40 protein-coding genes and 1 pseudogene (2 of these 41 only partly in view) are annotated in these 57671 nt (G+C 66.1%); 11 read left to right on the top strand and 30 right to left on the bottom strand.

All coding sequences use genetic code 11. The features are described from left to right. From gyrA to AC3DEZ_RS12320, 10 genes are all read right to left on the bottom strand, one after another. Positions 1 to 1387: the 5' portion of a DNA gyrase subunit A gene (gyrA, locus tag AC3DEZ_RS12275; protein WP_488388453.1), read on the bottom strand. The gene continues 1319 nt to the left of window position 1, outside the view; 1387 of the gene's 2706 nt are visible here — the first part of the coding sequence; the start codon lies at positions 1385 to 1387; its stop codon lies beyond the left edge, outside the window. Between the two features lie 341 nt (positions 1388 to 1728). Then, the gene (gene mtnA / locus AC3DEZ_RS12280) at positions 1729 to 2784 is read right to left on the bottom strand and encodes an S-methyl-5-thioribose-1-phosphate isomerase (RefSeq protein ID WP_488388454.1); all 1056 of its coding nucleotides are present in this window, start codon (positions 2782 to 2784) and stop codon (positions 1729 to 1731) included. Positions 2785 to 2862: 78 nt separating this feature from the next. Next, entirely contained in the window at positions 2863 to 3660 is a 798-nt protein-coding gene (locus AC3DEZ_RS12285; RefSeq protein WP_488388455.1) for a DUF3011 domain-containing protein, read from the bottom strand. Between the two features lie 112 nt (positions 3661 to 3772). Then, entirely contained in the window at positions 3773 to 4741 is a 969-nt protein-coding gene (gene epmA / locus AC3DEZ_RS12290; RefSeq protein ID WP_488388456.1) for an EF-P lysine aminoacylase EpmA, read from the bottom strand. Further along, positions 4738 to 7113 (bottom strand): NAD-dependent DNA ligase LigA, encoded by a 2376-nt coding sequence (gene ligA, locus AC3DEZ_RS12295; protein ID WP_488388457.1) that lies wholly within the window; start codon positions 7111 to 7113, stop codon positions 4738 to 4740. The genes epmA and ligA overlap by 4 nt, the downstream gene beginning before the upstream one ends. Before the next feature lie 52 nt (positions 7114 to 7165). Next, on the bottom strand, positions 7166 to 7438 hold the full coding sequence (locus AC3DEZ_RS12300) for a hypothetical protein (protein WP_488388458.1): 273 nt from the start codon (positions 7436 to 7438) through the stop codon (positions 7166 to 7168). Then, positions 7435 to 7755 (bottom strand): hypothetical protein, encoded by a 321-nt coding sequence (locus AC3DEZ_RS12305; RefSeq protein WP_488388459.1) that lies wholly within the window; start codon positions 7753 to 7755, stop codon positions 7435 to 7437. Before AC3DEZ_RS12305 ends, AC3DEZ_RS12300 begins: the two co-directional genes overlap by 4 nt. Before the next feature lie 61 nt (positions 7756 to 7816). Further along, entirely contained in the window at positions 7817 to 8551 is a 735-nt protein-coding gene (zipA, locus tag AC3DEZ_RS12310; protein WP_488388460.1) for a cell division protein ZipA, read from the bottom strand. A gap of 39 nt (positions 8552 to 8590) precedes the next feature. Beyond that, entirely contained in the window at positions 8591 to 12094 is a 3504-nt protein-coding gene (smc, locus tag AC3DEZ_RS12315) for a chromosome segregation protein SMC (RefSeq protein ID WP_488388461.1), read from the bottom strand. Positions 12095 to 12270: 176 nt separating this feature from the next. Continuing rightward, the gene (locus AC3DEZ_RS12320) at positions 12271 to 15186 is read right to left on the bottom strand and encodes a DUF748 domain-containing protein (RefSeq protein ID WP_488388462.1); all 2916 of its coding nucleotides are present in this window, start codon (positions 15184 to 15186) and stop codon (positions 12271 to 12273) included. Between the two features lie 203 nt (positions 15187 to 15389). On the opposite strand from AC3DEZ_RS12320, the gene AC3DEZ_RS12325 reads away from it, so the two are divergent. Then, the gene (locus AC3DEZ_RS12325) at positions 15390 to 16592 is read left to right on the top strand and encodes an amino acid aminotransferase (RefSeq protein WP_488388463.1); all 1203 of its coding nucleotides are present in this window, start codon (positions 15390 to 15392) and stop codon (positions 16590 to 16592) included. A 74-nt stretch (positions 16593 to 16666) separates the two neighbouring features. Here AC3DEZ_RS12325 and AC3DEZ_RS12330 read toward each other — a convergent pair whose 3' ends face one another. The 3 genes from AC3DEZ_RS12330 to AC3DEZ_RS12340 form a co-directional block, all read right to left on the bottom strand. Then, positions 16667 to 18991, bottom strand: coding sequence for a hypothetical protein (locus AC3DEZ_RS12330; protein ID WP_488388464.1), 2325 nt, complete (start codon positions 18989 to 18991; stop codon positions 16667 to 16669). A gap of 448 nt (positions 18992 to 19439) precedes the next feature. Beyond that, a complete protein-coding gene (locus tag AC3DEZ_RS12335; protein WP_488388465.1) occupies positions 19440 to 22304 on the bottom strand; it encodes a ThuA domain-containing protein in 2865 nt (954 codons plus the stop codon). A gap of 177 nt (positions 22305 to 22481) precedes the next feature. Continuing rightward, positions 22482 to 23564: an ABC transporter ATP-binding protein gene (locus tag AC3DEZ_RS12340; protein WP_488388466.1), complete on the bottom strand. Its 1083-nt coding sequence runs from the start codon at positions 23562 to 23564 to the stop codon at positions 22482 to 22484. 211 nt (positions 23565 to 23775) lie between these two features. Between AC3DEZ_RS12340 and AC3DEZ_RS12345 the strand changes: the two genes are divergently transcribed. From AC3DEZ_RS12345 to AC3DEZ_RS12360, 4 genes are all read left to right on the top strand, one after another. Continuing rightward, on the top strand, positions 23776 to 25137 hold the full coding sequence (locus AC3DEZ_RS12345) for a GH1 family beta-glucosidase (protein ID WP_488388467.1): 1362 nt from the start codon (positions 23776 to 23778) through the stop codon (positions 25135 to 25137). Between the two features lie 58 nt (positions 25138 to 25195). Then, positions 25196 to 26203, top strand: a complete 1008-nt coding sequence (gene glk, locus AC3DEZ_RS12350; protein WP_447101930.1) for a glucokinase — start codon at positions 25196 to 25198, stop codon at positions 26201 to 26203. Between the two features lie 260 nt (positions 26204 to 26463). Continuing rightward, a complete protein-coding gene (gene edd, locus AC3DEZ_RS12355; protein ID WP_488388468.1) occupies positions 26464 to 28374 on the top strand; it encodes a phosphogluconate dehydratase in 1911 nt (636 codons plus the stop codon). Between the two features lie 42 nt (positions 28375 to 28416). Continuing rightward, positions 28417 to 29073, top strand: a complete 657-nt coding sequence (locus AC3DEZ_RS12360) for a bifunctional 4-hydroxy-2-oxoglutarate aldolase/2-dehydro-3-deoxy-phosphogluconate aldolase (protein WP_488388469.1) — start codon at positions 28417 to 28419, stop codon at positions 29071 to 29073. Positions 29074 to 29194: 121 nt separating this feature from the next. Here AC3DEZ_RS12360 and AC3DEZ_RS12365 read toward each other — a convergent pair whose 3' ends face one another. The 12 genes from AC3DEZ_RS12365 to AC3DEZ_RS12420 form a co-directional block, all read right to left on the bottom strand. Continuing rightward, entirely contained in the window at positions 29195 to 29896 is a 702-nt protein-coding gene (locus tag AC3DEZ_RS12365) for a hypothetical protein (RefSeq protein WP_488388470.1), read from the bottom strand. A 133-nt stretch (positions 29897 to 30029) separates the two neighbouring features. Then, positions 30030 to 30881 (bottom strand): carbohydrate ABC transporter permease, encoded by an 852-nt coding sequence (locus AC3DEZ_RS12370; protein WP_488388471.1) that lies wholly within the window; start codon positions 30879 to 30881, stop codon positions 30030 to 30032. Next, positions 30878 to 31762, bottom strand: a complete 885-nt coding sequence (locus AC3DEZ_RS12375; protein WP_488388472.1) for a carbohydrate ABC transporter permease — start codon at positions 31760 to 31762, stop codon at positions 30878 to 30880. Before AC3DEZ_RS12375 ends, AC3DEZ_RS12370 begins: the two co-directional genes overlap by 4 nt. Further along, positions 31759 to 33045, bottom strand: coding sequence for a sugar ABC transporter substrate-binding protein (locus AC3DEZ_RS12380; protein WP_488388473.1), 1287 nt, complete (start codon positions 33043 to 33045; stop codon positions 31759 to 31761). Before AC3DEZ_RS12380 ends, AC3DEZ_RS12375 begins: the two co-directional genes overlap by 4 nt. 70 nt (positions 33046 to 33115) lie before the next feature. Beyond that, positions 33116 to 34741, bottom strand: coding sequence for a glucoamylase family protein (locus AC3DEZ_RS12385; protein WP_488388507.1), 1626 nt, complete (start codon positions 34739 to 34741; stop codon positions 33116 to 33118). 95 nt (positions 34742 to 34836) lie between these two features. Beyond that, complete coding sequence (locus AC3DEZ_RS12390) at positions 34837 to 36360, bottom strand: tryptophan halogenase family protein (protein WP_488388474.1); 1524 nt, start codon at positions 36358 to 36360, stop codon at positions 34837 to 34839. A gap of 135 nt (positions 36361 to 36495) precedes the next feature. Continuing rightward, entirely contained in the window at positions 36496 to 39555 is a 3060-nt protein-coding gene (locus AC3DEZ_RS12395) for a TonB-dependent receptor domain-containing protein (protein ID WP_488388475.1), read from the bottom strand. A 102-nt stretch (positions 39556 to 39657) separates the two neighbouring features. Next, positions 39658 to 42699 carry a TonB-dependent receptor gene (locus AC3DEZ_RS12400; protein WP_488388476.1) on the bottom strand — a complete coding sequence of 1014 codons (3042 nt, stop codon included), beginning with the start codon at positions 42697 to 42699 and terminating at the stop codon, positions 39658 to 39660. 94 nt (positions 42700 to 42793) lie between these two features. Further along, positions 42794 to 43813: a LacI family DNA-binding transcriptional regulator gene (locus AC3DEZ_RS12405; protein ID WP_488388477.1), complete on the bottom strand. Its 1020-nt coding sequence runs from the start codon at positions 43811 to 43813 to the stop codon at positions 42794 to 42796. 502 nt (positions 43814 to 44315) lie between these two features. Continuing rightward, positions 44316 to 46601 carry a glycoside hydrolase family 3 N-terminal domain-containing protein gene (locus AC3DEZ_RS12410; protein ID WP_488388478.1) on the bottom strand — a complete coding sequence of 762 codons (2286 nt, stop codon included), beginning with the start codon at positions 46599 to 46601 and terminating at the stop codon, positions 44316 to 44318. A 101-nt stretch (positions 46602 to 46702) separates the two neighbouring features. Continuing rightward, the gene (locus AC3DEZ_RS12415; protein ID WP_488388479.1) at positions 46703 to 46978 is read right to left on the bottom strand and encodes a BolA family protein; all 276 of its coding nucleotides are present in this window, start codon (positions 46976 to 46978) and stop codon (positions 46703 to 46705) included. After that, positions 46975 to 47274: a YciI family protein gene (locus AC3DEZ_RS12420; RefSeq protein WP_295376016.1), complete on the bottom strand. Its 300-nt coding sequence runs from the start codon at positions 47272 to 47274 to the stop codon at positions 46975 to 46977. The genes AC3DEZ_RS12415 and AC3DEZ_RS12420 overlap by 4 nt, the downstream gene beginning before the upstream one ends. A gap of 383 nt (positions 47275 to 47657) precedes the next feature. Between AC3DEZ_RS12420 and AC3DEZ_RS12425 the strand changes: the two genes are divergently transcribed. The 3 genes and pseudogenes from AC3DEZ_RS12425 to AC3DEZ_RS12435 all read left to right on the top strand — a co-directional run bounded on the left by AC3DEZ_RS12425 (position 47658) and on the right by AC3DEZ_RS12435 (position 51113). After that, positions 47658 to 48563 carry a segregation and condensation protein A gene (locus tag AC3DEZ_RS12425; RefSeq protein ID WP_447101918.1) on the top strand — a complete coding sequence of 302 codons (906 nt, stop codon included), beginning with the start codon at positions 47658 to 47660 and terminating at the stop codon, positions 48561 to 48563. A 43-nt stretch (positions 48564 to 48606) separates the two neighbouring features. Continuing rightward, positions 48607 to 49401, top strand: a pseudogene (scpB, locus tag AC3DEZ_RS12430) (SMC-Scp complex subunit ScpB); the annotation flags it as partial. Positions 49402 to 49478: 77 nt separating this feature from the next. Then, positions 49479 to 51113, top strand: a complete 1635-nt coding sequence (locus AC3DEZ_RS12435) for a pseudouridine synthase (RefSeq protein WP_488388480.1) — start codon at positions 49479 to 49481, stop codon at positions 51111 to 51113. A gap of 68 nt (positions 51114 to 51181) precedes the next feature. Here AC3DEZ_RS12435 and AC3DEZ_RS12440 read toward each other — a convergent pair whose 3' ends face one another. Genes AC3DEZ_RS12440 through AC3DEZ_RS12450 form a run of 3 tightly spaced genes read right to left on the bottom strand, consistent with a single transcriptional unit; the run spans position 51182 to position 53888 of the window. After that, positions 51182 to 51793: a hypothetical protein gene (locus AC3DEZ_RS12440; RefSeq protein ID WP_488388481.1), complete on the bottom strand. Its 612-nt coding sequence runs from the start codon at positions 51791 to 51793 to the stop codon at positions 51182 to 51184. A gap of 16 nt (positions 51794 to 51809) precedes the next feature. After that, positions 51810 to 53186 carry a hypothetical protein gene (locus AC3DEZ_RS12445; protein ID WP_488388482.1) on the bottom strand — a complete coding sequence of 459 codons (1377 nt, stop codon included), beginning with the start codon at positions 53184 to 53186 and terminating at the stop codon, positions 51810 to 51812. A 15-nt stretch (positions 53187 to 53201) separates the two neighbouring features. Further along, positions 53202 to 53888, bottom strand: coding sequence for a hypothetical protein (locus AC3DEZ_RS12450; RefSeq protein ID WP_488388483.1), 687 nt, complete (start codon positions 53886 to 53888; stop codon positions 53202 to 53204). Between the two features lie 205 nt (positions 53889 to 54093). Here AC3DEZ_RS12450 and AC3DEZ_RS12455 point away from each other — a divergent pair, with 205 nt between their 5' ends. Next, complete coding sequence (locus AC3DEZ_RS12455) at positions 54094 to 55275, top strand: NAD(P)/FAD-dependent oxidoreductase (protein ID WP_488388484.1); 1182 nt, start codon at positions 54094 to 54096, stop codon at positions 55273 to 55275. Positions 55276 to 55372: 97 nt separating this feature from the next. After that, complete coding sequence (locus tag AC3DEZ_RS12460; RefSeq protein ID WP_488388485.1) at positions 55373 to 56152, top strand: ferredoxin--NADP reductase; 780 nt, start codon at positions 55373 to 55375, stop codon at positions 56150 to 56152. A gap of 24 nt (positions 56153 to 56176) precedes the next feature. On the opposite strand, the gene AC3DEZ_RS12465 is transcribed toward AC3DEZ_RS12460, so the two are convergent. Together AC3DEZ_RS12465 and AC3DEZ_RS12470 are read right to left on the bottom strand one after the other, a co-directional pair. Beyond that, entirely contained in the window at positions 56177 to 56575 is a 399-nt protein-coding gene (locus AC3DEZ_RS12465; protein ID WP_488388486.1) for a hypothetical protein, read from the bottom strand. Further along, positions 56575 to 57060, bottom strand: coding sequence for a glutathione peroxidase (locus tag AC3DEZ_RS12470; RefSeq protein ID WP_488388487.1), 486 nt, complete (start codon positions 57058 to 57060; stop codon positions 56575 to 56577). Before AC3DEZ_RS12470 ends, AC3DEZ_RS12465 begins: the two co-directional genes overlap by 1 nt. Positions 57061 to 57195: 135 nt before the next feature. Between AC3DEZ_RS12470 and AC3DEZ_RS12475 the strand changes: the two genes are divergently transcribed. Further along, positions 57196 to 57671: the 5' portion of a hypothetical protein gene (locus AC3DEZ_RS12475; RefSeq protein WP_488388488.1), read on the top strand. 130 nt of this gene lie beyond the right edge of the window; only the first 476 of its 606 coding nucleotides appear in the window; the start codon lies at positions 57196 to 57198; the stop codon falls past the right edge of the window.

Raw genomic sequence — 57671 nt, forward strand, 5'->3', positions numbered from 1 at the left:
GGCGCATCTCCAGGATCTGGGTGGCCTGCACATCGGTCAGCTGGTACATGCCGTTGACCAGGCCGACGCCCTTGGGCAGGTCATCCGGGCGCGAGGCCTCGGCGCCAGTCGCCGACAGCAGCGCGCCGACCAGACCGGGCTGCCAGGTCTTGGCCAGCATCCGTTCGCGGGCTTCCTGCGGGTTGGCCGAGGTCTTGATCAGCTCGATCATCTCGTCGATGTTGGCGAGCGCGACCGTCAGGCCTTCCAGGATGTGGGCGCGGGCGCGGGCCTTGCGCAGTTCGAAGATGGTGCGGCGGGTCACCACCTCGCGGCGGTGGCGCACGAACGCCTCCAGCATCTGCTTCAGGTTGAGCAGCTGCGGACGGCCATCCACCAGCGCCACCATGTTGATGCCGAACACCGATTCCATCGGCGTCTGCGAGTAGAGGTTGTTCAGCACCACCTCGGCCGATTCGCCGCGCTTGACCTCGATGTAGATGCGCATGCCGTCCTTGTCGGACTCGTCGCGCAGCTCGCTGATGCCTTCCAGCTTCTTCTCTTTCACCAGCTCGGCGATCTTCTCGATCAGCCGCGCCTTGTTCACCTGGTAGGGAATCTCGGTGACGATGATGGCCTCGCGGCCGGTGCGATCATCGACCTCGATGTCCGCCTTGGCGCGCATGCGCACGCGACCACGGCCGGTGCGGTAGCCGGCGATGATGCCGGCGGTGCCGTTGATGATGCCCGCGGTCGGGAAATCCGGACCGGGGATGTACTGCATCAGGCCGTCGACGTCGATCTCGGGGTCGTTGATCAGCGCGATCAGGCCGTCGATCACTTCCGACAGGTTGTGCGGCGGGATGTTGGTGGCCATGCCGACCGCGATGCCGGCGGAGCCATTGACCAGCAGGTTCGGGAACCGGGTCGGCATGACCGTCGGCTCCAGTTCCTTCTCGTCGTAGTTGGGCTGGAAGTCGACGGTTTCCTTGTCGATGTCCGCCATCAGTTCGTGGGTCAGGCGCGACATCCGCGCCTCGGTGTAACGCATCGCCGCCGCGCTGTCGCCGTCGACCGAACCGAAGTTGCCCTGCCCGTCCACCAGCAGGTAACGCAGCGAGAACGGCTGGGCCATGCGCACCAGCGTGTCGTAGACCGACTGATCGCCGTGCGGGTGGAACTTACCGATCACGTCACCGACGATACGCGCCGACTTGTAGTACGGCTTGTTGCTGTGCGCGCCCAGTTCGTTCATCGCGTACAACACACGTCGATGCACCGGCTTCAGGCCGTCCCGGACGTCCGGGAGGGCGCGTCCCACGATCACGCTCATGGCGTAGTCGAGGTAACTCTTGCGCATCTCGTCTTCGAGGTTGACGGGGATGATTTCCTTGGCGAGATCAGCCATTCGGGTTCCGTATTCTCAGGTTTTTCGAGCCGAAACCGGCCTGCCGGGGCGGAGCCGGCAACGCTAGCGCGGGCGGGGTTTCAGGCAGGTTTTTACAACCCGCGGAGTGTACCACAGACGGGACTTTTCCGCCCGGTTTTCAGCCTCGGAAACAAGCAGTTAGGCCCCGGCCAGCGGGTTCGGCCAGGCTCGCTTCCGGCGCGCGCGCGATGGCAATGGCGAAAACCGGCGGGGTATCGCCGAGCGCATTTCAATGGCCAGCGAAACCCGGTCGACGCGCCCCATTCCGGGAGTGGTTCAGGAGCCCCGAGCCCGGTCAGATGCCGCCTGGGCCGCCGGACTCAGCCGAACGCGGCCCGCATCCTGGCCAGGGTGGGCTGCTCGACCACGCCCTTCTCGGTGACGATGGCGTCGATCAGGCTGGCGGGAGTGACGTCGAACACCGGGTTCCAGGCGGCGATGCCCTCGGCCACCGTGCGGACTCCGCCGATGCCCAGCAGTTCGCCGGGGTCGCGTTCCTCGATCTCGATGGCCTCGCCGTCCGGGGTCGCCATGTCCACCGTGGACGACGGTGCCACCACCATGAAGCGCGCGCCGTGGTGGCGGGCGGTGATGGCCAGCTGGTAAGTGCCGATCTTGTTGGCGGTATCGCCGTTGGCGCAGATGCGATCGGCGCCGACCACCACCCACTGCACCGCACCGGTCTTCAACAGGTGCGAGGCGGCCGAATCGGCGATGAGAGTGGCGGGAATGCCATCCTGCTGCAGTTCCCAGGCGGTCAGCCGCGCCCCCTGTTGCCAGGGACGGGTTTCGCCTGCGAACACGCGGCCGATCCGGCCCTGCGCCACGCCGGCGCGGATCACGCCCAGCGCGGTGCCGAATCCGGCGGTCGCCAGCGAACCGGTATTGCAGTGGGTCAGCACGCCGCTGCCCTGCCCGATCAGGGCCGCGCCGAGTTCGCCCATGTGCCGGTTGGCGGCCAGATCCTCGTCGGCGATCGCCTGCGCCTCGCGTTCCAGCACCGCGCGCCAGTCCGCGCCCGTCCCGTGCAGCGCCGCGCGCATGCGCGCCAGCGCCCAGGCCAGGTTGACCGCGGTCGGACGGGCGGCGTTGAGCCGCTGCAACGCCGGTTCCAATGCCGTGGCGGCCTGTGCGCCGTCGGCGGCGTCCACCACGCGCGCGGCCAGCACCACGCCCCAGGCCGCGGAAATGCCGATCGCAGGCGCGCCACGCACCGCCAACGCATGGATCGCGGCGGCCACTTCATCGCTGGTCGCGCAGGTCAGGTATTCCACCACGAAGGGCAGCTTGCGCTGGTCCAGCAGTTCCAGGGCGTCGCCGGTCCAGCGGATCGGACGGATGCGGTCGTAGCGGGCGTAGTCGAAGGCGTCGTTCATCGCGCCATTGTAGCGGGCGGAAAAAAGCCCCGCGTGGGCGGGGCTCGCTTCGTACCTGTCCGCCGCGTCGGCGGAGGCTCACCAGACGCTGAATTCTCCGCGGCAACCGCCGTTCACCCAGATACCGCCCCGATCCCAGCCCCAGCTGCGGCCTTCGATGCAGGGCGCCTTGGAGATCTGCCGCTCCAGGCGGGCGCCGCGACGGACGTTGGCATCGCAATGGCGGGTACGGTTGTCGTTGGAATCGCAGCGCACGATGCGATCGTTGCCGCCCCAGCCACCGCCGTTCCCGTTGCCGCCATTCCAGCCGCCACCACCACGTCCGCTCACCGCGAATTCCGCGCGGCAACCGCCGGAAACCCAGATCTGGTCACGTTCGCGCCCCCAGTTGTAGCCTTCGGTGCAGCGGGTCTTGGAGATCTGCCGATGCAGGCGGACATAGCCGCCACGCGGAATGGCGCAGGTGCGATGGCGCTCGTCGTTGGAATCGCAGCGCACGATCTGGCTGCCGCCATTCCAACCGCCTCCGTTCCAGCCGCCCCCACCCCAGTTGCCACCGCCGCGCGTGCGGAACTCGGCGCGGCAGCCGCCGGTGACCCAGACGCCGTTGCGGTCCCAGCCCCAATTGCGGCCTTCGGTGCAGTAGGTCTTGGAAAGACCGCGGATCAGTTCGACGCCGCCACGGGTGTCGGCCTGGCAGTGGCGGTATTTGGCGTCCTGGGACTCGCAGCGGACGACCTGGCCATAGCCGTCTCCCGGCCGGCCGTAACCGCGGTCCTGCGGCGCGGCGGCCGCGTTCGCGGCCACCAAGCCCAGGGACAGGAACGACAACAGCGGCAACATCCGGTGCATGACGCGGGTCGTGGTGAACTTCATGGCGTGACCATCCGTGTGAGTGGTGTTACTGGAGAATCTACCCGGCCATCATGAATGTGAACCCAAGAAACCGTTTCTTTTTCAGGGGTCCCCGCAAACGTTTTGTCGCCGCTCAGGCTCGCGCGAAATCGAAGCTCAACACGTCGGCGATGCGCGAGGTACCCAGCATCGCCATGAGCAGGCGATCCACCCCCAGGGCGACCCCGGCACAGTCCGGGAACCCGGCCGCCAACCCGGCCAACAGGCGTGCGTCGATGGCCGGCGCCTGCTCGTCCCGTGCGCCGCGCACCGCCACGTCGTGATGGAAGCGGCGCGACTGCTCATCCGCATCGGCCAGCTCGTGGTAGCCGTTGGCAAGCTCCAGCGGTCCCAGGTAGATCTCGAAACGCTCGGCCACCGGCACCTCCCCCGCCCGTACCCGCGCCAGCGCGCACTGGGACGCGGGATAGTCGTACAAGGCCAGCAGCTGATCGGCGGGAAACGCCGGCTGCAGGCGATGGGTCATCAGCAGATCCAGCCAGTCATCGCGCCCCAATCCTTCCGGCTCGATGCGTATGTCCAAAAGCGCGTTGCGCAGGACCTCGACGCTGTCGAGCATCGGGTCGATGCCGAGCGCCTCGCGATACAGATCCCGGTAGGCCATCCTCCGCAGCCGCGCCTCGCGCCCGACCAGGGTCAGGCAATCGCGCAACAGATCGGCGCACTCATCGATCAGCCGTTGATGGTCCCAACCGACGCGGTACCACTCGAGCATGGTGAACTCGGGATTGTGGCGGCCGCCCGCTTCGCCGTCGCGGAACACCCGCCCCAGTTCGTAGCAATCGCCCAGCCCCGCCGCCAGCAGGCGCTTGAGCGGAAACTCCGGCGAAGTGCGCAGCCAGCGCTGGCGCGGGCCGGCATCGACGTGACCACCGAAGGCCAGCGAGAAGGAGGCGATGTTGGGATCGGTGTTGCCGGCCTGCGACATCACCGGCGTTTCCACTTCCAACACCCCGCGCGCGGTGAAGAATCCGCGCATCACGGCATTCAGGCGGGCGCGCAGGCGGATGGCCTCGAACGACGCCGAGGGCTGCCAGCTCATGCGTGCTTCGCCAGGAAAGCCAGCAATTGCGTCTCGTCCCAGATTTCGATGCCCAGTTCCTGCGCCTTGGCGAGCTTGGAACCGGCCGCCTCGCCGGCCACCACCAGGCTGGTCTTCTTCGACACGCTGCCGGCGACTTTCGCGCCCAGCGCTTCGAGTTTCTCGCCGGCCTCGTCGCGGCTCATCGCCGCCAGGCCACCGGTGAGCACGACGGTCTTGCCTTCCAGCGGACCGGCCGGCGTCGCATCGCCTTCGGGTGTGATCGCCAGCAGGTTCGCGAGCGTTTCGCCGACATGGGCCAGCAACCGGGCATGCTCCGGCGCCTCCAACCAGGCTGCCAGCGCGTTGGCGGACTCGGAAGGCAGGCCGGCGCTGACGAACTGGTGCGCGGGCGCATCCACCAGCGCTTCCACGCGCGGGAACGCGGCCGCCAGCTGATCGGCGCGCACGCGGGTAACCTTGGGAATCTCCAGATCCACCAGCACGGTGGCCAGGCCGAGATCGTCGCGAAGTCCGGGATGCGGCGGATGCGCATCGATGATGGTGACGCCGCGTGCCAGCAGATCGTCGATCACCTGCTGGTTGCCGGGCTGATCGAAGAAGTGGCCCAGCGAGCGCGCGACTTCGCCACCGATGTCGGGTACGCGTTTGAACAGCGGCCATGGCATGCGCCGGATCAACTCCAGATCGCCGAACCACAGCGCCAGCGCCTTGGCGGTGCTTTCGCCGACGTGCTGGATGCCGAGCGCGAACAGGAACCGTTCCAGAGTGGTGGTGCGGCTGCGGTCGATCGCCTCGATCAGGTTGTCCGCCCACTTGGTCGCGACCTTGCCCGCCTTGACCGTCTCCGGGGTGGTGCCATCGCGCTCGTCGGCGCGGCGTTTCATTTCCAGCAGATCTTCGACCTTGAGCTGGTACAGATCAGCCACCGAAGTGACGTAGCCCAGATCGCTGAGCACTTCGACATAGCGCTCGCCCAGCCCCTCGATGTCCATCGCGCGACGCGAGGCGAAATGGCCGATGGCTTCCTTGCGCTGGGCGGCGCAGGTCAGCTCGCCGGAGCAGCGCCAGACCGCCTCGCCTTCCTCGCGCACCACTTCCGATCCGCACACCGGACAACGGGTCGGCATGGACCAGGGATGCGTGCCGGGGGGGCGACGTTCCATGACCACGCGTACTACTTCCGGGATCACGTCGCCGGCGCGGCGGACGATGACGGTATCGCCGTTGCGCACGTCCAGACGGGCGATCTGATCGGCGTTGTGGAGGGTGGCGCGGGTGACGGTGACGCCGCCCACCTGCACCGGCTGCATCAGCGCCCACGGCGTGACCGCGCCGGTGCGGCCGACGTTGACCTCGATCGACTCCAGCACGGTCATCTGTTCCTGCGCCGGAAACTTGTGCGCGATGGCCCAGCGCGGCGCGCGCGAGACGAACCCCATCTCGCGCTGGCCTTCGTAGTCATCCAGTTTGTAGACCACCCCGTCGATGTCGAACGGGAGCCGATCGCGCCGCGCGCCGATGTCGCGGTAGTAGTCGAGCAGGCCGTCGACGCCATCGACCACGCGGTTTTCCGCGCTGACGGGAAAGCCCCAGTCGCGCAGATGGGCCAGGGTCTGCGAATGCGTGGCCGGCAGCTCACCGCCTTCGACCAGGCCGACCGCGTAGGCGTAGAACGCCAGCGGACGCTGCGCCGTCATCCGCGGATCCAGTTGCCGCAGGGAGCCGGCCGCGCCGTTGCGCGGATTGGCCAACACCTTGCCGCCCTCTTTCAGCGCGCGCTCGTTGTAGGCCCGGAACGCCGCCAGCGGCATGTAGACCTCGCCGCGTACTTCCAGCACCCGCGGCCAGCCTTTGCCGCGCAGGCGCATGGGAATGGCCTTGATCGTGCGCAGGTTGGCGGTGACATCCTCGCCGGTGGCGCCATCACCGCGGGTCGCACCCTGGACGAACGCACCGTCCTCGTAGCGGAGGCTGATCGCCAGCCCGTCCAGCTTGGGCTCGACCGAGAAGAACAGGTGTGGCCGCCTCAGCCTGTCGGCTATGCGGCGGACGAAGTCGCGCACCTCCTGGTAGGGGTCCTCGTCCGGTTCCGGATCTTCCTTGGTGAAGGCATTGCCCAGCGACAGCATCGGAATGGCGTGGCGGACTTCGGCGAAACGCGTGGAGGGCGCATTGCCGACGCGCTGCGTCGGCGAGTCCGGTGTGATCAGGTCCGGATTCGCCGCTTCCAGTTCGTCCAGCTCGCGCAGCAGGCGGTCGTACTCGGCATCCGGGATGTTCGGCTCGTCGAGCACGTGGTAGCGATAGTTGGCGTCGTCCAGTTGGCGACGCAGCTCGATGGCGCGATCGGCGGGAGTGGGTGCGGTCATGGCGGAATTCTAAGGCAATCGCCCGGCACGACCGTGATGAAAGAAGGGACGGTCAGGGGTTCGCGCGCGTGATCCGGCGCCCCTGCATGCCCCAGAGCGAAAGCATTGCGCCCGACCCGTCAGGGCTGGCTTCGAAGCGCAGTTCGGCGCCCTCCTCCGGGTCCACGAAACGGTCACCGTCCAGCGGGTGGAAGGCATGCTCGGTGCCGCGCGGCGTGCGCACCCGCAGGTGGCTTTCCCATGGCTCGATACTCAGGACGAAGCCCGCATCCATCGCGTATTCGCCCGCCCGCGCCGCCAGGGCGGCGGGCGCCAGGGTCGTCACCGTCCGCCGTGTCGGCTGGAAATCGGGCCACTGATGGATGCGTGCCGCCGCACGCACGATTTCACCGCCGTCCCGCTGTCGCTCCGGATCGTGCCGTAGCCTTGGGTCCAGGCAATCCGGCCGTCCTCGATCAGCGCGATGCTGACGCCCGGCACGTGGTGGCGGGCCATCCGTGCGGGAAGCGTCCATTCCGGCGTGGGCCGGTTCTCGAACAGCACCGCCGGCAGCAACGCGCGCTCGAAGGCAACGCCCGGCTCGTCGGCAATGGATTCCTGTTTCTCGTCGACCGCATCCGCGCCCGCGGACGCGCAGGTCATCAATGCAAGAAGCATCCACAGGCAGCGGTGCGCGGACCGGTGCATCGGGTGCGGCCGCCGGTTACCAGCGCGGCGGCTTGGTCAGCGGCGGCGCCTCGTGCTGGCGGTCGTAGGCGCGCAGCTCTTCGCGGATGTGCTGGATGCGCTGCCGGCCCAGGGTGTTGCGGCTGTCATCCAGAACCACGCCGTTGAGCAGTTCGGCCATGCGCTCCACATTGGGCAGCAGTTTCTCCCACGCTTCCAGCGCGCTCACCGGCGCCGGCAAGGTCAGGAAGAACGCGATGGCCGGGGTTTCCATCTCGCGGATGTTGGCCATGTCGAAACTGCCGGGCTGCATGATGTTGGCCATGCTGAAAATCGGGCCGCGTTCGGGATGGCCTTCGATCAGCCGGTGGAACACGTTCATGTGGCCGAAGATCAGGCCGGTCTTCTCCGCCGCGACCACGATGTCCTCGCCGCGCAGCACCTGTCCGGCGCGCGCCGCCACGTACAGCGAGACGATCTTGTCGAAGTCCTGGCTGACCCGCTTGCCCAGATGACTGTCGACCGCCGCCGGCGTGCCACCGGCCAGGCCCAGTTCGGGCTGGGTGACGTCATCGCCGGAATAGTCGCTGTCGGTGTCGTACGCCGCCTCGTCGGTGGCCAGGCTCGGCTCGACGCGGGCGTTGTCACGCTCGCTGGGTTCCAGCCGCCGGCCCTGGCTGGGCTTCTTGGGGCGGCCGAAGAAAATGATCGCCGCGACCAGGATGGCGCCTGCGATCAGGATGCCGATTCGGAGCATTGCCATGTCGGACACGTCGTGTTCTCCGCCAGGGTTTCGTTCAAGGGTCCAGGGTCAGGCCGCGCCCGCCAGGCGTGCCGCTTCATCCAGGTCGACCGACACCAGTCGGCTGACACCCGGTTCACGCATGGTAACGCCACTGAGCTGGTGCGCGGCTTCCATTGTCGCCTTGTTGTGGCTGACGAACAGGAACTGCACCTTCTCGCTCATCTCCTTCACCATGTTGGTGAAGCGGCCGACGTTGGCTTCGTCCAGCGGCGCGTCCACTTCGTCCAGCAGGCAGAAGGGCGCGGGATTGAGCTGGAAGATCGCGAACACCAGCGCCACCGCGGTCATCGCCTTCTCGCCGCCGGACAACAGCGAAATGTTGGATACGCGCTTGCCGGGTGGACGCGCCATGATCGCCACGCCGGTATCCAGCAGATCCTCGCCGGTCAGTTCCAGATAGGCGTGTCCGCCGCCGAACAGACGCGGATACAGCGCCTGCACGCCGGCATTGACACGATCGAAGGTGTCCTTGAAGCGGCCACGGGTCTCGCGATCGATCTTGCGGATGGCCTCTTCCAGGGTTTCCAGCGCGGTGGTCAGATCAACGTGCTGGGCTTCCAGATATTCGGCGCGCTGCGACGCTTCGCCATATTCGTGGATCGCGGCCAGGTTGACCGGCTCCAGCCGGCGCATGCGCGAGTCGATCTGGATGACGGCCTGTTCCCATTCGCGCGCGTCGGCCACTTCCGGCAGGGTGTTGATCACGTCCTCGACCACGAAACCGGCGGCGACGATCCCCTGCGACAGTTGTTCGGACTTCAGCGCCAGCGCCTGCTGGTCCAGCTTGCGCTGGGAAATCCGCTCGCGCTGGGCGAGCGCGGCCTCGTCGCGCTGGTGGCGGGTCTGTTCGTACTGGCGCAGCTCGTTGTCGATGCCTTCCAGCACGGAACGCGCCTCGGCGAGCCGGCGATCCGCGTTGACGCGTTCCTCCAGCGCGGCCTGGCGCTGGGCGTCCAGTTCCTGCACCGGCGAGTCGCCCTCGTTCAACTGCAGGGTCAGTTCCTCCAGCCGGGTATCCAGCTGGCCGCGCTGGCCTCCCATCCGATCCAGGGCCTGGCTGAGGGAGATGATCTGGGTGCGCTGTGATTCCAGCGTCAGCGCCAGCGCGTGGGTGGCATCGCGCGAAGCGCGCGCCGCCTCGCGGGCCAGATCCCGCGCCTCCACCAATTGCCGGCGTTCGGATTCCAGCGTTTGCCGGGCCGATTCCAGATCGCCCATCGCGGTGACCGCGTCCTCCAGCCGCGTGCGGGCCTCGCGGGCCTGTTCGCGACTGTTGTCCAGGGTTTCCACCAGCTGGGCGATTTCCTGATCGATCTTGTCGATGCGGTGGCGGGTCGATTCGACCCGGCCCTGCTGGCTCTGCAACTGGCCGGCCAGTTCGGACACGCTGCGATGCGCCAGGTACAGCGCGCGCTGCGCGTCCTCGCGCTGCTGCTCGGCCGCCAGCAATTGATCACGCAGGTTGGCCAGGCGCTCTTCCAGCTCGGCCTCGCGGGTCTGCAGCGTTTCGATCTCGGCGCGCAGGCCCTGGATTTCGCGCTCGCGCAGCAAGGCGCCCTGCTTGGCCGCGCCGGAGCGCAGCACCCGCACCCAGCCGGCGCCCAGGCGCTCGCCGCTGCGGGTGATCACCGAATCGCCGTCGCCCAGCTGTGCCTGCAGGCGACGCGCTTCGGCCAGATCATCGGCCACGTGCAGGCGCGCCAGCAGGCGGCGCACCGCCGCCGGTCCCTGTACCCTCGCGGCCAGCGAGGTCGGCGCGACGTTGAAGTCGGCCTGTTCGTCGGACACCAGCGCGATGCGGCCTTCGCCCAGTTCGCCCAGGGCATCGACCAGCGATTCCGGCGCATCGACCAGCACGCCTTCGATGAGTTGTCCCAACGCGCCTTCGACGGCGTTTTCCCAACCCGGCTCGACGGTCAACCGCTCGCCCACGCGCGCGGCCGAATCCAGCCCTCGCGCCTTCAGCCAGCTCATCGCCGCGCCCTGCTCCTGGCCCAGCGCGGCATGCTGCAGGGTTTCCAGCGAGGACAGGCGGCCACGGGCTTCCTGGGCGCGCTTGCGCACCTCCGACAGTTCGGTCTGCGAGGCGCGCTGCTGTTCCTGCACCGAAGCGGCCGACTGCTTGCGCGATTCGACCTGCCCGGTCAGTGTTTCCAGCGACTCCTTCTGGGTGTCGTGCTGGATCTGCAATTGCTCGAACGCCTCGGCCAGCGCGTCCAGATCCAGCCCGGCGCGTTCGCCGGCCAGATTCTCGCGGCGACGCTCGGTTTCCAGCGCCTGCCGATCCAGATAGTCGACGCGGGTGCGTTCGACCTCGCCGGCGCGGGCCGCCTCGGCGGACTCGCGCGAATGGGTTTCCCAGCGCTGCTGCCAGTCCGACAGACGGGTCTCGGCATCGCGCAGGGCGTCCTGCTTGAACAGGTCCTCTTCCTGCAGCTGCACCAGGCGCGGTTCGGCTTCGTCCACGCTTTCACGCAGGACGTTCAACTTGGTCTCGTCGCCGCTGATGTGCTGGCCCAGTTCCTGCAACGCGTTGTGCGCCTCGTCGCGCGCCTTCTTCAGGCGCTCGGCCAGATCGCGCTGGTGCTGCATCTGCTGTTCCAGCCGGGCCAGGGTGCTGCCGACCTGGTAGACCTCGCCCTGGGCCTTGTTGAGGCCTTCGGCGGCTTCCTCGCGACGCAACCGATCGGTTTCGATGTTGCGCTCGGCTTCGCGCTGCTCGGCGATCAGCTGCTGCAGGCGGGTTTCTTCCTGCGACAGCTTCTCGCGCAGGCTCTGCAACTGCACGTCCAGCCCGCGGAACTCCAGCGCCTTCCATTCGGCGTCCTTGACCCGGCGCTCTTCCTGCAGGCCCTGGTACTGCTCGGCCTGCTTGGCCTGGCGCTTGAGATGTTCCAGCTGCTTGCCGATTTCCTCGCGCAGATCGTTCAGGCGATCCAGGTTCTCGCGGGTATGGCGGATACGGGTCTCGGTTTCCTTGCGGCGCTCCTTGTACTTGGAGATGCCGGCGGCTTCCTCCAGGTAAACGCGCAGATCCTCGGGCCGCGCCTCGATGATCTGGCTGATCATGCCCTGCTCGATGATCGAGTAGCTGCGCGGTCCCAGGCCGGTGCCGAGGAACAGATCGGTGATGTCACGGCGGCGGCATTTGGTGCCGTTGAGATAGTAGTTGCTCTGGCCGTCGCGGCTGACCTGGCGCTTGACCGAGATTTCGTTGAAAGCGGCGAACTCGCCGGCGATGGTGTGATCGCTGTTGTCGAAGATCAATTCGACCGTGGCCTGCGAGACCGGCTTGCGCGCCGAGCTGCCAGAGAAGATCACGTCGGTCAGCGAGTCGCCGCGCAGGCGGCTGGCGGAGCTTTCGCCCATCACCCAGCGCACCGCGTCGATGATGTTGGACTTGCCGCAGCCGTTGGGACCGACCACGCCGGTCATGTTGGTGGGCAGGTGCAACGTGGTCGGATCGACGAAGGACTTGAAACCGGACAGCTTGATGGTCGAAAGGCGCATGCGGCGAGGGTTTTCCGGGCATCGCGACCGGCCGGCCGGTGCGCTGCCAAATTGTTGGACTGGATGAGGTTGAATCGCCAAATAGTTGATTTATATGGCAATCCAATACTGCTCTTGCGGCATTGACCGATGAGTATAACGGGCGCCGGCCCGGCGCGGGACCGCCACCCGGCCCACTATTCCAGGCCCAGTTCCAGTCGCGCGCCACCTTCATGCGCCGCCGGTCCCTTTGCGGCGTCGATGAACACCCGGGTGGGATCCACGTCCCCGCCCGCCAGCAGGGCCTCCTGCACGGCGTTGGCGCGGGAGCGTCCCAGCGCGGCCAGTTCGTCCGCGCCGGGCCGGTAACGGGGCAGCAGCGCCTGGCGCAGCCAGGCCGCCTCGGCCGACTGGCGCGCCGCCTTGCGTGCCTTGCGTTCCTGGTCTTCCCGCCCGGCCTCCTCGGTGGCCTCCGGAATGTCCGGCTTGCGGCCCAGTTGCTGACGGTAGAGCGCCTCCAGCAGATCCACCTGCTCGCCGGGCTCCAGCGCCTCGACCGCTATCGGTTCGTCCTTGCGCCCGGCCAGCATCGCCGCCTCCAGCCGCTGCCCGGCTATGGCCTCGGCTTCGCCTTCCAGGGCCGTGCCGGCCGGAATGTCCAGCCGCAGGGCCGGGCGTTCCGCCAGCGCCTTGGCCAGCGCGCCCAGGCTGGTGCGCGCGGGTTCGCCCAGTTCGCTGGAGCCGGCGGCGAAGTCGACGTAACGCGCCTGCTCGGCGCCCTTGAACAGCGAACCGATGAAATCGAACGGCGCGGTGACCGCCTTGACCAGGATGTTCTTCAGGATCTGCCAGACGATCGGCCACATACGGAAGGTGGGATCGTCGAGCGAGCCGTTCACCGGCAGATCCAGATCGATCACGCCCTGGCGGTTCTTCAGCAGCGAAGTCGCCAGCCGGATCGGCAGCGAGACCTTTTCCTGGCTGTCGGTCGCCTCGCCCCATTCCAGCTGATCCAGCACGACGTGATGAGCCGCCTCCAACTTGCGGTGGTCGATTTCGTAGTGCAGTTCGGTGCTGAGCTTGCCCTTGGCGATGGCGTAGCCGGCGAACCGGCCGGAATACGGGTTGAAGATCGGCAGGTCGATATTGCGGAAACTCAGCTTCAGATCGGTGCGCTCGTCATAGGCGAACGGATTGAGGTTTCCCGAGATTTCCACCGGCGAGAAGCGGTTGACCACCTGCCCCTTCAGGTCCACCCGGGCCTGCGCCGAGGTGGTCGTGGACAATCCGCGGACATGGCCGCGCAGCGCGGCGATATCGGCGCGGAAGCCGGGATCCATGGAGGTGTCGGCGAACGCCATGGTGCCGTTCTCGATCTGCAGGTCGTCCAGCCGGATCGCCATCGGAGGCCCGCTGGTCGTCGCGGGCGCGGACGCCGATGCGGGGGTCGCGAACAACCGGCTCAGATTGACGGTGCGATCCGGTTCAATCGCCACGATCGCGAATGGCCGGCGCATCAGCACGCGCGCGATCTCCAGGCGGTCCGGCGCCTGTGCGTAGTGCAGGCCGCTGATCTCGACCCGATCCCAGGCCATGACCTGCCGCTTGCCAGCACGCTCCAGCAGCGAGAAGCTTTCGATGCGGCCGGCGCCGGCGAAATCCAGCGCCGCCACGCCCGGCTTCGCCGCCGGCAGGGTCAATTCGCCGTTCGCGCTGAGCGTGCCGGAACGCAGTTCCAAGGCGGGGAACGCCGGCAGGTAGGCCAGCACGTCGCGCAACGGCAATCCTTCCAGCTCAAGTTTCAGGCGAGCAGCCGCGCTGGCCGGCACCACCTCGCCTTCCAGGACGAGCCGGGTCTTGCCGTTGATGGCGGCGGCGGCCTTCAATGGAACCGGCCGGTCCATGTCCAGGCTGATGCCGCGCGCGCTGGCCGACAAGGCCTGCAACCGGAAGCGGCTCGCCGGGCGCACGGCCCGGTCCTGGACGTCGATCTCCGCGTCTTCCACCGCGACCTCGCCCAGGTTGAATCGCCAGGCGGGTCCGGGCGTCGACGGCGAGGCTGCTGGCGGTGCGGAGGTCACCGGCGTGGCGGGAAACAGGCGTTGCAGGCTGAGCGTGCCGTTCGCCTCCCGGGTCAGCGCGGTCCGCAGTCCGCCCACGCGCAGGGTGTTGGCGGCGATTTCCCGCTTGCCCAGTGAAAACCGCGCGCCTTCCAGCGTCACCCGGCCCAGGGTGGCGGCGTCCCGCTCCTCGTCCCGCACGCGCACGCCCACGCCGCTCGCCTGCGCACGGGACAGGCTCGCCTCCAGCAGCGTGCCCGCCTGGGTTCCGGCGGAGAAGCGATACTGGCCGGCCACGTCGAAGCGACCACCATGCAGTTCGAACGGCAGCGCTTCGCTGAGGAAAGCATAGGCGGTGTCCACCTCCAGGTTCGCCGCGGCCAGCTCGCCTGACGAAGCGAACGGACGCAGCGACAGTTGTCCGCGCCAGTCGAACCGTTCGCCCTGATCGCCGCTGGCCGCCAGATGGAATCCCCCCCCCTTGCCATTGCCGGGCGCGGTACGGAAATCGCGCAGTTCGAAGCGGATCGGCGCCAACCGCTTGCTCGGCTGCAGCCTGCGGCTGTGATCGGCGAAATCGACCGCGCCGTCGACGACGGCGAGATGCTCGATCAGCACGTCCGGCGACGGGCTGTCGTCCTGCTTGCGCGGCACCAGATCGGCGAGGTTGAGTGATCCGTCCGGGCGCACGACCGCCTGCACGTAGGGCCCCTCCAGGGTTACGTCGCGGAAGGTCCAGGCGCCCTGCCACAGCGACGAAACCTGGAAGTCGACGACCAACCGGCGCAACGCCACCAAGGGTTTCCGCCCTGCTCCTGCCTCGGACGCGGATTCGCCGATCGCCAGCGCCGTCGCCTCGGCGCGGAAGGTGAACGGATTGAACCGCAGCTCGCCCAGGCTCAGGGACTTGCCCAGTTCGTCGCGCACGTAGTCGGTGGCCTCGGCCCGGGCGAAACGCGGCAGCCACCAGAACCCCGCCAGCGCGTACAGCCCCACCGCCAGCAGCGGCACGACGATGACCCAAAGCAGTCGACGACGGATCCAGCCCAGCATGACCTGCTCCTTGGTGACGTCGGCTCCCTCGCGGCGGATGCCGGTGGAGCGTGACGATGGGGCGGAACCCGGCCAATCGTCGGAGCGCTCACATTAACGCGCCCGGCGATCAGCATGCCAGCACCCGCGCGGCCGGCATCGGCCTGTTAGGATCCGGGAGTTTGTTCGCTGTCCCCCTCTTCCTCACCACTGGTCACACCGCCGTGTCTCTCTTTGCATCCGTCGAACTGGTTCCAGGCGATCCGATCCTGGGAATGACCGAGGCTTACAACGCCGATCCCCGCCCCGGCAAGGTCAATCTGGGCGTTGGCATCTACTACGACGAACAGGGCCGCATTCCCCTGCTCGATTCGGTCCGCGAGATCGAACAGGCCCTGGCCGCGGAAGCCAAACCGCGCGGCTACCTGCCCATCGACGGTCTGCCGGGCTACAACCTGGCGACCCAGAAACTGCTGTTCGGCGCCGGTTCCGCCGCGCTGGAAGCCGGTCGCGTGGTCACCGCGCAGACCATTGGCGGCAGCGGCGCCCTGCGCATCGGCGCCGACTTCCTGAAGCGCGCGCTGCCGCAGGCGAAAATCGCCATCAGCAGCCCGAGCTGGGAAAACCACCGCGTGGTGTTCGGCACCGCCGGCTTCGAGGTCAGCGACTACCGTTACTACGATCCGGCCACCCACGGTCTGGACTTCGCCGGCATGCTGGCCGACCTGGGCGCGCTGGAACCGGGTACGGTGGTCCTGCTGCACGCCTGCTGCCACAACCCCACCGGCGTCGATCTGACCGCCGCGCAGTGGGCGCAGGTGGTGGCGCTGGTGAAGGAGCGCGGCCTGCTGCCCTTCATCGACATCGCCTACCAGGGTTTCGATCAGGGCACCGACGTCGATGCCACCGCGATCCGCCTGTTCGCCGACTCCGGCATCCCGGCGTTCGTGGTCGCCAGTTCGTATTCCAAGTCGTTCTCGCTGTACGGCGAGCGCGTGGGCGCGCTGTCGATCGTCTCGGCCGATCGCGACGAGGCCAGGCGCGTGCAGTCGCACGTCAAGCGCACCATCCGTTCCAACTATTCCAGCCCCGCCACCCACGGCGGCGCGCTGGTGTCCGGCGTGCTCGGCAGCGACGAGCTGCGTGCGCGCTGGGAAAAGGAACTCGGCGGCATGCGCGAGCGCATCCACACCCTGCGCGCCGGACTGGTGTCCCGGCTGGCGGCGCTGGGCGCGCCGGAGTTCGGTTTCATCCAGCAGCAGGCCGGCATGTTCTCGTACTCCGGCCTGAGCAGGGCCCAGGTCGATCGCCTGCGCGAGGAATATGCGATCTACGCCATCGGTACCGGCCGCATCTGCGTGGCCGCGCTCAACAGCCAGAACATCGACAAGGTGGCCGAGGCGGTCTACGCGGTGAGCCGCGGCTGATGTTGCCCCGGTTCGGCGACAGAAAAAAGCCCCCGAGCTCCGGGGGCTTTTTTGATCGGCCAGACACCGGTCAGCTATTCATTCTCCCCGTGCCTCGACAGGTATCCCTGCTGCTTCCAGTAAGACATGGCGAAACCATCATCCACGGCCGTCAGCGGCGGATGGCCTTCGAGCAGTTCGGCGTTGGCTTCCTGCAATTGGAGTTCGCCGCACCGGAATACGCGGACAGCCGTTGCCAGGCGCTGTCCGCCAATGAAATCCAAGGCTATCGAAGCGCTATCGTCATCGTTCTGATCGGCCTTGTATCGGATACGCACCCGTTCGCGTCCATCCATGCATCGTTCAACGTCGTAGAAAAAACTCTCCACATGGAAATTCCCATCGGCATCGATATAGGGCCGGGAAAGCCGGAGAATCGGTGAAACGCCGTTCTCTCCAGCGGTGCCATGCCGAAATGCGATATAAAGGTTCCCTACCCAGAGACCATTGCGCTCGTCGCTTTCGTAGTCGTCATAGGGTATGGCCAAGGGCAACGCCAGCAAGGCCCGCACCTCCTCGGCTGCTATCTGTTCGCTCGCCCAATGGCGGAAGGAGGCTCCTTCCAGCAGGAACTTCCAGCCCTTCAGGATCATCCCGGTATGTACGGCCGGAAACTCGTTGCCCTCCACCACTCTCCAGTTGGGGCGCTCGGCGCCGGCATCGTCGCAGATCTCCTTGCCAAGCACCCATCCCTGCTCGGGTGTCTGGAACAACAGCGCCTGTTTCCAGGTGCGGGGCATGTGTCCGCGGGACGAGGTGAAGCACGCCGCCGGCCCTCCTCCCTGGTACTGAATGACCACCGAATAGGCCGTATCATCCGGTGTGTCCCCGGGCACCCGCATGACCATCAAGCTCAGATCCTCGCGATCGAAGTCATACCTTCGGATACCCTCCTCGTTCTCCCACGGCATCAGGTTACCCGCAGCCAGGCGCTGGAAATGCTGGGGACTGACCGTGGCATCCGCAAACAGGGAAGGCACCGCGAATTCCGGCTCCGGTGCCTCCAGCCGTTCGCGCTGCACGACCTGGCCACCTTCGCCCAGCAGCTCAATCACGCGCTCCCGGTCCAGAGCCACGCCGAAACCGGCGTCAGGATCCTGCATCACGCATCGGGCATCGACGATCCTGCCCAGTTCATCCTCATCTAGTACGTCGATGGCATCGTCATCCAGCCGTTTGAAACATTCCACGTGGCCGAGCAGATCCATGTGATAGTCCGTTTGGATCAGCACCAATGCCCGTGTATCACCCGCCACGTGCAGCGAGCCGTGGTTGTAGTGGCCCCAGTACAACGCGTCGATGTCCAGATTCCTGCCGACGTAGATCTGCTGGCCACCGACAACTGCATCGCCGGCATGCAGATTACCCAGGACAACCAGGCCGCAGGCGCCATCCGTATCCCGATTCCAGAGGTACTCCTCCACGAAAACGCTGCCGGTGACCAGGATGAACCAGATACTGTCGCGTGTTGCGTCATCCACACGCCATGCGGCCAGTGGGTCGTCGAGGTCGAGCCGGCCCAGGCGAAGATCGCCGTCCACGTACAGCACCCACTCCTCAATCTGTGTTACCTCTTCCGGCTCCTGCCAGTAGTTGTCGCAGTCTTCCGGTACCTCGTCGACAACATCGGCATAGCGCTTCACCTGGTAAGGACAATCGGCCCGGAGCTTCCACTCGGCGGGTTCCCGTCTCCGCTCCCGCACCGCCGAATCAGGGGTGTCACTGGCAGACAGGAGTTCACCGAATGCCAGCTTCCAGTTCGCTGGCACCCTGCGGGCCATACGTTGGATATAGGCGGCAATCGCCTCCGCCATGTCGGCGCGATTGAGACCGACCGGCACGCTTCGAGGCTCCAAGACCACATCCAACGCCCAGGACAGGGCATCGCCATATCGTTCGACCTCATCCTCGTCCGCCAGGGTGAACATGGCATCCAGACGCCCATCACCATAGGCGTCCGAGACGGCTTGCAGCAATCGGATGGCATCCGTCGGAAAATCCACCGGCGAAGGCGAAATGTCGAAATACTCCATCGTGCGCAGCCCTTGAAGATAAGGCAGGACCACGCATAGCGCCGTTGTATCGATATCCAGGCTACTCGGCCAGTGCGTGACGCCGGGGACCGCGGCCCGGACCCAGTGCATCCAGTCGGATGCGTTGTGGTGACCGTCGCTTTGCAGCATGAAGCGGCTGGCGAACATCGCCATTTCGGCCGGCTTCTCGAACAAAGGAGACAGCACCCTCCCATTGGTGGCGTCATGACCGAAGTAGTACCGGCGGCCGTCCACGCGTATCGATTCGATGTTCCCGACGAAACCCGTCCTTTCGTACAAGGGAGTCATTGCATTGCTCGTGTCCACGGGCATTTCCTTTCAAACTGCAAGATGAAACCGCGTCGGCGAGGGACGCGTGGTCGCAGGCCGATTCGGAGAAAGATTCGCTTTGCCTTGGTGGTAACCGGATCTCCGGCGAGCTGAATGTTCGAGGAGCCTCGCGCACTGAACATGCGGGATGACCTGACAATCAACTTCGATGACGCCTGTCGAAATGCCGGAGTCAGCCCCCGGAAGTCCGCAGGCTGGAGGTACTACATTCGGCTGCGCGAGTGTAGCGAAGGCGGTGATTGGGGACGATTGTTCCGGAACGAACGGAAGAAAATCGCAAACTCCGATGTCCCATTCCGCATGGAGCGGAGATGGCTCGGCTCCTCATTCTCTAGGACGCGCTGGCTCTAGCCTGGCTGCCACGAGACGACACCGCTCTACCTGCTCGCCCCGCGGAACTGTGCGGCGTCCTTCGCGCGATGCGTCAATGCTTGCCGAGATACCCCGCGATTGCGTCGATGTCGTTCGCGCTGAGTCCCGATGCCTGCGCGCGCATGGCGCCCTGGGTCAGGGTGTCGACGATGTAGGCGCGCGAGCGGCTTTCCAGCAGCGCGCGCGGTGGAATGTTTCCCTGCGGATGATCATGGCAGGCCGCGCAGCGTTGCTGGAACAGCGCCGCGCCGTCCAGCCCCGAGTCGGCCGCCGCCGCCCGCGTCGCGGATGCCGCCGCCGACGCCATCGGCTTCGCGCGCGCCGGCGCATCCGGACCGAACGCCTGGACCCGATCCGTCCCGACCACCACCGCGCCATGGGCGAACACCGGTTCGTTGTACTTGCCGGAGGTGTGCAGTTGGCCGGGCTCGCTCTTCCACAGCAGCTCCAGGCTGTCGCCGTCGAATGCGTAGAGCACCGGCGCCGGCGTATCGGCCCCCGCGAGCGGCGCGGAGCGGCGGGCGTTCTCGTCGAGGATCCAGACGATCGGATCCCGCGTGCCGTCGCTGCTGATCACCGGCGAGCCGGGGTTGATCAGGACCACTTCCATCTGCCGGCGTTCAACCGCCAGATGCGCCGGTTGCCCCGGCATGGTCGCCACCCGCAGCTTGACCAGCGACGGCGGCACCGCTTCGGCCGAACCTTCCGCGCGCCGGGTATTGCCGGTGAGATAGACATGGATCGCGCCCTGTCCGTCGCGATAGTTCGCCGGCACCGAACGGCCGCGCGCCTGATCCATCGCCGCGTCCTGCTCCGAGTACGGACCGAACACGCTCAGCGGTCCCCGGCCGGCGAACTGCGGTTGCCGTTGCGGCGGCAGCAGCGAACCGTCGCTGGCCGCGTCCAGGCCGCAGGCCGGGCGCCGGTCCAGTTTCCCGGGCAGGCGCTCGCGATCCAGCAGATAGGCATTGCCCTGCTTGCCGCCGACCACCATCAGGCGCGGCGTCGCGGTTTGCCCGGACTCGGGATCGGCGAGCAGACTGGCACCGCCCGATCCCAGATCGATATCCATCTTCGCGCTGCCGCAATGGTTGAACGGCGTGTACGTGCCCCGCAATTGCAGGCCGTCGGCGGCGGAATCGGACAGTTTCAATACCGACTGGGTCCAGTCGTGCGACTGATCGCGGTAGCCGTCGAAACCGCTGCCGGTAACCACGAACACGTTGCCATCAGCGTCCAGCGCCGGCCCGCCCGCGCCCCAGATGCCGCCGCTGCCGCGATGCGGCATCGCCACCGCCGCAAAGGCGCTGGCCACCCGGGGACGCAGGGTATCCACTGCCACCAGCCAGCCGGTTTCGGTTTCTCCAAAGGTGACGTACAGCCGTGAGCCATCCGGACTCAGGTTGAGCGCGCCGCGCTGCACCCGGAAATCGAAGTGCCGCTTCGGCGGCACCCGCGACGGACCGGCGTTGGCGTTGACGTCGTTGAAACGCGCTTCGTCGAGCCGCAGCGGCCAGCCCTCGATGACCTGGCCGCTGCCGATATCCAGCGCGTATGCCTGCCAGCGCTGCTTCGGATCGCAACTGGTGACGTAGATCCGTCCGCGCGCCGTGTCGATCACGGGGGTGCTCAGCACGCCGGTCGGCACCGCGTCCAGCGGCGCCGGCTGCAGATGACAGGGGGCGGCAAGACGCGTGCGCCACAGAATGCGTCCGGGCGCCACGTCGCCCGCCTTGCCGGCATTGATCGCATACACATAACCATGGTTGCTGGCGGCGAAGACGACCTTGAAGGTCTGGCCGCGATGCTGGCCCGCGGTGATCCGGACCTGTTCCAGATACAGCGGCGACGCATACAGGCGGGCGGCCTTCCCTTCGTAGGCATCCAGCGGCGGCGATTCCCAGAGCAGGCCGAACGCGGGATCTTGCAGCTGCGCGGCGGTGGGACCGGTTCCGCGACGATGCCAGCCACTGCGCTGCCGGTCCGCATGGAACGTGGTCGCATCATGCCCCGTCGCGGTGACCTCGACCGGAGGTATCGCGATCTCCGCCGGCGGGCCGCCGGGATCATCCGCCGTCGCCGCGCCTCCGGCGGGAACCTCGACGCCCGCCGTCCACAGGATCGCGTTCAACAGCACCGTGCGCAGCGCGGGCTGCTCCAGCGCCGCCAGGAAGTGCGCCCCGGTGTAGCCGAACGAACGTCCGCCATCGGGACGTTCGTAGGCCCATCCCACGGTCACCGCTTCCGGTCGGTCCTCCACCACCGCGGCGCCGTCGCGATACTGCACGTGCAAGGTGCTGCGCAGCACCGGCCGCACGCCTTTGGCGGCGAAACGCAAGGTCGGATAGAACTCGTCGCGATAGGTGAACGCGCCCACGCCGCGGGTGATCGGATGCGTCGCATCGACCGGCGACACCGTCGCGGTCTCGGTGGTGCGGTCGAACATGCCCACGCGTTCACCACCCAGCCAGGCGCGCAGATCGAGGGACGCATCGTCGGCCGGCACCGTGGACGCCTGGTGCAACGCCACCAGCCCGACACCCTGTCGAACCAGCGCGCCCAGTTGCGCGCGGTGCGCCGCATCGTGCAGCGGATGCCGATCGAGTCCGTCGAAGTACAGCACCACGGTCGAGGCGCCCCGCAGCGCGGCGGGATCCGACGGCCACCCCTGCTCGTATACGACGATCTCCGCGTCGCGTCCCTGCGGCGACCCGGCCAGCATCGTCGCCAGCCGGCGCACCCCTTCGGCATAGGCATGCCGCCCGGGGCCTTCATTGCCGCTGCCGCCAATCAGCACGATCCGGTGGCCCGCACCCGGCCCGTCGCAGCCACCCGCGAGCAACGCCAGCAAGGCCAAGCCGATGCTCAGCGCGGCACGGATGCGTGCATGCGCCGGTGTTCTGTCCCGCTTCCGCACTGGCCCCTCTCCCGTGACGGATGTCCATGAATGGTGCGGACGAGGCTAGGACGGGCGTGATGCGGATGGAATCCGCCGGGGCTACGTTCTGAGGCTAGATTTTGTTGCCTGCGGAAACCCGACGGCGACCGCGATGCCGGGAGGGGGCGATCGCGGGCCTTGGCGGCCTCCGCTGGTTCACCACAGGCGGCGACCGCCGTCCGCATCGAAGAAGTGCAGATGCGCCACATCCACCGCCATGCGCAGGCCTGCCCCGGCGCGCGGCAGCTGCCGGGGCGGCAACCGCGATACCAGTGCGTGGGGGCCGAGCGTCATGTTCACGAACACTTCGTTGCCCACCGGCTCCACGCCTTCCACCTGGGTGTCGAAACCCGCCGCGTCCGGCGCCGCCGGTTGCAGATGCTCCGGGCGCACGCCCATCGCCACCACCCTGCCCAACCAGTCCTCCCCCACCCGCGCGCCGTCGAGTGGAATCGACAGGCCCGCATCAAGCACCAGCCGCAGTCCCTCCGAGCGCTCCAGACGTCCGTGCAGCACATTCATCGCCGGACTGCCGAGGAAGCCGGCCACAAACAGGTTGGCTGGATGCTCGTACAGCGCCATCGGGGTGTCGATCTGCTGGATCTGCCCGTCCTTCAGCACCACGATGCGCTGGCCGAGGGTCATCGCCTCGACCTGATCGTGGGTCACGTAGATCATGGTCGCGCCCAGTTGCCGGTGCAGCCGCGCGATTTCGGTGCGCATCGAGTGGCGCAGCTTGGCGTCCAGGTTGGACAGCGGCTCGTCGAGCAGGAACACCGCCGGCTCGCGCACCAGGGCCCGTCCCAGCGCGACCCGCTGGCGCTGGCCGCCGGACATCTCGCGCGGCAGCTTGCCCAGCATCTGGCCCAGGCCCAGGGTTTCGGCGGCGGCATTGACCCGCTGTTCGATCACCGCGCGCGGATGGCCGCGGAGTTTCAATCCGAAGGCCAGGTTCTCGGCCACCGTCATGTGCGGATACAGCGCGTAGTTCTGGAACACCATGGCGATGTCGCGATCCTTGGGCGCGACCTCGTTGACCACGCGGTCACCGATCGACAGCGTGCCGCCGGAGATTTCCTCCAATCCGGCGATCATCCGCAACAGGGTCGACTTGCCGCAGCCCGAGGGCCCGACCAGCACCATCAGTTCGCCGTCGGCGACCTCGAAACCCGCCCCGTGCACGGCAACCTGGCCGTTGCCGTAGACCTTGCGGACATTGTCCAGCCGCACACTCGCCATCTGCTCTCCCGGGCGGCTTCCGCCACCGTGTTGTCGGACCCTGCCGCCGGGCCCCTCCCGGTGCAGCGGCGTGCATACGAATGCACACCGTCCCTCAATGACCACCTTCCCATTTCCCAACCCGGGAAGTTGGGTTATTCTGCCATGTAATCGTTTTCACAACGCAATCACCCCCACTTATCTCCAATTTGACGACACCGCCGGAGGGGCCATGTCGAACGCTTACCGTTTCCCCGAGAACTTCATCTGGGGCAGCGCCACCGCCGCCTACCAGATCGAGGGCTCGCCGCTGGCCGACGGGGCCGGCCCCAGCATCTGGCAGCGCTTCGCCCACACCCCGGGCCGCATGCTCAACAACGACACCGGCGACGTGGCCTGCGATCACTACAACCGCTGGCGCGAGGACATCGGCCTGATGAAGGAGCTGGGCATGCAGGCCTACCGCTTCAGCGTGTCCTGGAGCCGGGTCATGCCCGAGGGCCGCGGCCGGGTCAACCAGAAGGGCCTGGACTTCTACGAGCGGCTGGTCGACACCCTGCTGGAGAACGGCATCCAGCCCACCGCCACCCTGTTCCACTGGGATCTGCCGGCGGCGCTGGACGATCGCGGCGGCTGGCTGAACCCCGACATCGCCGACTGGTTCGCCGAGTACAGCGAAGTGATGTTCAAGCGCCTGGACGGCCGCATCAAGCGCTGGGCCACGCTCAACGAACCCTGGGTGGTCACCGACGGCGGCTATCTGCACGGTGCGCTCGCACCCGGCCACCGCAACCGCTTCGAGGCGCCGATCGCCTCGCATCACCTGCTGCGCTCGCATGGCAAGTCGGTGCAGGCCTACCGCGCGATCGGCAAGCACGAGATCGGTCTGGTGGTGAACATCGAGCCGAAGTATCCGGCCAGCGACAGCCCGGAGGACCTGGCCGCGACCCGTCGCGCCGAGGCCTACATGAACCGGCAGTACCTGGATCCGGTGTTCTTCGGAACCTATCCGGAGGAGCTGCGCGAGATCTTCGGCGAGGCGTGGCCGGAATGGCCGCAGGCGGACATGGACCTGATCCGCCAGCCGCTGGATTTCATCGGCGTGAACTACTACACCCGCAATGTGTCCCGCCATGACGATTCGAACTGGCCGTTGAAGGTCTCGCCGGTCCGGCAGACGCAGCATACGTATACAGAGACCGGCTGGGAGGTCTTTCCGCAGGGACTGACCGATACACTCACCTGGGTCAAGGACCGCTACGGGAATCCCAAGGTGTTCATCACCGAGAACGGCGCCGCCTTCTTCGATCCGCCCAAGGCCGAACGCGGCCGCGTGCGCGATCCGCTGCGCCTGAGCTACTTGCGCCAGCACCTGCGCGCGGTGCATGCGGCCATCGAGGCCGGTTGCGACATCGGCGGCTATTACGTCTGGTCGCTGCTGGACAACCTGGAATGGTCGCTGGGCTACTCCAAGCGCTTCGGCATCATCCACGTCGACTTCGACAGCCAGACCCGCACACCGAAGGACAGTGCACGCTATTATGCGAAGGTCGTGGCCAGCCACGGCGAGGCACTGACCAACGAGGACGACTGAGGCGAATGCGGCGGACTACTTTTTGCGGCCAAGACCCCTTCAAGAGTAATCACCCCGCATGAGCACCGACAACCGGGTCCTGCTCGCCGACATCGGCGGCACCAATGCACGCTTCGCGCTGGCCGACGCCAGCGCCGCCGCGCCGCTGCTGGAAGACAGCGTGCGCGGCTTCGCGGTGGCGGATTTCCCGTCCCTGGCCGACGCCGCCCAGCACTATCTGGACGAGGTTGGCGCCGAACAGTCCGGCCTGGACATCCGCAACGGCGTGTTCGCGGTCGCCGGCCGCGTCGACGGCGATGAGGCCCGCATCACCAACCATCCCTGGGTCATCTCGCTGTCGCGCACGCGCGACGCGCTGGGATTCGACGACCTGCGGCTGGTCAACGATTTCGCCGCGCAGGCCATGGCGCTGCCGCTGCTGGGCCACCAGGACGTGGTCGCGATTGGTATCCCCGACTGGACGCCGGATCCGCAGGCGACGCGCCGTACCTACGGCGTGATCGGCCCGGGCACCGGGCTGGGCGTGGGCGGCCTGATCGTCCGCGACGGCCGCACCTTCCCGCTGGAAACCGAAGGCGGCCATGTCAGCTTCGCGCCCGGAACGCCGCAGGAAATCGAAATCCTGCAGCGGCTGTCGGCTCAGTTCGGCCGCGTCTCGATCGAGCGCCTGATCTGCGGCCCCGGCCTGGTCAACCTGCATCGCGCACTCAGCGAAATCGCGGGCGAGGATCCCGGCAACCTGCAGCCGGCCGACGTGACCGCCCGCGCCGCCACCGGCGATGCGCGCAGCAACAACGCCATCGATGTGTTCTGCGCGGTGTTCGGCGCGGTCGCCGGCGATCTGGTGCTGACCCTCGGCGCGTGGGACGGCGTGTTCCTGACCGGCGGGCTGGTGCCGAAACTGCTGACTTCGCTGCAGCATTCCGGCTTCCGCCAACGTTTCGAGCACAAGGGACGTTTCTCCGCCAACATGGCGCGCGTCCCCACCCTGGCGATCGTGCATCCGCGCCCCGGCCTGCTCGGCGCCGCGGCCATCGCGGTGGAGGCCTACGGGCCTTCCCGCTGATCATTCCAGCGGTCCGCGTCGCGGGCTGGTCTGGCTTTGGTCACTTTCATTGCCGGCGCAAAAGGTAGAAAGTTGAGGGGTTCTTCGTTATCCGCCGCGCATCGGCGGCGACGTCGGCCTGGAACCCGCGTGCAGGCCGGACCCATGCATGCCCTGCCCCGGCATGGCGCAGTCCGGCAAGCGCCGCTGCGTGGACACCGACGACGCCCTGCCCACGGCCAGCGGCGCACACTCGTCCTTTCGCAGTCCAGCCGACGCCAATGAGCCTGCATCCGCGCATCCAAGAAGTCACCGAACGCATCCGTCAGCGCAGCCTGCCCCTGCGGCGCGCCTATCTCGCCGGCATCGATGCGGCCAATGCCGCCGGTCCGCATCGCAGCCGCCTGAGCTGCGGCAACCTCGCGCATGCGTTCGCCGCCTGCGGTCCGACCGACAAGGATCGCCTGCGCGCCGACGCCACGCCCAACCTCGGCATCGTCACCGCCTACAACGACATGCTGTCGGCGCACCAGCCGTTCGAGACCTACCCGGAACTGATCCGCGAACTGGCCCGTTCGCTCGGCGCCACCGCGCAGGTCGCCGGCGGCGTGCCGGCGATGTGCGACGGCGTCACCCAGGGTCGCCCCGGCATGGAACTGTCGCTGTTCTCGCGCGACGTGATCGCGCAGGCCACCGCGGTGTCGCTCAGCCACGACATGTTCGACGCGGCGCTGTACCTGGGCGTGTGCGACAAGATCGTGCCGGGCCTGCTGATCGGTGCGCTCGCGTTCGGCCACCTGCCGGCGGTGTTCGTCCCGGCCGGCCCGATGGCGCCGGGCATTCCCAACAAGAAGAAAGCGGAGGTGCGCGAACGCTACGCCGCCGGCGAGGCCAGCCGCGAGGAACTGCTGGAAGCCGAATCGGCCAGCTACCACGCGCCGGGCACCTGTACCTTCTACGGCACGGCCAATTCCAACCAGGTGCTGCTGGAAGCGATGGGCGTGCAGTTGCCGGGCACCTCGTTCGTCAACCCCGACCAGCCGCTGCGCGACGTGCTGACCCGCGCGTCCGCCGAACGCGCCCTGCGCATCACCGCGCTGGGCGACGACTACCGTCCGCTCGGCCATCTGATCGACGAGCGTGCGATCGTCAACGCGATCGCCGCGCTGATGGCGACCGGCGGTTCGACCAACCACACCATTCACTGGGTGGCGGTGGCGCGCGCGGCCGGCATCGTGCTCACCTGGGACGACATCGATCTGATTTCCCGCACCGTGCCGCTGCTGGCGCGCGTGTACCCGAACGGCGACGCCGATGTGAACCGGTTCGCCGCCGCCGGCGGCACCGCGTTCGTGTTCCGCGAACTGCTCGACGCCGGTCTGATGCACGACCTCACCAGCATCATGCCCGGCGGCATGCGCGCATTCTGCGACGAGCCCCGTCTGCAGGACGGGCAGCTGGCGTACGCGCCGGGCGTGGCGCAGAGCGCCGATCCCGCGGTGGTGCGCCCGGTCGCCGAGGCCTTCGAGAATCAGGGTGGCCTGCGCCTGCTGCGTGGCAATCTTGGCCGCTCGCTGATCAAGACCTCGGCGGTGAAGCCGGAATACCGCTTCATCGAGGCGCCCGCGGTGGTGGTGGATGATCCGCGCGTGCTAAACAAGCTGCACGCGGCCGGCGTGCTGCCGCAGGATTTCGTCGCGGTGGTGCGCTACCAGGGTCCGCGCGCCAACGGCATGCCGGAACTGCACTCGCTGGCGCCGCTGCTGGGCCTGCTGCAGAACCAGGGCCGGCGCGTCGCGCTGGTCACCGACGGCCGCCTGTCCGGCGCCTCCGGCAAGATTCCCGCCGCCATCCACATGACCCCGGAAGCCGCCCGCGGCGGTCCCCTGGCCAGACTGCGCGAAGGTGATCTGATCCGCCTTGATGCCGAATCCGGCGTGCTGGAAGCACTGGTGCCGGCGGAGGAATGGAACGCGCGCGAACTCGCGCCGAACACCTCGCCCGCCGCGCTGGACATCGGCCGCAACCTGTTCGCGGTCAGCCGCGACGTGGTGACGCCGGCCGATCAGGGCGCATTGTCGATTTCCTGCGGTCCGCCGTACCACAACGGCACCTGGGAATACGATTCGGAGTACGAGCTCGGCGATGCCGGGCACGCCGCCGAAGCCCCGCATGAAGCGAAGGACGCCTGAGCGCCTCCCTCCCCCATCCACCTGCATTCACCTGATTCCCTCATGAGCATCGAAGCCCGCCAGCAGAAAGCCGAACAACTCCTCCGCGCCGCCGGCATTCTGCCGGTCGTCACCGTGCATACGCTGGACGAGGCACGCCGGGTGTCCGAGGCCCTGCTGGCCGGTGGCCTGCCGGCGATCGAACTGACCCTGCGCACACCGGTGGCGATGGAAGCGCTGGCGATGCTCAAGCGCGAACTGCCGGACATCGTGATTGGCGCCGGCACGGTGCTGACCATCGAACAGATGCAGCGATCCATCGACGCGGGCGCGGATTTCCTGGTGACGCCGGGCACCACGGCCGAGATGGCCGACGCGCTGGCCGAGGCCCCGGTGCCGGTCGTCCCGGGCGCCGCCACGCCGACGGAACTGCTGTCGCTGATGGCGCGCGGCTTCCGGGTCTGCAAGCTGTTCCCCGCCTCCGCCGTCGGCGGCCTGGCGATGCTCAAGGGGCTGGCTGGCCCGCTGTCGGAACTGAAGCTGTGCCCGACCGGCGGCATCGGCGAAGACACCGCCGCCGACTATCTGTCGCAACCGAACGTGGTCTGCATCGGCGGATCCTGGATGGTGCCCAAGAACTGGCTGGAAGCCGGCGAATGGGACAAGGTGCGCGAAAGTTCGGCCAAGGCCGCCGCCATCGTGCGCCGCGTGCGCGGCTGATTCCCGCTTCCCTTTCGCTGCGGGAGCGACGCAAGTCGCGACCGGAACCTCAAGGGCCTGGGGCTCGTCGGCACGCCCCTCGGAATGGCAGTCGCGACTCACGTCGCGCCCCCACACAGTCCTACAACGGCTCTTCTCCCCGATACAGCCGCAGCCCGAACCGCTCGCGCCACCAGCCGCGTGCCAACAGCAGATGCCAGCCGACCAGCAGCAGGCCCAGCTGCCACTCCAGCGCGTTCTCGATGCGATCGCGCAGTGAACCATCGACGACCAGCGCACCGGCAATGACATTGCCCATGCCCAGGCCAAGCATCGCCACGCACACCAAGGCCATGCCCGTCAGCAACACCGATGGCATGCGCCGCAATACCCTCGCCCGCCGCATCAGCAGCAGTTGGGCGAGAAATCCGAAACCGAAGTACACCGTCACGCCATAGCGGCGCAGGAAGCCGTACACCTCGCCATCGGTTCCCAGGAAGGTTGCATAGATCGCCAGCGCGGAGGCGGAGAGCAGGCCCAGCGCCAGCATCCACCACGTGGCGGCGTTTCCATCGTCATTCCGCAGCCAGCGTCCGGCCAGCCACCAGGTCGCGCCGTGCAGGACCGCACAGGGAATCACCAGCAGGCGGAACAGGTGGTTGCCCAGCCCGTGCCGCGCGGCCCGGCTGATCGACGTGCAGCCTTCCCAGTACGGAACGCAGGCCGGTACATGCCCGGCCTGGATCGACAGCCACAACGCCAGATGCGTGGCCGCCAGCAACAGCAACGCCGCCGCCAGCGGCAGCGGCCAGAGCGGGGTGAAGCCGCGTTCCCTCATCGCCATGGCGACACTCTACCTCCCCGCCCGCCATCTGTAGGAGCGACGTCAGTCGCGATGCTTCCGAGCCAGGAAGCTGTCCGACATGATGGACATCCCGGTCGCGACTCACGTCGCTCCTACGCGGGCAAGATTGGCATCAGCCCTTCACGCTGCCCAGCAGCAGGCCCTGGATGTAGTAGCGCTGCAACAGCAGGAACAGCAGCAGGACCGGCAGCACGGTGATGACCGCGCCGGCCATCATCATCTCCACATCCATGATGTGTTCGCGCGACAACGAGGCCAGCGCCACCGGCAGCGTGTAGTGCGCCTGATCGGTCAGCACGATCAACGGCCACATGAAGTCGTTCCACGCCGCCATGAAGGTGAAGATGGCCAGCGTCACCAGCACCGGCTTGAGCATCGGCAGCACGACCTGGAAGAAGATCCGCAACTCGCTGGCGCCGTCGATGCGCGCGGCCTCCAGCAGCTCGTCCGGAATGCTGCGCGCGTACTGGCGCACCAGGAAAATGCCGAACACCGTCGCCAGCGCCGGCACGATCACGCCGCCGAAGCTGTTGACCAGTCCCAGCTGCTTCATCAGCAGGAACAGCGGCAGCATCGCCACCTGCGCGGGAATCACCAGCGCCGCCAGCAGCACCTGGAAGATCCGGTCACGACCGGCGAACCGCAGCTTGGCGAAGGCATAGCCCGCAAAGGTATTGATCAGCAGCGAACCCAGCGTGATCGCCCCGGATACCAGCAGGCTGTTGGCGAAGTTGTGCGCCATGCCGGTGCGCGCGAACAGTTCGCGATAGTTGGTCAGGGTCACTCCCGACGGCAGCAGTGGCGGCGGGAAGCGGCTGGCCTCGCCGGCCGGCATGAACGACACCGACACCATCCACAGCAGCGGCGCCAGGCTGACCAGCGCGAGCGCCAGCAGCGCACCGTTGACCAGCCAGGCCTGCCAGCGGGACGTGCCCACTTCGCGCGCGACGGCGTGGCGGCTCATACCAGATCCCTCCTGCGCCCCAGGCGCAGCATCACGGTGGTCACCGCCAGGATGATCAGGAACAGCAGGAATGCGACCGCCGAAGCGCGCCCCAGTCGCCACCACTTGAAGCCTTCCTCGAACATGAAGTACAGGACGCTCACCGTGCTCTGCAACGGATCGCCGCGGGTCATCACGTAGGGTTCGGCGAACAGCTGGAAATAGCCCGACACGGTGATCACGCCGACCACCAGCAGCACCGGCCCCAGCATCGGCAGGGTGATGTGCAGGAACTGCCGCCACTTCGAAGCCCCGTCGATGCGCGCGGCTTCGTACAGATCCTGCGGAATCGCCTGCAGGCCGGCCAGGAAGATGACCATGTTGTAGCCGAAGTTCTTCCACACCGCGAACAGCATGATGGTCGGCATCGCCCAGCGCGGATCGCCCAGCCAGTCGATCGGCGCGATGCCGATATGGCCCAGCGCCCAGTTCACCAGTCCGTAGCCGGTGTGGAACAGGTAGCGCCAGATCACGGCCACCGCCACCAGCGTGGTCACCACCGGCGCGAACAGCGCGGTGCGGAAGAGCGCCTTGAAGCGCGCGACCGGTGCATTCAGCAGCATCGCGGCGCCCAGCGACACCGCGACCGACAGCGGCACGCCGACGATCACGAAGTACGTCGTGTTCCACAACGACTTCCAGAACATCGACGATCGCAGCAGCTCCAGATAGTTGCCCAGGCCAACGAAGCGCAGGTTGTCCGCGTCGGCCAGCGCATACAGATCGAAGTCGGTCAGGCTGAGCAGCAGCGCCGAGAACACCGGCAGGCCGAAGAACACGCCCAGCACGATCAGCGCCGGTCCGGCGAACATCCAACCGGCCACCGAAGTCCGCCGCATCATGGCTGTGCTCCCTGCGCGGCGGGATGATCACGCTCGTACATCCAGCGGCGCTTCTCCAGGATGGCATCCACGCGCGCATCCAGATCCTGCACGGCACGTTCCTGGCTCTGGCCGCCACGCACGACCTGCTCCGTCACCACCCGCATTTCCTGGGCGATGCGCTCCCACTCCAGCACCTTGGGCGTGGGTTTGACCCGCTCCAGCTGGTCCCGGAACGCGCGCGCATACTCGTCGTTGGCCAGTGCTGGATGCGCCCAGGTGCTGCGGCGCGGCGGCAGATCCCCGATCAGCGCGTGGAAACGCTGCTGGATCCCGGGCCGCGACAGGAATTCGACCAGCTTCCATGCCGCCGCCTTGCGCTCGGAAGTGCGGAAGATCACCAGACTGGTGCCGCCGGCGATGCCCGCGCCGGGGCCATCCGGACCAGGCAGCGGCATCGTCCCCCATTGATCCCGGAGGTGGTCGGGCATGCGCTTCCTGAATTCGCGGATGTTCCAGGGACCGGACAGGTAGAAGGCATAGAAGCCATTGAAGAATTCGTCCCAGACATTGGAGATCTGGGTTTCCGACATCTTCGGCGCCCAGCCCTGCTCGAACATGTTGGCGTAGAAACCCAACGCGCGGCGGAAGCCCGGACTGCGGAAATTGCCACGGTTGTCGTGATCGCGCAGCAAGGGATCCGGCATCTGCAGGGCCAGCGATACCTGCTGCTCGAACTCGTTGACCGGCATCAGGATGGCGTAGCGATCGGGGCCGGCGTTGCGCTTGATCGCCGCCATCGCCCGTTCCCATTCGGCCCACGTGACCGGCGGCCGGTCGAAGCCGGCTTCGCGCAGCAGGTCCTTGCGGTAGTACAGCAGCCGGGTATCCACGTACCAGGGCACGCCCAGCAGTTGCCGGTCGACCACGGCGGTATCCCAGATGCCGGGGAAATAGTCGGATGGCTCGACCACCTTCGACCTGTCGACATACGACTGCAAGGGCTCCAACGTGCCCAGGGCGGCGAATTCCGGCAGCCAGGTATTGCCCAGCTGGCACAGATCCGGCAGGCCATCGGCGGCGAACGCGGTCAGCAGTTTCTCGTGCGCGGCCGTCCAGGGGATGTTCTGCACGTCCACGTCGATGCCGGGATTCTCGCGCTCGAACTCGGTCACCAGTTCGGCGACCACTTCGGCTTCGCGACCCATCGCCCAGAAGGTCACCTTCTCGCGTTCATCCTCGCGCGCGCAGCCTGCGGACAGCAGGACGCCCGCCAGCGTCAGCAGGAAAAGACAGCAGCGCACCAGACATCCCCCACCACCCGAGGAATGCCTGATGCGCGCCTGAGAGAACCTTGCCATGCGGACAGCTTACTTACTGCGGTGTCTGATTGCGCGCCGGCGCCTCGGGCTGCTGTTCGGCGGCCTGGGCCGCGCGCGATTCGGCGGTGCCCAGGGCACGCGCGGCCGCGGCCTTCGGATCGGCATTGGCCGGTATCTGGATCGGCGCGCCCGCCGGGGTCATCCAGCCGCCTTCGAAGCCCGCGCGTTCCAGACCCTTGCGGATATACGGATTCTTCTTCATCACTTCCCAGACGAAGCCGTTCCGGTAGTTGGCAATCATCGTCAGGATCGGCCCCTGGTCGATGCCGATGTAGTCGCTGCCCACCCAGCCCTGCCCCGGCACGATGCGTCCGGCCTTCAGCGGGATGTCGTAGTCGAAGCTGGGGTTGAACGCATCCAGGAAACCGTAGCTGGAGTACAGGTGCTCGCCGTAGCGCTTGTGCATTTCCTCGGTCGCCGGGATCACGATCTCCGGCGCGAACGGCAGCGAGGCGATCGCCGCGGTCGGCGCGATGGTGCCGTCGTCGAAGTTCTCGCGGAAGCCGACCCCGCGCGCGGAATAGTGGCGGAACTGGCGCTGCTCGCCGCGGTACTCCTGCAGGGTCTGCTGCGGGCCGTCGCTGGCGGTCAGGCCCCAGACGTTCTCGCCATAGCCGCGCCACTTCATCGGATTTTCCATGGCGTAGTTGCGCTGGGCATAGGTGGCGCGGCGGCTGTTCTCGAAATAATCGATGCCCTTCTCGCGCATGTACGCGTCCTGGATGCCGCGGAAGTCGATCCAGACATGGCTGTACTGGTGACCGAAATGCGGGCCGAAGGTCAGATATTCCTGGCCCTGGTACACACCCCACGACTCGCCGTAGGTGCGCGTCCACACTTCCCAGGCTTCCGGACCCACCGGATGGCTCGGCGAACCCAACGCCAGCACGTACAGCATCATGGCTTCGTTGTAGCCCTTCCAGTCATGCGGGATCATCCCGCTCTCTGGATACCAGCCCATCGACACCAGCGGCTTGTTCTTCTGCATCCAGGTCCAGTCGACCCGCTTGTAGAGCACGTCGGCCAGTTCACGGATCTCCTTCTCGCGCGGCTCGTCGCGGTCGTAGTACGACTGCGCGAACAGCACGCCCATCATCAGCAGCGTGGTATCCACGCTCGACAGCTCCACCCAGCTCGCATAGCGATGGCCGGTCTGCATGTCGATGAAGTGGTAGTAGAAGCCCTTGTAACCGCCCTTGCCTTCCGGCTGCGGTCCCTGCGGCAGCTCGCGGAAGAACTTCAGCGTGGTCAGGGTGCGGTCCACCGCCTGGGTCCGGCTCACCCAGCCGTTCTCGATGCCGATCGGATATGCGGTCAGGGCGAAACCGACCGAAGCGATGCTCGCGAATGGCCGCGACGGAAAGCGATCCGGCGTCAGGCCGTTGAGCTCATTGGTGGTGTCCCAGAAGAACTGGAACGTGCGGCGTTCGACATCGCGGAACAACGGCGGCAGTTCGGGCTTCTCCGGCTTCTTGCGTGCTTCCGCCACCGGTGTCGCCGCTTGTTTCGGCGCCTCGGCAGTCGGCGCGGGCGCGCGGTTGCAGGCCGCCAGCATGACCACCAGCAGGCCCGCCAGCCACGTCCAATTCCGGTTTCCCCTGGCCCCGGTCTGGCCCATCTTGCCTGTAAACGTTTTCATCTCGAGTCGTTTCTTTTCCTTCAAGGGTGTCCGCGGGTCCGCGGTTCAACGCGTGGAGAAAGGAAACCGGCGCATCAGAACGAGACCGGTTCGGCTTTGCAATGGCGGTCGATGAACCGCTGGTGTTCGGGCATGGCGTCGACGCAGGCGCTGATCGTCCCGGCCACGCTGTCCATCAAACGTTTGAGGTCGGTATCCGGCACGCGATCCACCAGCGGGTGCCAGCCGCGCGGCTCGATGCCCTGCCCGATCATCACCTGCACCCAGCTGATCTCGGCGAACATCTCGCTGGCGTTGCGGAAGAACCGCCCGCTGTCTCGGAACAGATCCAGGTTGGCGGTCAGGCTGTCCGGTATCGACATGTCGCGGCACTGGCGCCAGAACGCCGAATCGTCGCGCTCGGTGGCCTTGTAATGCAGCACCAGGAAATCGAGGATGCGTTCGAACTCGAACGACAGCTGGTCGTTGTAGCGCTGCGCGAGCACCTCGTTGAAGCCTTCGCGCGGGAACAGCTCCAGCAGTTTGGAGATGCCGGACTGGACCAGGTGGATGCTGGTCGACTCCAGCGGCTCCATGAAGCCACTCGCCAGGCCGAGCGCGACCACGTTGCGGTTCCAGCATTTTTTCCGGCGCCCGGTGGTGAAACGCAACGGACGCGGGTCGGCCAGCGCACGACCATCCAGGTTGGCGAGCAGCGTGGCGGCGGCCTCGTCGTCGCTGATGTGGGCACTGGAATAGACGTAACCGTTGCCGGTGCGGTGCTGGAGCGGAATGCGCCACTGCCAGCCGGCGCTGCGCGCGGTCGAACGCGTGAATGGCGTCGGCGGTCCCACCCGCTCGCAAGGCACGGCAAGCGCGCGGTCGCACGGCAGCCAGTGCGTGTAGTCGATATAGCCGGTGTGCAGCGCTTCCTCGATCAGCAATCCGCGGAAACCGGAGCAGTCGATGAACAGATCGCCGGCCACTTCTTCGCCCGAGCGCAGTCGCAGCGAGCGGACGTAGCCGTTGTCGGGATCCAGATCGATCTGGTCGATGATGCCCTCCACCCGCTTCACGCCGAGAGGTTCGGAGTAGGCACGCAGGTACTTGGCGTACAGGCCGGCGTCGAAATGGTAGGCGTAAGCGATATTGGCCAGCGGCGAATCCGCCGGCACGTCGCTCGCGCCGGTCATGAACCGGCCGCGCCGCCCGGCGAGACTGTTGAGCGTGTAGGCATCCAGCGGCTGCGCCATGCCCGCCTTGCGGGCCTTGAACCAATATTGCTGGAACGGCAGCAGGCCGTAGGGATGGCCGATTTCCTGGCCGAAGCCATGGATGTAGGTATGACCGGTGCGGTACCAGTCGTAGAACTCGATGCCCAGCTTGAACGTGCCCTGGGTACTGCGGACGAAGTCGGCCTCGTCGATGCGCAGCAGCTGGTTGAACGCCTTGATGTGCGGGACGGTCGCCTCGCCCACACCGACGATGCCGATCTGTTCGGATTCCACCAGGGTGATGGCGTAGTCCGGTCCCAGCACGCGCGCGAATGCGGCGGCGGCCATCCAGCCGGCGGTACCGCCGCCGACGATCACGATGTTGCGCAGGGACTGTGGGTTCATGTTGCGAGGTCGTGGAGACGAGGGGACCCGGCGTGTCCTGCCGCGCCCGGACTCCGGAAGCGGCAGGGATGACGCGGGAGGAACAATGCGGGGCGTTGCCGCGGCACCTGGAGAGAAGGTGCCGCGGCGCGGCCGTCAGAACTTGTATCCGATTTCGACGTTCACCGTGCGCGGGAAGTAGTAGATGTTGCCGCGCGTGTTGATCGAGATATCGGGATCGTAGTTTCCGTTGCTGCCGAAGCTGTTGTACGAGTAATCCATGTAGTTCTTGAAATTGAACGCGTTCAGCAGATTCGCCCGGATCGTCAGCTTCGTGTCGCCCGGCATCGCGAACTCCTTGGTCGCCTGGAAGTCCACCGTGCGGTAGCTGAAGATCTTGCCGCCGATCAGGAACTTGCCGTTGGCCGGCGGGGTGAAGCCCACCAGTTGGCAATTCGAGCCGTCCCATGCCGTGTAGCCGAAGCAGGCAATGGTGTTGCGCGGGGTCGGTGTCTCCAGGACGATCTTGGCACCGAAGGTAATGCCCCACGGACCGTCCATCGAACCCGACGCGGTGAAGCGGTGCTTGGGCGCATTGCCCGACTTGACGAACGGCACGTAGCCCAGCCTGGATTTGTCAAAGTAGGCAAACGGATCTTCCGCATTGGTGCTGTTCTGGCGGCCCTGCGTGTGGGTATAACCGAAGTTCACACCCCAGCCCGAGGCTTTGGTGTACGGCTTCTCCAGCGACAACAGGATCTGCGTGTTGTTGCTCTCCACCCCGTTGTCACCGACGATCGTGCCGCCATAGCCGGGCACGGTGCCGCCCCAGGGCGCGCCGCCATTGCTGAAAAACGAACCGTCCGGATGGCGGTTGGCCAGGGTGAAGCCGAACGCGTCGCGCGACATGATGCGCTGGATGGTCACGTCCGACAGCCATTCGCCGATCTGGTTGGTGATGCCCAGGCTGAACTGGTCGGAGTACGGCGTCTTCAGCTTGTTGTTGAGCATGAAGACTTCCGCGCCACCACGGCCGGCGATGGCCTCGCCGAGCACATCGATACCGCCAAGGTAGGCGGGATCCCACGGCAGGCAGCGCCCGGTGCTCGCCGGCTCGCGCACGCACTGGCCGGTGAGCGGATCCTGGAACTCGAAGCGGACCAGCGAAACCGCCGACTTGGTCTTCTCCAACGCCAGATCCTTGAACAGGTTGCGGTCATAGGAACGGCCCGCGCCGCCGTGGATCACATGGCGCTCGTCGCCGAAGATGTCATAGGAGAAACCGAAGCGCGGCGCCCAGGCATCCTTGAAGCTCTTGCGGTTGTGGCCATTGCTGATGTAGTCGGCCGGGTTCAGCGCATCCTTGCCGCCCTTCAGCCAACGATTGATCCACGGTTCCCCCGGGTTGTCCGGATCGGGACCGTACAGCGCCGCCAGGTAGGCCGGCGAGGTCACGTGGTCGGTGTAAGCCGGCACGTCCTCGTAATCCCAGCGGATGCCCAGGTTCAACATCAGGTGTTCGTTGACCTGCCAGTCGTCCTGGATGTAGAAGCCGTACTGCTTGGCATCGGTCTTGACCAGCGCCGACTGGCCCGGCTCGTCGAACGGCGCCAGGAACTCCACCCGATACGGAATGTCGGACACCACGCCGGTGACGGGATCGAAGGCGTAGGTGAACTGCGGATTGTACGGCTGGCCGTCGCTGGAGGTCAGATCGATGGACTTGAAGCTGACGCCCATCTTGATGGTGTGATCACCGTGCCACTGGAAGCTGTTGAAGGTCAGGTCATCCTGGATCGACCAGCCCTTCTGGATGGCGCTCTTGACACTGAAACCATCAGCCGGGCCCAGATTCAACAGCGCGCGCTCGCGCGGAAGGTCGTTCGCCACCGGCTCCAGCCATGCGATCTTGCGGCCGTTGCCGAAGCCGAACGGATTCGGGTTGTTCTCGGTCCGCTCGGTGGTGACGATCAACTCGTTGAAGAAGCGATCGCCGCTGTGCTGCCAGCGGAAGTTCGAGCGCTTGTCCTTGTTGATACGCTGCTGACCATGCTCCGGCGCGTCTTGCCCACCGATGTTGCCCGCTTGGGTTTCATCGCGATACTGCGCGCTCAGTTCAAGGCGGTCACGCTCGTTGAGATCCCAGCTCAGCTTCGCGAAGTAGAGTTCCTCGTCCAACGGGACATAGGCGGCGCCGAAATGGGACCGCAGATCCGCAGGCAGCAGATCGCCGACATTGCCCGACTCGGCCGAGGGCTGGACGGTCTGCGCGAAGATGTTTTCCTTGTTCTCATAGGCGAAGAAGAAGTGCATCCGATCCTTCAGGATCGGGCCGCCCACCGCCAGACCCCATTCCTTGATCTGCGAACTGCCCTTGCTCTTGTTCCACTCGTTGGGCATCTTCTCGCGCATGCCCTCGTCGGTGTAGTGATAGAACACCTCGCCTTCGAACTCATTGGTGCCCGAACGGGTCGCCGCGGTGATCGCCGCGCCGCTGATCTGGCCATACTCGGCCTTGTAGTTGGAGGTGATGACCTTGTATTCGCCGATCGCCAACTGCGGGAAAGGATTGCCACCACTCTGCTGCTGACCAGCGATGCCGCCACGTTCGACGTAACTCTTCTGGCTGACACCATCGATGAACAGGTTGGTCGAACTGGTATTGGTCACACCGCTGCGCAGTTCCGCAACGCCCTGGTTGTTGATCTTGAACTGCATGCCGGGAATGGTGTCGGCGAACTCCAGGAAGTTGCGCGTCGCCTGCGGCAGCGTCTCGATCTGGCGCTGGGAAATGGTGTTGCCCACTTCCGAGGTGCGCACATCGCGCAGCAGCGGCGCGGAGACCGTCACGGTATCCAGATTGGTCGCATCGCCCGCCGGTGCCGCAGCGCCTGAATCCAGGTTCAAGGTGGAGCTGGCCGCCACCGCCAGGGTCACCGTCTGGGATGCACCGCCGGCCTGCACGGTGTAGGTGCCCGGCGGCAGGCCGACCAGCGTGTAGGTGCCGCTGGCCGTGGTCTGGGTACGGCGGACCGCGCCCGTGGCGACGTTGGTGGCGATGACTTCGGTGTTGGCCGCCGCGCCAGCCACCTGGCCGCGCAGCGTGGCACCGGTGGATTGTGCGAAGGCGGGAGCACTCATCGCCAGGCAGCTGACGAGAGCGCAGGCCAACAGCGTGCGGTTGGGATTACGCGCTTTATGATTACGTTGCTTCATGGTCATAAGTCCAGGACGTGAAGGTAGGGACAGTTCTTTTGTTGATGCTCTTGGCAAACCATCGGGATCCGTACATCGATTCAGATGACGGCCGCTTCCGGCTTACCAGTTGAGTCCGAAGGTGATCTTGAAAGTCCTCGTGGGATAGGCGATGTCGTAGCGTGAGGTGTTGTTGAGTTGACGATTGCCGAAATTGGGATTGGGAACGGCCACGCTGGTCGCGTTGGCAGGATTGCGGCCCGCGCCGCGATTTCCGTCCCAACCGACCCAGTTGTTCCAGTCGAACGCATTGATCATATCGGCGCGGATGCGGAACTTCAGATCAGTTCCCGTATCCCATTCCTTCTGAATGGCCAGATCGAGTTGCTTGTAGCCGATGGTGGTGTCGGCGTAGTACGGATTGAAGTAGCAATTCCAGGTATCGATGCTGATGCAATCCAGCGAGTCCCGGGCTTCCGGCGTCGCCAGGGTCAGCTTTCCGGACAGGGTCATGCCCCAGCCGATATCCATGATGCCGGTGGCCACCAGTCGATGTTTGGCAACGCCCAGGGATTCGGTGAAAGCCACGTTGTCCAGGTTCGGATAATCGAACGAGAACGTATCGTGATTGTTTCGATTCTCCTTGGCATCGCTGTAGGTGTAGGCCAAGGTCGTACCCCAGCCCGACTCGCGGGTATACGGCTTGTCCAGGGACAGCAGCAGGGAGGTCAACCTCGTTTCGACCGCGTTGCGTCCAATCAGCAACCTGCCGAATCCCGGCAGATTGGCCGGCGGTGCGCTGCCGAACGAACGACCCGGCGGGAAGAACGAACCATCCTCCAGACGGTTGCCCACCGAGAACAGGATGCCGTCATGACTGAGGATGTGCAGCAACGTCACCGACGAATTCCAGTCGTGCCCGAACATGCCGAAGGCATTGCGCATGCCCAGGCTGAATTGGTCCGAGTACGGCGTCTTGATGTCGTTGTCGATCATGTAGACGGTGGTTCCGTTGTTCGGATTCGCCGCCACCAATGCATCCAGGCTCGCCTGGTCGTAATAGCTCGGGTCCCAGGTCAGACAGGTCGCCGCCTGATTGGAGCAATCATGGCCCGGCGTATTGAAGCGGTAGGTATAGCTCTGGAATGCCAGGCTGTACTGCTCGCGCGCCATGAAGTCGAACTGATTGCGGCTGTAGGCGCGACCGGCCCCACCGAAGATCACATGGCGCTGATCGCCGAACAGGTCATACGAGAAACCGACGCGGGGTTGCCACGCATCCTTGAAGGCCTTGCGGTTGTTTCCCGTCGAAATGAAATCGTTGTAGTTGTAGTCAACGTTCGGGTTGTTGATCGGTCCATAGGCGCGCAACGCGTCGACCAGTGACGTCGGGGTGACATGGTCCTCGAAACTGGGCGTCTGCTCGTAGTCCCAGCGCAGACCCAGATTCAAGGTCAGATGCTCGTTGACCTCCCAATCATCCTGGAAATAGATACCGAACTGGGTATTGTCCGACTCCACCGGCCCCATGGTGCCGATACCGGTCGAGGTGAAGTTGACCTCATACGGAATCTCGAAGCTGCGGGCGATGTCGAAACGGTATTGGGGATTGGGAGGCAGGCGCTGATAGGCGCTGATGTCGATCTTCTTGTACTTGATGCCGGCCTTGATGGTGTGGCCTTCCCAACCGAAGAACGTGAAGTCGTTCTGGAAGGCGAAACCCTTCTGGCCCTTGTCCTGCATGTCGGTGCCGCCCCCGAAGTTGAGGACGGTCTGCATGGCGGGATTGTTGTTGCCGCCCTGCCCCTGTGCGGGAATCTGATAGTTGAAGCCGGGTCCCGAGGTTATCGGCCGCGGTCCGAACGACGCATCCTCGTAAGTGATGTGGGCGTCGTTGAGCCAATTCTGGGCGCTGTATTGATAGCGCAGGTCATAGCGGGTGTCCTTGCCCGCACGCGTGGTTCCATAATCAGCCGTATTCTGATTGCCGATGTTCACCAGATCGTCTTCCTTGCGATCCTTGATGGTGAACTCGACCAGATGTGCGTCGCCAGGCGTCCAGCTCAGCTTGCCGAACCAAAGGTCCTCGCTGAACGGAGAACTGGTGCTGTTGCGAATGAGATCCTGCACGCTGGGCGGCAATTGCTCGATGGGCACATTGCGGCCCGAAGGGCCAGGCGTGACATCGCGGGGGCGCAGGATGTCCTTGCCTTCATACGTGACGAAGAAGTGCAGCAGATCCTTGACGATGGGGCCGCCAAAAGACGCACCGTACTGCTCGGCGCTACGATCCTGGACCACGTCGCCGCGGCGCTGCCGCGGGGTACGCGCCATCCAGTCCTGGTTGGAATAGTCCCAGAAGAAGCTGCCTTCGAATTCGTTCGTGCCCGATTTGGTGACTGCCGTGATGGCCGCACTGCTCAGCTGGTCGTACTCGGCCTTGTAATTGGACGTAATGACCTTGTACTCGCCCACCGCCAGTTGCGGGAACGGATTGCCCGCAGTGGAATCCTGTCCGGTGACGCCACCCTTGAGTACGTAGTCCTTCTGGCCCACGCCGTCGATGTAGACGTTGATGCCGTTGGAAACCTGCGCGCCGCTGCGCAGCGAGGTCACTTCGTCGACGCCCGAGCGGGTGACGGCGATACCAGGGATGGTGTCGGCGAATGCAAGGAAGTTGCGCGAGTTCTGGGGCAGCGCTTCGAGTTGCTTCTGGGTCACATAGCCGCCGACTTCCGAGGTCCGCGTCTCGATCGCGACCGGTGCGGCGGTCACCACCACGCCATCCAGCGTGGTCGCTGGCTGAACACTCGAAGCCTCGACTGTCTCCCCGAGGTTCAGCGTCGCCGTCTGTCCGATGGAGACCGTGATCGATTCGCTGTAGCGCTCACCACCGCGCTCGACATCGAGCCGATAGGTTCCTGGCGGCAAGCCACCGAGCGAGTAGTTGCCATTGGCGCCGGATTGCACGCTGCGGGTCAATCCTGTCGCGACGTTGGTCGCGGTCACACGCGCCGCGGCATCACCCGCCACCTGCCCGCGAATCGTCGCTCCCGTCGATTGCGCCAGCGCCAACGGCGCGATGCCCAACACCAGACAACTGGCCAAGGCGCAACTCAGCAACCTGCGTTGTGGAGAACGATTCGAGCGGTTTCTATACCCCATGATTTCCCCCTCCCGGGACGATCAATTCAGAGCATTGCTTTTATGGAAACGGTTACATCCGTGAACAAAAAAAAGCCGGCGCGCCTCTTCGGCTTCAGCCCGCGGGCGCGCTTCGTTTTCCTGCACTTGATTCGCGAACAATCAGATCCGGTACCAGGGTCTGCGCTTCATTCGACATGTTGTCCTCCTCATCGATGCCATCCAGCAGGCGGGTCATCGCATGACCGCCCAGTTCGGCAATGCTGACCCGCATCGTCGTCAAGGGCGGGTGAACAAAGCGCGCAAGCGGAATATCGTCGAAGCCCGCAAGCGCGATATCAGCGGGCACGTTCACACCGGCTTCGTTCAATGCGTACAGGCATCCGAGCGCCATCATGTCGTTGGCGGCGAACACCGCGTCCGGACGCTGTTTCGACGCAACGATCTGCTTGCCGGCCTCATAGCCGGAGGCTTCGTTGAAGTCACCGGGCAGTTCCCACGCCTCGCCCTTGCCGGCGAGCGCATCGCGATAGCCCCGCAGGCGCTCGCGCGCGTCGAAGTTGTCCTCCGGCCCGCCAATGAAGGCGATGCGACGGTGCCCGGCCTGCAACAGGTGTTCGGTCATCGCGCGGGCGCCGCCGTAGTTGTCGATGCTCAGCACCGGATACGACGCGCTATCCAGCTGGGTGTTGATCAGCACCACCGGCAGCGACGACGGCAGGTTGTCGGTCAGGAAGCCCGGACGGTCGGCGTACGGCGACAGCACCAGCAGGCCGTCCACGCGGCCACGCATCGCGCGCAAGGCCTCGCCCTGCTCTTCCGGATGGCCGTGATAGCTGGACACCAGCAGGTGCTGGCGGCGCGCACGCGCGATCTGGTCGATGCCGCGAATGAGTTCGGAGAAGAATTCGCCGTACAGGTCCGGCAGGACCACGCCGATGGTCTGGGTGCGGCGGCTGCTGAGGCTGCGGGCGGCGGCGTGCGGCTGGTAGCGCAGGCGGTCGGCGGTTTCCACCACGTGACGACGCACCGTCTCGGCCACGTTGTCGTGTCCGTTCAGCGCACGCGACACCGTGGCGACGGATACCTTCGCCTCGCGTGCCACGTCTTTGATGGTGACGGCTGTTCGCGCCATTGCACCGCCCCTCCGCGGTCATGACTGCAATTGCAGTGGACTGTAAACGTTTTCAAAACGAGATGTAAAGCCCAGGTTAGATACAGATGACAGCGCAGTCATTTCAACCACTTAACGGCTTCTTTTCATTCTTTTTTTGCTGCGACGCAATAGAAATGCGCCGAAGTGACGCTTTCCTGGCCGTCATGGGACAGATTGCGGACAAATCAGGACCGGCAAAAGCCATGCTGGGCCAGGCACACCCCTCTTCGACCCTTTGCCCTTTTTCCGGACGAAGGCCGGATCCCTCTTGTGGTTTGCGCTGAGCCATCACGTAAATGCCCGAGCGATTCCCACTGCGCTGGAATGACGGGAAGCAGCCATGCGGGCCTTGCCATGCCGATGCGCACGGCAACAGTGCGAGGGCAAACCGGAATCAACCCTGCTCCCAAAGGAAAAGCGCGCGCAGCCGTCGGGCCGCGCGCGTCCTGGGGAACGCCGGGAAGTGGCCGTTGGCCTCAGCTCACTTCTTCGCGACCTCGAACTTCGCTTCCACCGTATCGACCGAGTTGCCGCCTGCGAACACCGTGAAGCTGCCCGGTTCCACCACCCGCTTCATCGCCGCGTCGTACATCGCCAGGTCCTCGAAGCCGAGCTTGAAGGTGACGGTCTTCGACTGCCCCGGCTCAAGCTGGACGCGCTCGAAACCGCGCAGCTGCTTCACCGGGCGGGTCACCGAAGCGACATCGTCGCGGACGTACAGCTGCACCACCTCGGCGCCGGCGCGCTTGCCGGTGTTGGTCACGGTCACGCTGACTTCCTGAGTGCCGTCGGTGGCGATGCGCGGATGCTTCACCGCCAGGCCGCCGTACTGGAAGGTCGTGTAGCTCAAACCATGGCCGAAGGCGTACAGCGGGGTCCACGGCACATCGATGTACTTGGAGGTGTAGCGCTCGGTCTCGCTCGGCGGACGGCCGGTGTTCTTGTGCGCGTAGTAGATCGGCACCTGGCCGACCGTGCGCGGGAAGGTCACCGGCAGTTTGCCGGCCGGATTGAAATCACCGAACACCACGTCGGCGACGGCGTTGCCGCCCTCCACGCCGGGGAACCACGCTTCCAGGATCGCCGGCACGCGCTCGCGCAGCGGGCCGATCGACAGCGGACGGCCATTCAGCAGCACCGCCGCGGTCGGCTTGCCGACCTTGGCCACCGCGTCGGCCAGCGCCTGCTGGGCACCGGGCAGATCCAGCGACGTGCGATTGCGTGCTTCCGCGCTCATGTCCGGATGCTCGCCCAGGAACAGCAGCACCGCGTCGGCCTGCCGGGCCGCCTTCACCGCCTCCGCGATCCCGGTGGTCTCGCCGCCTTCGAGCGAAGTGCCTTCGACGTACACCACCCGGGTGCCCGATCCCACCGCCGCGCGGATGCCCGCCAGCGGGGTGATCGCATCCTCGTCGCGGCCGGCGCCCGCCCAGTTGCCCAGCATCGCCCGGCGCAGATCCGCCAGCGGGCCGATCACCGCCAGCGTCTTCACCTTCTGCCTGTCCAGCGGCAGCACGTTGCCGGTGTTGTCCAGCAGCACCATCGACTTGCGCGCCATCTCGCGGGCGGCCTTGCGGCTGTCGGCGGTCAGGGTACGTGCCTTTTCGCGCTCGACGTCGCAGTAGCGGTACGGGTCTTCGAACAGGCCCATCCGGTACTTGGCCCGCAGCACCCGGCGCACCGACTCGTCCACGGTGGCGATCGGCAGTTTGCCGGCCTTCACCGCCGCCGGCAGCTCCTTCACGTAGATGCGGCTGACCATGTCGATGTCCACGCCCGCGCGCAGGCCGAGCACGCCGGCATCGGTCCGGTTGCCCGCGACGCCATGCTTGATCAGTTCCTCGACGCCGGTGTAATCGCTGACCAGCAGGCCGTCCCAGCCCCATTCCTTGCGCAGGACGTCATTGATCAGGTCGCCGTTGGCATGCATCGGCACGCCGCCGACTTCGTTGAACGAGGCCATCACCGATTCCGCGCCCGCGTCCACCGCGGCCTTGAACGGCGGCAGGTAGACCTCGCGCAGGGTGCGCTCGGAGATGTCGGCGATGTTGTAGTCGCGGCCGCCCTCGGCGGCGCCGTAGGCGACGAAGTGCTTGGCGGTCGCCAGCAGGGTGTCCCCATCGCCCAGTTGCTTGCCCTGGAAGCCGCGCACGCGCGCCGCCGCCAGCACCGAGCCCAGGTACGGATCCTCGCCCGCGCCCTCGACGATGCGGCCCCAGCGCGGATCCCGCGCCACGTCCACCATCGGCGCGTAGGTCCAGTGGATGCCATAGCCGGCGGCTTCCCATGCGGCCACGCGGGCGGCGTTCTCCACCTCGACCGGATCGAAGCTGGCCGATTCGCCCAGCGGCACCGGGAAGATGGTGCGGTAACCATGGATCACGTCGTAACCGAACATCAGCGGGATGCCCAGGCGCGATTCCTCGACTGCGATGCGCTGCAGGCGGCAGGTCAGCTCGGCGCCCTGGGTGCCCAGGAAGGTGCCGATCTCGCCGCTGCGGATCTGGTCCTCGCCGCCGGCCATCGCCTGCGGGCCGGTGTCGTTCCCCAGCCCGGGCGGCTGGTTCAGCTGGCCCAGCTTTTCCTCCAGGGTCATCTTCGCCAGCAGAGCCTCGACGAAGGCGGCTTCGCCGGCCGGCGCCTTCTGCTGGGTGCGGGCGCCCACGGCCGGCGCAACCAGCGCCGTGGCGATCGCCGCCGCCAGCCACCAGTGGCGTGCACGCGGACGGGCGCCGGCGGACAGACCGGCGCGGGTACGACTCTTCATGATGTTTCCACTCCCATGGACGAGGGGCGGAATGTAAACGTTTTCAGTGCTAGCTGCAAAACCGGAACCCGGCTCCGAAACCGGGCCTCCCGGAGGAACCCTCAGACCGGCTCGCCGGGGCCTGAAGCGTGGATGGACAGGGCGTGGATGTCGGTCGTCATCATCTCCCCCAGCGCGGCGTAGACGGCGCGATGGCGGGCCAGCGGCGCCAGCCCGGCGAAGGCCTGGCTGACGAGGGTGACATCGAAGTGGCCGCGCCCGTCGCGGGCACCGGCATGGCCGGCGTGGCGATGACTGTCGTCGACCACTTCAAGATGACTGGGCTGGAACGCCTGTTCCAGTGCCTGGCGGATGCGTTGGACCCGCTCGGCGGTCACGGCAGCACCTTGCGGAACGGGCGCACGTCGACCCGTGCGTAGACGCCTGCCTCGACATAGGGATCGGCCTGCGCCCAGGCCTGGGCCGCGGCCAGCGACTCGAACTCGGCGATGACGATGCTGCCGCTGAAGCCGGCCTCGCCCGGATCCTCGGCGTCGATGGCCGGGCACGGGCCGGCCAGCAGCAGGCGGCCTTCGTCGCGCAGCGCGGTCAACCGGGCCAGGTGGGCGGGACGGGCGGCCATGCGCCGGGGCAGCGCGCCTTCGGTGTCATGGCCTTCGATGGCATACCACATGGGGTTCACTCACTCGGGACGGGGATGAACGGATTGTACGGGCCCCCCGCCCGGCGGTGCTGGACAGGGCCGGGCGCAGCCCTTACTCTTGCCCCACTGCACGGCCGGAAGCAGCGGCCCGTCAGGGGATTTCCCAGGCACTGCACCGGCTCCGCCCGGCCAGTCGCCCAACGACGATCGATTCGCTGCCACCATCCGCCCGCGCCGACGACCTCCTCGCTGTCGGCCGCCGCCTCTTTCGCGGCGAGCTCCTCTACGGCGAGATGACATGTTTGCTGTACGGAAGCGTTCGCCCGCAAGGCCATGATCGACACCAAGACCATGGCGTCCATGCGGCAACGCGTGCAATCGAAGGCATTGACCCGCACTACGGCTTTTTCTTGATGAGCTCCGAACTCGCGCAAGACGCGACCCCGACAAGCCAGTCCACGCACCCGCAGCAGCAGGAAATGCCGCTGGCCGTCGTGCATGGGCAGCCGGTGCTGCAGATTCCCCAGGATCTGTACATCCCGCCGGACGCGCTGGAAGTCATCCTGGACGCCTTCGAGGGTCCGCTGGATCTGCTGCTGTACCTGATCCGCCGGCAGAACCTGGACATCCTGGACATCCCGGTGGCGGAAATCACCCGCCAGTACGTCGATTACATCAACGTCATGCAGGAGCTGCGCTTCGAACTGGCGGCCGAATACCTGGTGATGGCCGCCATCCTGGCCGAGATCAAGTCGCGCATGCTGCTGCCGCGGCCGGTCAACGAGGAAGGCGACGAGAACGACCCGCGCGCCGAACTGGTGCGCCGGCTGCAGGAATACGAACGCTTCAAGCAGGCCGCCGAGGATCTGGACACCCTGCCCCGCCAGGATCGCGACACCACCCCGGTGCAGGCGCACGTGCCGGATCGGGCCGCGGTCAAGCTGCCGCCGCCGGTGGATCTGAAGGAAATGCTGCTGGCGCTGCACGACGTGCTCAAGCGCGCCGAGCTGTTCAGCGGCCACCACATCAAGCGCGAGGCGCTGAGCGTCCGCCAGCGCATGGGCGACGTGCTGTCCCGGCTGGACGATGGCCGCTTCCACCGCTTCGAATCGATGTTCACCGCCGAGGAAGGCAAGCTCGGCGTGCTGGTGACCTTCCTGGCCATGCTGGAACTGGCCAAGGAGCAGTTGCTGGACATCGTGCAGGAAGCGCCGCTGGCGCCGATCTACGTCAAATCGCTGGCACTGAACAACACCAACGAACCGCTGCAGTTCTCCAGTGAATTCGACGACAGCGACGACGCTGCCAACGACGCCTGACCTGCCCCGCATTCCATCCGCCTGAACCAACGCAAGCGCACGAATGGATCAATCGCTCATCAATCGCATCGTCGAAGCCGCCCTGCTGGCGGCCAACCAGCCGCTGTCGCTGGCCCAGTTGCATGGCCTGTTCCCGGAAGAGGAACCCGCGCCCGCCGGCAGCGTCGAACGCGCGCTGGAGGAACTGCGCGAAGGCTGCGCCGATCGCGGCGTGGAACTGGTCGAGGTGGCTTCCGGCTTCCGCTTCCAGGTCAAGGCCGACGTGCACGGCTGGGTCGCCCGCCTGTGGACCGAGCGCAAGACCAAATACACCCGCGCCACCCTGGAAACCCTGGCGCTGATCGCCTACCGCCAGCCGATCACCCGCGGCGAGATCGAACAGGTCCGCGGCGTGGCGGTGAGCAGCAACATCATCCAGGCGCTGGAAGAGCGCGAGTGGATCCGCGTGGTCGGCCACCGCGACGTGCCCGGCCGTCCGGCGCTGTTCGGCACCACCAAGGGCTTCCTCGACTATTTCGGCCTCAAGCGCCTGGACGAACTGCCGCCGCTGTCGGAACTGAAGGACATCGGTGAGCTGGAACCGCAGTTGCCGCTGGATGGCGCGCCGGTCCCGGCCGGAGTCGCGCTCGGCGCGGACGACATGAACGAAGACGCCGGTGCGGAGGCCGCTCCGGCCGATGCCGGACCCGGCGGCGAAAACGAAGACAACGAAACAACGGCGGAGGCCATGGGCGATGAAGCCCGGGAGCAACCGCAGGAAGACGCCACGGATGGCGCGCAGACAGACATCGAACCCGCGCAGGACGACGACGCGGAGACACACGGTCCGGCCGCCGAAGACGAATACGAAGGCGACGCCGGCATTTCCCCGGAAACCCAGGATGACGACGCGGAAGCCTCGTCGGAGCAGAAACCATGAGCAATACCCCCCGCAACAAACTGTCGCTGAAGCGCGACGCCGCCGCCGAGGCCCCCGCCAGCAAGCTGGAAGAACGCCTGCACAAGGTGCTGGCGCAGGCCGGACTGGGCTCGCGCCGCGCGCTGGAGCAGCGCATCGCCGACGGCCTGGTCAAGGTCAACGGCGAGACCGCGCAGGTCGGCATGAGCGTCAAGAGCGGCGACAAGATCGAACTCGACGGACGCCAGTTCGTCGCCAGCGCGCTGACCGAACCGGCGCGCGTGCTGATGTACAACAAGCCCGAAGGCGAAGTGACCACCCGCGAGGATCCCGAAGGCCGCCCGACCGTGTTCGAAGCGCTGCCGGTCCTCAAGGGCGCGCGCTGGATCGCCATCGGCCGCCTGGACATCAACACCACCGGCCTGCTGCTGCTGACCACCGACGGCGAACTCGCCAACGCGATGATGCATCCATCCTACGAGGTCGAGCGCGAGTACGTGGTGCGCGTGCGCGCCCCGGAAGGCCAGGAAACCGTGCCGGACAACATCGTCGATCGCCTGCAGCGTGGCGTCGCGCTGGAAGACGGCCCGGCCAAGTTCGATGAAATCGAACGCATCGGCGGCACCGACTCGCACGACTGGTTCCGCGTGGTGGTCAAGGAAGGCCGCAACCGCGAAGTGCGCCGCCTGTGGGAGTCGCAGGGCTGCCAGGTCAGCCGCCTCAAGCGCACCCGCTACGGTCGCATCTCGCTGCCGCAGCCGCTGCTGCGCGGCCAGTCGCAGGAATTGTCCGACGCCCAGGTCGAAGCCTTGCGCAAGGAACTGGGCCTGGAAGACGGCGCGCCCGCCGCGCTCACCCTGCAACCGGTGATCGGCCAGCGCCGCGCCGCCAAGTCCACCGTGCATGTCTCGCGCGAAGGCCGCAGCCAGGGCTACGTCAACGGCCACAACACCGCCGACGAAGGCCGCGAACTGCGCCGCTTCGATCACGTGCGCGAGGATCGCGGCCGGGGTCGCGGCAAGAAGCCGCACGGCGGCCTGACCGTCAGCGGCGAAGCCGCCGCCAAGCAGGCGCAGAAGCCGTTCAAGCAGCGCAAGATGAAGGGTCCGAAGCCGTTGCCGGATGGCAACCCGGCCGCGTTCCGCAGCTGGTACGTGCCGGAAGGCGTCGACACCGGTCCGACCGGCCACCGCAACGCCGGTCCCGGCCGCAAGGGTCCGGGCGGCGGCGGTGCCGGCAAGCGCGGCGGCAATCGTCCGCAGGGCGGTGCCGGCTTCGGCAACGAATATGGCGGCTTTGGCGGCGAGTCCCGCGGCCCACGCGGTCCGCGTGGCCCCGGCGGTGGCGGCGCGGGCGGTGGTGCCGGCAAGCCGCAACGTGCGGCCCGCCCGTACGGCCATCCCGGCAACGCGCCGAGCTTCCCGTCCGATCACGCCACGCCTGGCGGGTTCAGCCCGTATGGCCAACCGCGCGGCCCGCGCCCGCAGGGCGGACGCCCCGGTGGCGGCAACCGTCCGCAGAACGCCGGCCCGCGCCCGGGTGGTCGTCCCGGTGGCGGTCGTCCGGCCGGTGGCCGCGGTCCGGGCGGCGGACGCCCCGGCGGCGGCGGTCATCGCCCGCGCGGCGGTGGCGGCGGAGGTCATCACGGCTGACGTGAACGGAAAAGGCGCCTGACGGCGCCTTTTCTTTGGGGTGACGACAAGAGCAACTGTCCGAAAACTCAGCGCGGCTTGATCGGTACATACTGCTTTTTATCGCCGACCCGCTGCGCCTTGAGATCAACGTTCGCGCACAGTCCCTCGCCGCACTGGATGAAATCGGAACGCGCGACCAGACGGCCCGTTTCGGCATCCACCTGATACCGCTGCGCTTGCTGCTGGTTGTTCCAGACCCATGCGCTCGTACCGCCCACCAGCAGCACGCCTCCCAGCGCCAGGAACGCCAGCGATTTCCACACCATCGTCGTCTGCGCGCGGTTGAGTTGATGGCTCTGCTCGCCCGCGGCATCGGCCACCCGTTGCAGAAGCTGGAGCGCTTCGCTCGTACGCCGATGCACCTGCTCGATCGCTTCGACGGAGTTCTCCTTCAGTATCTGCCGGCTACACATGCCAATCTCGCGCAGAGCATCTCCGGCGAAACGCTGGCCGCCCTGCTCCAGACGCTGCGCCATCTGCTGCAACATCGACGTGGCTTGCGCCAGTTGCTCCCGCAACAAGGCGTTTTCCTGCTTATGCATTTCGGCCTGGCTCATCGTCTGTACCAGCAGGTGCTTCTGCGTCCTTCCAGATTCCTGCAGGACTGCCTGCATCCCGATCATTTCGTGCCCCTCCATGTTCGGCCCTCCCGGTTCAGCGTGAATGTCCGCGTGATTGATGCTGCTGCGTCTCCCGCCATTGCGAGTGCTCCTGGTCCTGTTGCTGCCGTTGCCGTTGCCGTTGCCGTTGCCGTTGCCGCTCCGCCTCCACGCGTTGCTGCTCTTCCTGCAAGCGTTGTTGCTCAGCCTCGTACAATTCGCGCCCTCCCTGTTCCATCGCCTGCATCTCGGGCAGCTGCCGATAGCGCTGATACACCGCCGTACGCTGGGTCGAGTCCACCGCGGCGATGTACGCATCCAGTAAATCGTCGAGGGATGTTCGTTGAATGAAACGGAAATGCGCGTTGTACGGCCCTTCCCGAACCGCGGATGACGTTTGTGCCGACGCCTCCGCTGCGGTCACAACGGGAACGTGCGTGTGCGTGACGGTCGTATGATCGAAATGGCGCAACGACGGCGACGGAGCGCCGAGGTCGTAATACGGCATGGGCTGGACATGGCGTCCCAGGTTGATGCCGTTCTCCTCCAGCAGCTTCTCATCAAGCCGCAGCGCCTCCATGTTCACCGCCATCCTCGGTGACGCGCCGCGACGCCCCGGCGGGTTGTAGTGCCGCTCCAGCTGCACAACACGTCCAATGGCTGCCGCACCGTAGTGGTTGGCGTAGTCGGAGGTACCGTAGTAGCCCAGCCCGGACTTTTCAGGTTCCTTGTCAAAATAGTTCTTCCCCATCGCTTCGATATTGCCCGGCGTGGGGCTGAGGGTAAGGTCGGGGTTGAGACTAAGGTTGGGTTTCAGCGTGTAGCCGGTGGTCGCCTTGTACTCAATAAAATCCCCCATCCGCCCACCTGCGCTTTTGTAGATGTCTTGAAGTGTGGGGTGAGGGTGTGTGTTCTTGGCGGCACTGATCACCGCGTTCCAGCCTGCAATCTGGGCGCTGGCTTCATTCTCGCGATCGGCCGCTAGCCGCTCACCTATGTGGGCAGTGTAATCGCGCACCGGCGAGCGGCTCTTGGCCAGACGACTTACGTCGTCGTCAAACCGGGCATATGCCTGCATCCGAGCCGCATGATTGAGCGCATGCTGCAACTCATGCCCCAGCACGAAGGTCAGGTCACCTGCCTGAAACTGTTCAGTGGATGTTGTCCGCCCCGGGATGACCGGCGTGGTCAATGCTGCCAAAGGAAGATGAATGGCCTTGTCCTGCCCGTCATACTCGCCGCCGGCATGGGAATGGGCCAAAGGCACGATCTTCCGCAGGCACCCCTGCGCGACAGCCGCATTGAACTGTTCGATCAGTGCCGGGGAGTCCGCTAGGACCTGTTGCAGGTTGTGGATATGCTCCGGCGTTACCTGCGATTGCCAGACAAACGCATCGACGACCGCTTGTGACTGCGGGGACAAGATAGGCATGACTCGCTCCATGCGTCAGTAGACAAACACCCGTTCCACACAAACGTGCCTCAGCTTCTCTCTGCTTTCTCCCCTTGGATGGACTTCAACGACCAGGCCAGGACGATTGAACAGGTCGTACACCCGCCTCCCATGGAGCAGGCGCGGACCATCCAGTGCCGGTTGATGGGGTGAGTCATAGATCGGAGCACGGCTGAAGCCCATCACCTGCAAATCGGCCGCGAAATTCTCGAGGTCGATCTGGCAGACATCCGTCATGGAGACGGAAGTTTCAGGTGGCGGAGACGGGTCTGGCGCCAAGGTGTAGTCGAACTTTGTTTGTCCATTCCAAGATCCGACCTCGAACCCATGACTCCATTGCGGTGTCACTTGTTCAGCAAAGCCATACCCTCCCCATCTCGGCCCAACCGGCACTCCCATCACCTGCTCCAACCGCTCGGGCGTGAAGTCCGCGATGGATTGACTGGTGCGTATCAACTCCAACAGCCGGGACAGGGCCTGCTCGGCGGTCAATTTTGGCGGGACGAAGGAAATATCCGGATTCATCGTGCTTTCCGTGTCGGCGGGAATGGAGGCAGCGCCAGACGCTGCGGAGTTCGCGCAAGCTCCCACCAGCAGACATGCCATTGCCATTGCAGAAGCAACCGGCTTGCGATGAAAGCCGGCAGAGAGGGCGTTCATTCGTGACAAAAATACGGCCATTCCCCAATCCTGTAGTCGCTGCGTTCCCCAACGACGCACGCTATCACCCGCGATATGTCGAAGACGCCTCTCAACGGAGGAATTTCATTGCATGGAAAGCCTGAATTGAGTCACCCAATGAAGCGTGCGAATCATCGATGACACCCGCCTTCGTGAATATCTCCAGCTCCGAGCGCACACGGGAACCCGGTGCATATGCCATTGAGTGAGCATCCACTTCACGTTGACTTCATCGTCCTCCCGCGCTCATGACCGAGGCTCGCATCGTTCCTTCGACGCCGAGCCGAGCATGCACAACGGAAATCATGACGTCATCGTGGTCGGCGCGAGCTTCGCAGGCCTTGCCTGCGCCCATCAGCTCGCCCGTGCCGGCAAGCGGGTCTGTGTGATAGATCTCAAACGCGACCCCGGCGAACGCCTGCACACCACAGGCATCCTCGTCCAGGAAGCGATGGCCGACCCGCTGCTGGCGGGCCTGCCGGCTGGAGTCCATCGTCCGGTGCCCGCGGTCAAGTTGTACGCCCCTGGTCTGGACAGCATCGAACTCTCGGCCCCCGGTTATCGCTTCCACACCACGGATACGCCCGCGCTGATGCGTTGGCTCGTCGAGCAGGCCGAGAAAGCCGACATCGAGTTGCGTCTGTCCTGCGCCTTTCGTGAAGCCCGACCGATCGTGGGTGGCTGGCATCTTCCCGGTGTCGGTCAATGCCGCTATCTGGTCGGCGCGGATGGAGCGCGCTCGAAAGTCGCCGCTCATTTCGGCCTCGGCCAGGTGCACGACTTCCTCTATGGCTTGGAATACGAGTACGACGGCGCCGGACTGCGTCGTCCCGACGTCCTGCATTGCTTTGTCAGCCGGCGCTGGGCCCCCGGTTATATCGGCTGGATCGCCCAGACGCCCCGCGGGGTCCAAGCGGGTCTGGCCCGACGCCTGCGCCCCGGCGCCCGCCCGCCAGACCTGGCGGCCTTCCTCGACCATGTCGCTCCGGTCGTCGGCCTGGACCACCCCCGAAAACCCGACAGCATCCGCGCCGGCCTGATTCCCTGCGGCGGACCCGTGCGTTCCCGCGTGGGCCGCCACGTCCTGCTGGCCGGCGACGCGGCCGGGGTGGTCTCGCCGGTGACGGCCGGCGGCATCCACTCGGGTCTGCGCCATGGCGCCGAGGTCGGCCGCGCGCTGGTCCAGGCCTTGGATTCCGGCATTCCACCGCAGGCCTCGTCAATCCGGGCCATCCCCGCCTGGCGCCGCAAGCGCGCCCTGCGCTGGGCTTTCGATCACCTGCAGTGGGACTGGCCCTTCGACCTGCTGCTGAAATCGCCCCCGCTGCGCCGGATGGCCGAACAGATCTACTTCCACCGTCGCGGACAGACTTCCCCGGCGGCCTGAATCCACGCCCTGCCCCCGTCGCTCCCGATTGCGCTGGATCAAGGCCGGCCCGGAGCGGTCGGCTACAATACGCGGGTTCAATAACGCACGACTCCCCATGTCCTCCGCTTTTGGCACCGAGACGGTGCTGGACGTCCGTCACTGGACCGACGACTACTTCAGCTTCACCACCACCCGCGACGACGGTTTCCGCTTCGACAACGGCCAGTTCGTGATGATCGGCCTGCAGACCGAAGGCAAGCCGCTGCTGCGCGCCTATTCCATCGCCAGCGCCAACTGGGAAGAACAGCTCGAGTTCTTCAGCATCAAGGTGCCCAACGGCCCGCTGACCTCGCGGCTGAAGGACATCCAGCCCGGCGATACCGTGGTGATCGGCCGCAAGCCCACCGGCACCCTGCTGATCAGCGACCTGCATCCGGGCCGCAACCTGTACCTGCTGGGCACCGGCACCGGTCTGGCGCCGTGGCTGTCGATCATCAAGGATCCGGAAACCTACGAGCGCTTCGACCGCGTCGTCCTCACCCATGGCGTCCGCCATGTGCGGGATCTGGCCTACCGCGATTACTTCGAGAAGGAACTGCCGCAGCACGAGTTCCTCGGCGAGATCATCCGCGAGAAGCTTCTCTACTACCCCGCCGTGAGCCGCGAGGAATTCCCCAACCATGGCCGCCTGACCGACCTGATGGCCAGCGGCGAAATGATGGAAACGCTCGGACTGGAACCGCTGGATCCGGAAAAGGATCGCGCGATGATCTGCGGCAGCCCGCAGATGCTGGCCGACTTCCGCAGCCTGCTCGATGGTCGCGGCTTCACCGCCGCCCCGCGCATCGGCACGCCAGGCCAGTACGTGTTCGAGCGCGCCTTCGTCGAGAAGTGACGCCGGGCGGGCCGGCGGCCCGCCCTATCGTTCCCCGTAGCGCAACCAGATGATCGCGCTGCGTTCGTTGTCGAACACATGGCCCTGGAAGCCCTGCTCGTTGGCCAGGATGCTGGCCAGTTCGACCTGCGGAATCTGCTCCAGGTGCTTTTCCACATAGGCCACCCGCACCGCCTCCAGGCCCTCGCCGAGCATGGCCTGGACGAACTGCAGCAGTTGCTCCGGAGGCGGCGGCTCGCCTTCCATGTCGTCGACCACCAGCAGGCCGGACGGCTGCAAGCGCCGCACTTCCATCGCAATCCGCCGCCAATAGGCCAGCGTGGTTTCCAGGGTGCCGTTGACGCCCCGGACATGCGCCTTCAGACCGTAATCGGCGGGACTGAACTCGATGCGGAACGGCGGCGAAGCGTGCTGCGCGTCCATCAGCCGGCCAGCGCGGCCTCGATGTCGCCCGCCAGCGATTCCGGCGTGTCGGTCGGCGCATAGCGCTTGATCACCTTGCCATCGCGCCCCACCAGGAACTTGCTGAAGTTCCACTTGATCGCCGAGATGCCCAGCAGGCCGCTCTTCTCCTGCTTCAACCACTTCCACAGCGGATGCGCACCGTCGCCATTGACGTCGATCTTGGCGAACATCGGGAAGCTCACGTCGTAGTTGAGCGAACAGAAACTGCGGATCTCGGCCTCGTCACCCGGCTCCTGATGACCGAACTGGTCACAGGGGAATCCCAATACCACCAATCCCTGATCCCGGTAGTCGCGCCATAGCTTTTCCAGCCCCGTGTACTGCGGGGTGAAGCCGCACTTCGATGCCACGTTGACGATCAGCAGCGGCTTGCCGCGGTAGTCGGCCAGCGAGCGGGCCTGGCCGTCGATGTCGTTGGCGGAAAAATCGTAGGCAGTGGTCATGGCGGATCTCCGGAAACCTGGCTATGAGACACCCGGGAAAAGCCGGGAGCAAGCGTTTTCGCGGTCCGTACCGCCTTGTGCGGGGCCGGCGGAGATGCGCTAGCCTTGGCCGTCGCTTCCGCCGGGGAACACGGAATGCAGCTTTCGCCCCACGCACCCGACGCCGCCTCGATGGCCACCGTCTACCTGCACGTGCGCGTGCTGCTGGGCATGGTGGTCGGCCTGGGCCTGACCCACCTGCTGCGCCACTTCGCCCGCATCATCGAACGGCCGCGCCATTGCCAGATCTACTGGGTGCACCTGTGCTGGGCGGCGTTCGTGTTCTCCTACCTGCTGCTGTTCTGGTGGTGGGAGTTCCGCCTCTCGCATCTGGTGCACTGGAGTTTCAACCTCTATTTTTTCGTGGCCTTGTACGCGCTGATGCAGTACCTGCTGTGCGCGCTGATTTTTCCGGAGAACCTGGACGGCTACGCCGGCTACCGCGATTACTTCTACGACCGCCGGAAATGGTTCTTCGGCCTGCTGGCGCTGGTGTTCGCGATCGACTTCATCGACACCTGGATCAAGGGCGAGGCGTACTTCCGCAGCTTCGGGCCCGAATACGTGTTCCG

It is taken from the genome of Pseudoxanthomonas sp. 134C1, assembly GCF_057773065.1.

Excerpts from the sequence above, each read along its gene's own strand:
- mtnA (WP_488388454.1), bottom strand. The coding sequence starts at position 2,784 with ATGAACGACGCCTTCGACTACGCCCGCTACGACCGCATCCGTCCGATC.
- AC3DEZ_RS12285 (WP_488388455.1), bottom strand. The coding sequence starts at position 3,660 with ATGAAGTTCACCACGACCCGCGTCATGCACCGGATGTTGCCGCTGTTG.
- epmA (WP_488388456.1), bottom strand. The coding sequence starts at position 4,741 with ATGAGCTGGCAGCCCTCGGCGTCGTTCGAGGCCATCCGCCTGCGCGCC.
- ligA (WP_488388457.1), bottom strand. The coding sequence starts at position 7,113 with ATGACCGCACCCACTCCCGCCGATCGCGCCATCGAGCTGCGTCGCCAA.
- AC3DEZ_RS12305 (WP_488388459.1), bottom strand. The coding sequence starts at position 7,755 with ATGACCTGCGCGTCCGCGGGCGCGGATGCGGTCGACGAGAAACAGGAA.
- smc (WP_488388461.1), bottom strand. The coding sequence starts at position 12,094 with ATGCGCCTTTCGACCATCAAGCTGTCCGGTTTCAAGTCCTTCGTCGAT.
- AC3DEZ_RS12320 (WP_488388462.1), bottom strand. The coding sequence starts at position 15,186 with ATGCTGGGCTGGATCCGTCGTCGACTGCTTTGGGTCATCGTCGTGCCG.
- AC3DEZ_RS12340 (WP_488388466.1), bottom strand. The coding sequence starts at position 23,564 with ATGGCGAGTGTGCGGCTGGACAATGTCCGCAAGGTCTACGGCAACGGC.
- AC3DEZ_RS12345 (WP_488388467.1), top strand. The coding sequence starts at position 23,776 with ATGTCGAACGCTTACCGTTTCCCCGAGAACTTCATCTGGGGCAGCGCC.
- glk (WP_447101930.1), top strand. The coding sequence starts at position 25,196 with ATGAGCACCGACAACCGGGTCCTGCTCGCCGACATCGGCGGCACCAAT.
- edd (WP_488388468.1), top strand. The coding sequence starts at position 26,464 with ATGAGCCTGCATCCGCGCATCCAAGAAGTCACCGAACGCATCCGTCAG.
- AC3DEZ_RS12360 (WP_488388469.1), top strand. The coding sequence starts at position 28,417 with ATGAGCATCGAAGCCCGCCAGCAGAAAGCCGAACAACTCCTCCGCGCC.
- AC3DEZ_RS12365 (WP_488388470.1), bottom strand. The coding sequence starts at position 29,896 with ATGGCGATGAGGGAACGCGGCTTCACCCCGCTCTGGCCGCTGCCGCTG.
- AC3DEZ_RS12370 (WP_488388471.1), bottom strand. The coding sequence starts at position 30,881 with ATGAGCCGCCACGCCGTCGCGCGCGAAGTGGGCACGTCCCGCTGGCAG.
- AC3DEZ_RS12375 (WP_488388472.1), bottom strand. The coding sequence starts at position 31,762 with ATGATGCGGCGGACTTCGGTGGCCGGTTGGATGTTCGCCGGACCGGCG.
- AC3DEZ_RS12385 (WP_488388507.1), bottom strand. The coding sequence starts at position 34,741 with ATGGGCCAGACCGGGGCCAGGGGAAACCGGAATTGGACGTGGCTGGCG.
- AC3DEZ_RS12390 (WP_488388474.1), bottom strand. The coding sequence starts at position 36,360 with ATGAACCCACAGTCCCTGCGCAACATCGTGATCGTCGGCGGCGGTACC.
- AC3DEZ_RS12395 (WP_488388475.1), bottom strand. The coding sequence starts at position 39,555 with ATGAAGCAACGTAATCATAAAGCGCGTAATCCCAACCGCACGCTGTTG.
- AC3DEZ_RS12400 (WP_488388476.1), bottom strand. The coding sequence starts at position 42,699 with ATGGGGTATAGAAACCGCTCGAATCGTTCTCCACAACGCAGGTTGCTG.
- AC3DEZ_RS12405 (WP_488388477.1), bottom strand. The coding sequence starts at position 43,813 with ATGGCGCGAACAGCCGTCACCATCAAAGACGTGGCACGCGAGGCGAAG.
- AC3DEZ_RS12410 (WP_488388478.1), bottom strand. The coding sequence starts at position 46,601 with ATGAAGAGTCGTACCCGCGCCGGTCTGTCCGCCGGCGCCCGTCCGCGT.
- AC3DEZ_RS12420 (WP_295376016.1), bottom strand. The coding sequence starts at position 47,274 with ATGTGGTATGCCATCGAAGGCCATGACACCGAAGGCGCGCTGCCCCGG.
- AC3DEZ_RS12425 (WP_447101918.1), top strand. The coding sequence starts at position 47,658 with ATGAGCTCCGAACTCGCGCAAGACGCGACCCCGACAAGCCAGTCCACG.
- AC3DEZ_RS12435 (WP_488388480.1), top strand. The coding sequence starts at position 49,479 with ATGAGCAATACCCCCCGCAACAAACTGTCGCTGAAGCGCGACGCCGCC.
- AC3DEZ_RS12440 (WP_488388481.1), bottom strand. The coding sequence starts at position 51,793 with ATGGAGGGGCACGAAATGATCGGGATGCAGGCAGTCCTGCAGGAATCT.
- AC3DEZ_RS12445 (WP_488388482.1), bottom strand. The coding sequence starts at position 53,186 with ATGCCTATCTTGTCCCCGCAGTCACAAGCGGTCGTCGATGCGTTTGTC.
- AC3DEZ_RS12450 (WP_488388483.1), bottom strand. The coding sequence starts at position 53,888 with ATGGCCGTATTTTTGTCACGAATGAACGCCCTCTCTGCCGGCTTTCAT.
- AC3DEZ_RS12460 (WP_488388485.1), top strand. The coding sequence starts at position 55,373 with ATGTCCTCCGCTTTTGGCACCGAGACGGTGCTGGACGTCCGTCACTGG.
- AC3DEZ_RS12465 (WP_488388486.1), bottom strand. The coding sequence starts at position 56,575 with ATGGACGCGCAGCACGCTTCGCCGCCGTTCCGCATCGAGTTCAGTCCC.
- AC3DEZ_RS12470 (WP_488388487.1), bottom strand. The coding sequence starts at position 57,060 with ATGACCACTGCCTACGATTTTTCCGCCAACGACATCGACGGCCAGGCC.